At 37.2% G+C, this 48,486-nt stretch carries 51 protein-coding genes, 1 riboswitch and 2 other annotated features (1 of these 54 running past the window's edge); of the genes, 6 read left to right on the top strand and 45 right to left on the bottom strand.

Features of this window, described 5'->3' with window-relative positions:
* The 29 genes from ACP3VS_RS15135 to comGA form a co-directional block, all read right to left on the bottom strand.
* A partial coding sequence (locus ACP3VS_RS15135) for a hypothetical protein (protein ID WP_426389119.1) occupies positions 1 to 425 on the bottom strand: 425 nt, incomplete at its 3' end.
* Positions 425 to 1,954, bottom strand: coding sequence for a contractile injection system protein, VgrG/Pvc8 family (locus ACP3VS_RS15130; RefSeq protein WP_200990526.1), 1,530 nt, complete (start codon positions 1,952 to 1,954; stop codon positions 425 to 427). The genes ACP3VS_RS15135 and ACP3VS_RS15130, both read right to left, overlap by 1 nt.
* A 33-nt stretch (positions 1,955 to 1,987) precedes the next feature.
* On the bottom strand, positions 1,988 to 2,395 hold the full coding sequence (locus tag ACP3VS_RS15125) for a DUF4280 domain-containing protein (RefSeq protein ID WP_012295135.1): 408 nt from the start codon (positions 2,393 to 2,395) through the stop codon (positions 1,988 to 1,990).
* A gap of 105 nt (positions 2,396 to 2,500) precedes the next feature.
* Positions 2,501 to 3,058 carry a hypothetical protein gene (locus tag ACP3VS_RS15120; protein ID WP_012295136.1) on the bottom strand — a complete coding sequence of 186 codons (558 nt, stop codon included), beginning with the start codon at positions 3,056 to 3,058 and terminating at the stop codon, positions 2,501 to 2,503.
* 24 nt (positions 3,059 to 3,082) lie between these two features.
* Positions 3,083 to 4,213: a pentapeptide repeat-containing protein gene (locus ACP3VS_RS15115; RefSeq protein WP_012295137.1), complete on the bottom strand. Its 1,131-nt coding sequence runs from the start codon at positions 4,211 to 4,213 to the stop codon at positions 3,083 to 3,085.
* A gap of 31 nt (positions 4,214 to 4,244) precedes the next feature.
* Positions 4,245 to 5,669 (bottom strand): hypothetical protein, encoded by a 1,425-nt coding sequence (locus ACP3VS_RS15110; RefSeq protein WP_200990527.1) that lies wholly within the window; start codon positions 5,667 to 5,669, stop codon positions 4,245 to 4,247.
* Positions 5,666 to 6,343 carry a hypothetical protein gene (locus ACP3VS_RS15105; protein WP_236249555.1) on the bottom strand — a complete coding sequence of 226 codons (678 nt, stop codon included), beginning with the start codon at positions 6,341 to 6,343 and terminating at the stop codon, positions 5,666 to 5,668. Before ACP3VS_RS15105 ends, ACP3VS_RS15110 begins: the two co-directional genes overlap by 4 nt.
* Positions 6,344 to 6,392: 49 nt before the next feature.
* Positions 6,393 to 7,178 (bottom strand): hypothetical protein, encoded by a 786-nt coding sequence (locus ACP3VS_RS15100; protein ID WP_012295140.1) that lies wholly within the window; start codon positions 7,176 to 7,178, stop codon positions 6,393 to 6,395.
* A 38-nt stretch (positions 7,179 to 7,216) separates the two neighbouring features.
* On the bottom strand, positions 7,217 to 9,835 hold the full coding sequence (locus tag ACP3VS_RS15095; protein ID WP_036165572.1) for a molecular chaperone: 2,619 nt from the start codon (positions 9,833 to 9,835) through the stop codon (positions 7,217 to 7,219).
* A 52-nt stretch (positions 9,836 to 9,887) separates the two neighbouring features.
* Positions 9,888 to 10,583: a hypothetical protein gene (locus ACP3VS_RS15090; RefSeq protein ID WP_036165554.1), complete on the bottom strand. Its 696-nt coding sequence runs from the start codon at positions 10,581 to 10,583 to the stop codon at positions 9,888 to 9,890.
* On the bottom strand, positions 10,574 to 11,851 hold the full coding sequence (locus tag ACP3VS_RS15085; protein ID WP_426389114.1) for a normocyte-binding protein: 1,278 nt from the start codon (positions 11,849 to 11,851) through the stop codon (positions 10,574 to 10,576). The genes ACP3VS_RS15090 and ACP3VS_RS15085 overlap by 10 nt, the downstream gene beginning before the upstream one ends.
* A 36-nt stretch (positions 11,852 to 11,887) precedes the next feature.
* Positions 11,888 to 13,498: a serine/threonine protein phosphatase gene (locus ACP3VS_RS15080; RefSeq protein ID WP_230591317.1), complete on the bottom strand. Its 1,611-nt coding sequence runs from the start codon at positions 13,496 to 13,498 to the stop codon at positions 11,888 to 11,890.
* A 26-nt stretch (positions 13,499 to 13,524) separates the two neighbouring features.
* Complete coding sequence (locus ACP3VS_RS15075) at positions 13,525 to 14,364, bottom strand: PP2C family protein-serine/threonine phosphatase (protein WP_012295145.1); 840 nt, start codon at positions 14,362 to 14,364, stop codon at positions 13,525 to 13,527.
* A gap of 6 nt (positions 14,365 to 14,370) precedes the next feature.
* Positions 14,371 to 14,898, bottom strand: a complete 528-nt coding sequence (locus ACP3VS_RS15070) for an FHA domain-containing protein (protein ID WP_031416938.1) — start codon at positions 14,896 to 14,898, stop codon at positions 14,371 to 14,373.
* 36 nt (positions 14,899 to 14,934) lie between these two features.
* Complete coding sequence (locus ACP3VS_RS15065; RefSeq protein ID WP_031416939.1) at positions 14,935 to 15,510, bottom strand: FHA domain-containing protein; 576 nt, start codon at positions 15,508 to 15,510, stop codon at positions 14,935 to 14,937.
* Positions 15,511 to 15,542: 32 nt separating this feature from the next.
* Positions 15,543 to 15,977, bottom strand: a complete 435-nt coding sequence (locus tag ACP3VS_RS15060; protein WP_036216874.1) for a J domain-containing protein — start codon at positions 15,975 to 15,977, stop codon at positions 15,543 to 15,545.
* A 91-nt stretch (positions 15,978 to 16,068) separates the two neighbouring features.
* Positions 16,069 to 16,494 carry a hypothetical protein gene (locus ACP3VS_RS15055; protein ID WP_012295149.1) on the bottom strand — a complete coding sequence of 142 codons (426 nt, stop codon included), beginning with the start codon at positions 16,492 to 16,494 and terminating at the stop codon, positions 16,069 to 16,071.
* A 226-nt stretch (positions 16,495 to 16,720) separates the two neighbouring features.
* Complete coding sequence (locus tag ACP3VS_RS15050) at positions 16,721 to 18,889, bottom strand: hypothetical protein (protein ID WP_012295150.1); 2,169 nt, start codon at positions 18,887 to 18,889, stop codon at positions 16,721 to 16,723.
* Between the two features lie 575 nt (positions 18,890 to 19,464).
* The gene (locus ACP3VS_RS15045) at positions 19,465 to 20,388 is read right to left on the bottom strand and encodes a serine/threonine protein kinase (RefSeq protein WP_036165560.1); all 924 of its coding nucleotides are present in this window, start codon (positions 20,386 to 20,388) and stop codon (positions 19,465 to 19,467) included.
* 130 nt (positions 20,389 to 20,518) lie between these two features.
* Complete coding sequence (gcvPB, locus tag ACP3VS_RS15040; protein ID WP_012295152.1) at positions 20,519 to 21,982, bottom strand: aminomethyl-transferring glycine dehydrogenase subunit GcvPB; 1,464 nt, start codon at positions 21,980 to 21,982, stop codon at positions 20,519 to 20,521.
* On the bottom strand, positions 21,975 to 23,321 hold the full coding sequence (gene gcvPA, locus ACP3VS_RS15035) for an aminomethyl-transferring glycine dehydrogenase subunit GcvPA (protein ID WP_012295153.1): 1,347 nt from the start codon (positions 23,319 to 23,321) through the stop codon (positions 21,975 to 21,977). The genes gcvPB and gcvPA overlap by 8 nt, the downstream gene beginning before the upstream one ends.
* 25 nt (positions 23,322 to 23,346) lie before the next feature.
* Positions 23,347 to 24,450 carry a glycine cleavage system aminomethyltransferase GcvT gene (gene gcvT / locus ACP3VS_RS15030; protein WP_031416946.1) on the bottom strand — a complete coding sequence of 368 codons (1,104 nt, stop codon included), beginning with the start codon at positions 24,448 to 24,450 and terminating at the stop codon, positions 23,347 to 23,349.
* 264 nt (positions 24,451 to 24,714) lie between these two features.
* A riboswitch (glycine riboswitch) is annotated at positions 24,715 to 24,808 on the bottom strand.
* A 144-nt stretch (positions 24,809 to 24,952) separates the two neighbouring features.
* Positions 24,953 to 25,468 (bottom strand): shikimate kinase, encoded by a 516-nt coding sequence (locus ACP3VS_RS15025; RefSeq protein ID WP_031416947.1) that lies wholly within the window; start codon positions 25,466 to 25,468, stop codon positions 24,953 to 24,955.
* Positions 25,469 to 25,666: 198 nt separating this feature from the next.
* Positions 25,667 to 26,095 carry a competence type IV pilus minor pilin ComGF gene (gene comGF, locus ACP3VS_RS15020; RefSeq protein ID WP_325881685.1) on the bottom strand — a complete coding sequence of 143 codons (429 nt, stop codon included), beginning with the start codon at positions 26,093 to 26,095 and terminating at the stop codon, positions 25,667 to 25,669.
* A complete protein-coding gene (locus ACP3VS_RS15015; protein WP_012295157.1) occupies positions 26,088 to 26,405 on the bottom strand; it encodes a hypothetical protein in 318 nt (105 codons plus the stop codon). Before ACP3VS_RS15015 ends, comGF begins: the two co-directional genes overlap by 8 nt.
* Positions 26,398 to 26,838: a competence type IV pilus minor pilin ComGD gene (gene comGD, locus ACP3VS_RS15010; RefSeq protein ID WP_197149973.1), complete on the bottom strand. Its 441-nt coding sequence runs from the start codon at positions 26,836 to 26,838 to the stop codon at positions 26,398 to 26,400. The genes ACP3VS_RS15015 and comGD overlap by 8 nt, the downstream gene beginning before the upstream one ends.
* Positions 26,838 to 27,170 (bottom strand): competence type IV pilus major pilin ComGC, encoded by a 333-nt coding sequence (comGC, locus tag ACP3VS_RS15005; RefSeq protein ID WP_012295159.1) that lies wholly within the window; start codon positions 27,168 to 27,170, stop codon positions 26,838 to 26,840. The genes comGD and comGC overlap by 1 nt, the downstream gene beginning before the upstream one ends.
* A gap of 10 nt (positions 27,171 to 27,180) precedes the next feature.
* The gene (gene comGB, locus ACP3VS_RS15000) at positions 27,181 to 28,254 is read right to left on the bottom strand and encodes a competence type IV pilus assembly protein ComGB (protein WP_197149970.1); all 1,074 of its coding nucleotides are present in this window, start codon (positions 28,252 to 28,254) and stop codon (positions 27,181 to 27,183) included.
* Positions 28,229 to 29,248: a competence type IV pilus ATPase ComGA gene (comGA, locus tag ACP3VS_RS14995; protein WP_012295161.1), complete on the bottom strand. Its 1,020-nt coding sequence runs from the start codon at positions 29,246 to 29,248 to the stop codon at positions 28,229 to 28,231. Before comGA ends, comGB begins: the two co-directional genes overlap by 26 nt.
* Positions 29,249 to 29,575: 327 nt before the next feature.
* Between comGA and ACP3VS_RS14990 the strand changes: the two genes are divergently transcribed.
* Together ACP3VS_RS14990 and ACP3VS_RS14985 are read left to right on the top strand one after the other, a co-directional pair.
* The gene (locus ACP3VS_RS14990; RefSeq protein WP_012295162.1) at positions 29,576 to 30,286 is read left to right on the top strand and encodes a helix-turn-helix transcriptional regulator; all 711 of its coding nucleotides are present in this window, start codon (positions 29,576 to 29,578) and stop codon (positions 30,284 to 30,286) included.
* Positions 30,287 to 30,403: 117 nt separating this feature from the next.
* Complete coding sequence (locus ACP3VS_RS14985; protein WP_004231035.1) at positions 30,404 to 30,646, top strand: DUF2626 family protein; 243 nt, start codon at positions 30,404 to 30,406, stop codon at positions 30,644 to 30,646.
* Positions 30,647 to 30,705: 59 nt separating this feature from the next.
* On the opposite strand, the gene ACP3VS_RS14980 is transcribed toward ACP3VS_RS14985, so the two are convergent.
* Positions 30,706 to 31,350 (bottom strand): MBL fold metallo-hydrolase, encoded by a 645-nt coding sequence (locus ACP3VS_RS14980; RefSeq protein ID WP_012295163.1) that lies wholly within the window; start codon positions 31,348 to 31,350, stop codon positions 30,706 to 30,708.
* Between the two features lie 168 nt (positions 31,351 to 31,518).
* Here ACP3VS_RS14980 and ACP3VS_RS14975 point away from each other — a divergent pair, with 168 nt between their 5' ends.
* On the top strand, positions 31,519 to 31,698 hold the full coding sequence (locus ACP3VS_RS14975; RefSeq protein ID WP_031416957.1) for a DUF2759 domain-containing protein: 180 nt from the start codon (positions 31,519 to 31,521) through the stop codon (positions 31,696 to 31,698).
* A gap of 67 nt (positions 31,699 to 31,765) precedes the next feature.
* Here the strand turns inward: ACP3VS_RS14975 and tyrS are convergent, their stop codons facing one another.
* The 5 genes from tyrS to rpmG all read right to left on the bottom strand — a co-directional run bounded on the left by tyrS (position 31,766) and on the right by rpmG (position 36,683).
* Complete coding sequence (tyrS, locus tag ACP3VS_RS14970; protein ID WP_012295165.1) at positions 31,766 to 32,980, bottom strand: tyrosine--tRNA ligase; 1,215 nt, start codon at positions 32,978 to 32,980, stop codon at positions 31,766 to 31,768.
* A 126-nt stretch (positions 32,981 to 33,106) separates the two neighbouring features.
* Positions 33,107 to 33,347 (bottom strand) — a binding site (T-box leader).
* A 129-nt stretch (positions 33,348 to 33,476) separates the two neighbouring features.
* Positions 33,477 to 35,372, bottom strand: a complete 1,896-nt coding sequence (locus ACP3VS_RS14965; RefSeq protein ID WP_036162118.1) for an LTA synthase family protein — start codon at positions 35,370 to 35,372, stop codon at positions 33,477 to 33,479.
* A gap of 279 nt (positions 35,373 to 35,651) precedes the next feature.
* Positions 35,652 to 35,861, bottom strand: coding sequence for a YqgQ family protein (locus ACP3VS_RS14960; protein WP_036162123.1), 210 nt, complete (start codon positions 35,859 to 35,861; stop codon positions 35,652 to 35,654).
* A complete protein-coding gene (locus ACP3VS_RS14955; RefSeq protein ID WP_012295168.1) occupies positions 35,854 to 36,447 on the bottom strand; it encodes a 5-formyltetrahydrofolate cyclo-ligase in 594 nt (197 codons plus the stop codon). The genes ACP3VS_RS14960 and ACP3VS_RS14955 overlap by 8 nt, the downstream gene beginning before the upstream one ends.
* Positions 36,448 to 36,533: 86 nt before the next feature.
* Positions 36,534 to 36,683, bottom strand: a complete 150-nt coding sequence (gene rpmG, locus ACP3VS_RS14950; protein WP_008408521.1) for a 50S ribosomal protein L33 — start codon at positions 36,681 to 36,683, stop codon at positions 36,534 to 36,536.
* 150 nt (positions 36,684 to 36,833) lie between these two features.
* Between rpmG and ACP3VS_RS14945 the strand changes: the two genes are divergently transcribed.
* Entirely contained in the window at positions 36,834 to 37,292 is a 459-nt protein-coding gene (locus ACP3VS_RS14945; RefSeq protein WP_012295169.1) for a hypothetical protein, read from the top strand.
* Positions 37,293 to 37,295: 3 nt separating this feature from the next.
* Positions 37,296 to 37,781: a hypothetical protein gene (locus ACP3VS_RS14940; RefSeq protein ID WP_036162126.1), complete on the top strand. Its 486-nt coding sequence runs from the start codon at positions 37,296 to 37,298 to the stop codon at positions 37,779 to 37,781.
* A gap of 48 nt (positions 37,782 to 37,829) precedes the next feature.
* On the opposite strand, the gene ACP3VS_RS14935 is transcribed toward ACP3VS_RS14940, so the two are convergent.
* The 9 genes from ACP3VS_RS14935 to ACP3VS_RS14895 form a co-directional block, all read right to left on the bottom strand.
* Positions 37,830 to 38,402, bottom strand: coding sequence for an anthranilate synthase component II (locus tag ACP3VS_RS14935; RefSeq protein WP_012295171.1), 573 nt, complete (start codon positions 38,400 to 38,402; stop codon positions 37,830 to 37,832).
* Positions 38,399 to 39,784: an anthranilate synthase component I gene (trpE, locus tag ACP3VS_RS14930; RefSeq protein ID WP_426389103.1), complete on the bottom strand. Its 1,386-nt coding sequence runs from the start codon at positions 39,782 to 39,784 to the stop codon at positions 38,399 to 38,401. Before trpE ends, ACP3VS_RS14935 begins: the two co-directional genes overlap by 4 nt.
* A gap of 67 nt (positions 39,785 to 39,851) precedes the next feature.
* Positions 39,852 to 40,060 (bottom strand) — a binding site (T-box leader).
* 39 nt (positions 40,061 to 40,099) lie between these two features.
* A complete protein-coding gene (locus ACP3VS_RS14925; RefSeq protein ID WP_031416966.1) occupies positions 40,100 to 41,170 on the bottom strand; it encodes a mechanosensitive ion channel family protein in 1,071 nt (356 codons plus the stop codon).
* 74 nt (positions 41,171 to 41,244) lie between these two features.
* Complete coding sequence (locus ACP3VS_RS14920) at positions 41,245 to 42,117, bottom strand: hypothetical protein (RefSeq protein ID WP_325881689.1); 873 nt, start codon at positions 42,115 to 42,117, stop codon at positions 41,245 to 41,247.
* A 174-nt stretch (positions 42,118 to 42,291) separates the two neighbouring features.
* Positions 42,292 to 42,951, bottom strand: coding sequence for a phosphate signaling complex protein PhoU (phoU, locus tag ACP3VS_RS14915; protein WP_012295176.1), 660 nt, complete (start codon positions 42,949 to 42,951; stop codon positions 42,292 to 42,294).
* Between the two features lie 13 nt (positions 42,952 to 42,964).
* Positions 42,965 to 43,798, bottom strand: a complete 834-nt coding sequence (gene pstB / locus ACP3VS_RS14910; protein WP_012295177.1) for a phosphate ABC transporter ATP-binding protein PstB — start codon at positions 43,796 to 43,798, stop codon at positions 42,965 to 42,967.
* 12 nt (positions 43,799 to 43,810) lie between these two features.
* Positions 43,811 to 44,689, bottom strand: a complete 879-nt coding sequence (pstA, locus tag ACP3VS_RS14905) for a phosphate ABC transporter permease PstA (protein WP_036216886.1) — start codon at positions 44,687 to 44,689, stop codon at positions 43,811 to 43,813.
* The gene (gene pstC, locus ACP3VS_RS14900) at positions 44,690 to 45,637 is read right to left on the bottom strand and encodes a phosphate ABC transporter permease subunit PstC (protein WP_025116033.1); all 948 of its coding nucleotides are present in this window, start codon (positions 45,635 to 45,637) and stop codon (positions 44,690 to 44,692) included.
* A gap of 64 nt (positions 45,638 to 45,701) precedes the next feature.
* Positions 45,702 to 46,676 (bottom strand): PstS family phosphate ABC transporter substrate-binding protein, encoded by a 975-nt coding sequence (locus ACP3VS_RS14895; protein ID WP_031416968.1) that lies wholly within the window; start codon positions 46,674 to 46,676, stop codon positions 45,702 to 45,704.
* Between the two features lie 563 nt (positions 46,677 to 47,239).
* On the opposite strand from ACP3VS_RS14895, the gene ACP3VS_RS14890 reads away from it, so the two are divergent.
* Complete coding sequence (locus ACP3VS_RS14890) at positions 47,240 to 47,431, top strand: hypothetical protein (protein ID WP_031416969.1); 192 nt, start codon at positions 47,240 to 47,242, stop codon at positions 47,429 to 47,431.
* A 56-nt stretch (positions 47,432 to 47,487) separates the two neighbouring features.
* Here the strand turns inward: ACP3VS_RS14890 and ACP3VS_RS14885 are convergent, their stop codons facing one another.
* Positions 47,488 to 48,486 carry the final stretch of a peptidoglycan D,D-transpeptidase FtsI family protein gene (locus ACP3VS_RS14885; protein ID WP_031416970.1) on the bottom strand. The gene runs 1,206 nt beyond the window's last position, so the window shows 999 of its 2,205 coding nt (coding positions 1,207-2,205); its start codon lies beyond the right edge, outside the window — the gene reads right to left on this strand; it ends in the stop codon at positions 47,488 to 47,490.

The following is a 48,486-nucleotide window of genomic DNA, read 5'->3' as shown; positions in this document are numbered from 1 at the left end:
TTTTTCACCACTGGTAGTACCTTTTCCTTCACTACCTGCTTCGTTTGTTTGACAGCGGCCTTTACCTGTTGCTTGGCTTTTGTCACAGCCGCCTTTGCTTTTTTCACAACCTTTTTCGTGGTCAGAATCGCTTTTTTAATGGCCTTCTTCGCCCGTTTCACCAATTTACTCTTGGATAAACTATTTTTTAGCTTCCGGGCCTTGGTAAAGAATTTCCCCCACTTTTTCTTTTTCTTCTTGCGTTTTTTCTTTTTCTTCTTTTTACTCGATTTCTTTTGTTTTTTCTTAGTGGAGCTTTTCTTTTTGGAGGATTTCTTGGAGCTCTTCCCTTTCGATCCTCCGCTCTTTCCTTTTTTCTTGCCACTTGGGGAGCCTACTTTTGGAATCATCCCCAGTAAGCTTCCTGCTAATCCTAATAGACCCATTAAGCATCACCCCCACCAACAGGGATCATCCCCATCATGTCTAGGGCGGAATCGAGGTCTGCTTCTTCTTCCTGTGAAGCGACTGACACAGGGGCTTTGATGGACCCTTCCATCGTGACCGCTTGTCCCTGGATATCCGTAATGCCGTCAAACACTATACTACTGGAGCCGCAGGTGAATCGCATGGATTCGGCTGCACTCATGGACACTCGCTTCCCTGCGAAGGTGATCGTGTCATTCGCTTTGACTAGCAGGGAGGGCTTACTATGCACAGTGATGCCGCTGTCCTGATGAAGCTGCAGAAAAACAGCACCCTCCTTGGCCGTAAATGTCACGGATTGTGGATCTAGCTTCATGTCCTTCCCTTTTGGCGTACCCCAATAAGACGTTTTCGGATCAGCCGTTTTTGGGTTGGCCTCGCCACCTTTTCGTACACTGTGGCGAACAATCGCAGCTTCCTCGCGATGTGTCGGGAAGGCAAGATGAACATGATCGCCCACCTCTGGCGGACTGTAAAAACCACTGTGTCCTTCTGCTGTATATGGCGTAGCCAATGGGAACCAGGTAGCTTCTTCCTTTTTTTGCGCCTCATCCATGCTGAGATGGAGTCGTACCTGATCCTTTTTGACCTCTAACACCTTTCCTTCAATTGCAGTACCTGGTAGAAACGGAATACTTCGTCTGTCTTGACGTATGCCTTTTTTGAACAGCAAATGATACTCATAGGTAAGAATGCCTTGCTTCATTTGGGCGATGGATTTGGCTACCACCAGCTCCTTACCTTGGAGCTGCACACGATCACCTAGCTTTAAAGTCTTTTTAGACTCGATCACATAGGCGACGGTATCCCGCTCCTCTATTGGCTGATCGATGTCATTATGCCTACTATGTAAAAACTTAGAGCGATCCTTTAAAATTTCATAATTTGCCACTGATAGCTTTTCCATTCGTCCTTCAGGTAGCCCAAACCAGAACTTCGGCTTATCCGCATCCACTGCAGGGATTAGCACTGTCCGAAAATGGGACGCCATACGTTGTAAAAATTGCCAATCCGTCTCTTTATATTGTAATATAAACTGCTTGAGAGGAGTAGCCTTCGACACAGTATCAATGACATCTGCACCTGAGTAGTCTTTCAAAACCTTTTTTAACAGTGCCTGATAAGTCATTTTATTATGCTGAAAGGAACGGTATTTTTGTTTAAAGTCTAGGGTGAATGTAGATGATACAGCCTCTAGTTCAATTTGATATACTCCCCTCACCATACGTACAGCCATTTCTGTAACCTGACCTTTAAAAAGTGTGCGTATTCGTTGCCCTTTATTTTTTTGAAATAGCTCTATTCGATCTGACGTACTAGCATGTCGCATACAACTGTCTTTCTTTTCAGCAGGGATGAACCCCTTTATAGTTAACCTTGCGTGGTCATTCACTGTTTGGGTCAACATAAGATGATGCAACGTCTGGACTTCATAGGGGGATACGAGTTCAAGCTCACCGTATCCGATTACTTCCTCGTATGTGTTCACATGAATTCCCTTCTTTCCTCAAGGGACAATGGATTATTCTTGTCCATCATCTTCTACTTTTATCGTTCCACAATACATACACATATTAATAGATTGACTAATTAACGCTGGATGATTTTCAATTAGTTGATCATTCTTGCCATTAATCCAAGGCATCGTGATGACTGGTGTACAGGGCATCGGCTTTAAAACACCATTATTGTCAGCAGTGGCCGCCGCAACTATTGGATTCGCTAATGTTTGGCATAAGCCAAATGGTTGAATATTGACATGAGGCTTATAATCCATCGTATTCATCTGTGCCTTATTTTTCGTATAAACCCCATGGCTGACTGGCATTTTTAATATACTTGTTTGATCACCTTGCGAGCAGGATAATTTGGCACCAGCTACTACATAGCTCCGTTGGTCGCCACCCTTTGTCTGCAATTCTTCTGACATCGAAAAACCATCCTTTCTATACGTAAGCTGTTGTAACTTTTACTAAACATCGTTGACGATGATTAGAAAATAATTATTTCCTTTTCGCTTCTTGCCCTTTTCAACCTATTTTCCTACTGCCAGAATATCGTTCCATCTTCCTTCAGTTTGTATTTTCCGTAATCGTATTCCCCTAAAATCTCGGCGAAGAATGCTCTCGGCTAATTCAATATTAACTACTATATAATGTTCTTTAATTCCCTCAATTTGAAAGATCGGATAAGGGGCTGCTAAATGCTCGTCTATTACTAATTTTTTTAACGTTCCATCCAGATGAAATTCAGTTTGAGCAGAGAGACAAGGAACTTTTGGTGGAATAACTAGCCAATATAACGTTTGCATTACTTTAGGTATATCCATGAGAACAACCGCTTTGAATGGCATTTGTGGTTCATATTTTTCCACTAATTGTTTAACAGCATCAGAAAGGAGCATGATTGGCTTTTCAATCAAATCTGTATATACCATCTCGCCTTTCTCTAATACAGGAAATTGGCGTTCGAGCTCCTCTAATTCCTCCATTCTTTCAATTGTAAGTAGCTCTTTTTTTATCACTTGGGCTATACCAACAGGCTCGACAGCATTTGAGATGCGTTCATCCTGAGATAGAATAAAATAGTTCATTTTTCTTCTCCTTTTTCACCATATCTACTTCCAAATGACACTTGCTGATTGGAATGGATCTAGCTTTAAATATTGCTGAGCCTCCTTAGAAAACATGGCCTTTTCTAAATTTGCCCCTGTAAAATTCGTATTCCTTACATTTGCTCCCATAAAGTTGGCCCCTCGTAAATTTGCTAGCTCAAAATTAGCGCCTTCTAAATTCGCATTTGTAAAACGAAGCGGTAAATAGCCTGGTGTTTCCCATTTCTGGCGATCTAGCAAACCACTGGCTCCCTGTACTTGTTGAAAATTGGCTCCCTGTAACTGACTATTGCTAAAATCCGCCTCATGAATGGCACTGAAGCTCAAATCAGTGTCCATTAGCTGACTTTCCCTAAAATTGGCGCCTATCAACAGACATTCACGCATACGACAGTTGGTTAAATTGGTTTTCTGAAAAAAGGCATAGCGCATATCCAAGCCCTCATACGTTCCGTCAGCTAAGCGTAATTGATTAAATACCTCATATGGATATGCATCCTCTAGCTTTTCTTCTAACCAAGCCTTTATTTCATCACTATCCTTCGATGAAAAGTCCTCGCTATAAACTACTTCGTTCATATCCATAAACTCACCTATACGGATTTCGACAGCCACATCCCGCTCCAGTGCTAAATATTCTGGACATCTGATGATGTCGGGTAGCGCATATCTAGCAAGACTTATTAAATATTGGTGAAAATGATTGGCATCCTGGAGTCTAATGCGATCAATATCTGCTTGCGTAATTGCCCCCATAAAGGTTTTGCTATACAAACTTAGCTCTTGGATGTATTGCTCTAAATAATGATGCACCCAGCTAGCATCATAGGTAGTTAAAAGAGGTTGTAGGTCAAAAAACCATTCGTCGTCCGTAGCCTCTACTAAATAGTGCGGATTTCTCTCCAATAGCTCTGTGCGTAGCATCGAAAATGTAATATGGGCAATTGGTCCTTTCTGGTGAAGCGATTGCTGCTGGGCTAGTTGCTGACATACCTTTTGAAAGGACGACCTAAATTCCTCGGCTAGCTTGTCTTTGGAGGCTTGGAAAAAATCCTCGAGCAGCAAAAGATAGTTCAATCTTCTTTTTTCTACTTCTGTGTCATAAAAATGCTGTAAAATTTCCTGTGCCTGCATTTGTGACTCCTTCTTTCTCTTTTGTTCATCTTTAATTGGCTTTTACTTCTTTTCCAAAAATTTGCACACTGCCATTCATAGTAATTTTACTTTCTTTACATTGTAATGAAATTTCTTCCTCTGCAGACATAAGGATTTTTTTGCTAGCATTCACCGTAATATCTGCCTCAGATATAAGCTTAATCTCTTTTTTGCTATAAATTTCGATACCGTTTGCTTCATTTAAACGAATAAAAATATCGCCATCCTGTGCGGTAATGAGAATTTCTGTTGGACTTAATTTAATCTCTTTACCAAAGGCTGTCCGATAATATTTCGTCGAAGGATCGTCTAGTTTATTAGTGGCCGTTGTATCCAAGTTTTTTCGTATTGAGGTACTAGCAATCCCCTCTTCCTCACGGTGAGAAGGAAAATAGATGTGGACAAAATCATTGATTTCCGGCATACAATACCAGCCACTATGTCCCTCAGCTGTATAGCCCGTTGAGTAAAGGAACCAATGTGCCTTTCCCTTATCCTGCTTGTCATCAATAGCTAAATGTACCTTAATATGATCCTTTGCGACTTCTAACACTTTTCCTTCTAAGGACAAGCCGGAAATATCCGTGTTAAATAGCTCACTTTTTTTCATGCCATTTTTCGTTGACAGTGTATAGTAATGTTTCAGCAAGCCATCCTTCATAGTTGTATATGCTTCATATATATAAAGTGTTTGCTTATTAAATGTAACGTGGTCTCCTATCTGAAGTACCTTGTCACTTTCCACCTCATAGTAAAGGAAGTCATGCTCGCCCATTCCTTCATTACCATTCTCTGTATATAGTAGATAGTCTGCTATTTTTTTTCTGGTCGTGTAATGATAATCTTCTAGCTTTCCTTGAGCACTACCAGCTGGAACACCAAAATGGAACTTTGGCTTGTCAAAGGTAGCAGCAGGCACGAGCCCCGTATTAAAACGAGAGGCTAGTCTTTTTAAAAATTCCCAATCTGTTTCGTAATATTGAAGAGTAAACTTTTCTAATTTAGCACCTTTTGTAGCTTCATCAATAACATCAAGACCAGGATAAACAGGATTTAACAGTTTGAATAAAGCCTTATAGGTCATTTCCTTATCCTGATAGGAGCGATTTTTCTTTTTAATATCTAGCTGATGGGTACTAGAAGCCGCTTCGACCTCTATATAATAGATGCCACGCACTGAGCTAACCTTCACATTTAAAATAACACCTTTAAATAAGGGAGAAGGGACACCGAGATGGTTAAGCTGGTTTACTTCAATGGCAGATTGTGCCTCTGTCATTTCGACATATGTATCTCTCGCCTCTTCAGGCACAATCCCAGTAAAACGTAACCTAGCATGTTCGTTCATTTTTTTTGTAAGGCTTAGCTCTTGAATGCTGACAAGCTCGAATGGCGATATTTTTATATGATGATAAGTCGTCACTGCACCACTCATAGAACTGCCCCTCCTTTCCCTTCACTTGAAGTGAATTGTAAGGATTCCATCATAGCTCTCGCGATAGGGCGCCAAGTGTCAAGATCATCCTCCATACAATTAAACGTTCCAATAAGTGCTCGCCCTTCTACGGAGGCAAAGAACATTAAATTAAAAATTTCTCCATCAATGGCAGGTGTAATGACCTCTAAAAAGCCTACCGTTTTGCCATCGATCTTCTGAACATCTGTATCCAACCAATCTGCTGAAGGTTGAGCTTGTTCAAGGATGTCCATCATATTTTCTTGAAATGCAGCGACTCCGTCCTCGTTTAAGCGATGTGGTGTCAGATTGAAGGCAAGATTGATTGATGAGGAGGTATCTGTGTAAATTAGATTTGGTCTACGCTCTGATGGGTACTTTAAGGACGCTAGTTCAGCAGACATAATAGAAAATAGCTTTGGCATTCGTATAATCATTTTGCCGTCCAATAATGGTTGCTCTATCACCTGGACTTCCTCATCATCAATGGTGATAATATTTTGGTAAATATCAACTTCTTGTAGATTGTCCTGTTCGTCTTGTTCAGGCTCCTGTTCCACTTGTAATGCCGCTTGCTGCTGGGCTAACTCATGTCGTTCCTGATCTCTCATTTCGTTTCTTAATGCAATAATCTTTTCATCTAAAAATTTCATCCCACTCACCTTCCGCTTCTTCAACGTTTTTTCACTGACAACTTTTCAACTAATCAACGATCATTCGCTTTGGTCGACTTGGACTAGGCATTTGACTAGCCCCAGTTCCACGACCACCATTTTTGGATTCAATTAATATACGATACAAATATTTGTGAATTTGACTATTGGAAAACGGTTGAAACTCTAGCTCTAACCGATTACTAATGTACATTTCAATGACATCTCGCTGTACTCGTTCTTCATTTAAACACGCTAGGGCAAATGTTATGTCGTAAGCATTGCTTGGACGATTTTTTAATAATTCCTTTGCAAAACATTGTAAAACCTTAGGATGATAGGTACTTCTTTGTACTCCAGCATATTCACAGTGAAGATAATTAACGGTATTGTATTCAGTGGTATAATCCGAAAAATCTATGGGCTCTGATCGTAGCTTTGCTCCCACCTTTAATTTAAAACGCACTATTTCCAATTCATTGGGGGCAAGATACATGGAGCTATCAAGAACAATAGTCGTTGTAAATTGCGTGAAATCCAAATGATTTACTTCTTCAGCAAAACGCACCTTTACTATCGTTTCATTTCCCGTTGCCTCATAAGGCAGCTCATAGCTACTATGTAGCATATAGAGTCTTTTATTATGTTTCAGGATGCCCTTGGTTAGAATAATGCTTGTATCTGTTACATGAATATGACAACCTGCTATAATGCCGTTCGAGTATTCCTCGAAGTATAGATCTAAAAACTCTCTCGGGAAATCTCGCAGGTTCTCTAGCATTTCCAGCTTTAAAATTCTTCCTTTTTGAAAATGTGGATATTGATTTGTAAACATCTGTTATTCTCCTCTTTTATTTTTTAGCAGATGCCTACTTACTTTAAACCATCAAAGAAATCTAACTCTGATAGATCCGTTTCAAAGGCAAAGAATTCCTTGCTGCCAATAAACAGCTGCTCCTCTTTCCTAGCCACTGGTACTACATGGAAGCCCCAATGATCCTCTCCTGCGAAGACGAAAAATTTCACTTCACCATTGGCTATTGAATCAGTCTCGTCCTGTGGGATTTTATTGGAATAGAATGACACAATACTCTCATAAAGCACGGGTACAAAATTTTCCTGCCTATTGAAATAGGTGTACTTTTGGGTTGTCTGATGATCACTTCCAGTTAGGAAAAATTCGACCTCTGTGACTCCCCATGGGCGTGAAATAGTTCCATGAATTTGATTCAATCGTTCTAAGCTACTGATAAGAAGTTTTTCTTGCCGGTTATGTGTAAATGCGCTAACGGAATAGGGTACTATAGGAGCATCATTCGTAACAGTAGTTTCAATCATGCCAATTTTTTTCGCATTTAAGTAACGCAACGCTCCTCTTAAGCAGGCAAGCTTTAATTCTGGCACTTTCCCTACATTTTCAGCCTTTTGCCTAAATTCAATGCTACGGCCTGGCACAAACTCCTTTAAAGCCTCTCGGAAGGCATCAATTTTACAGGATTGTCCAGTCAGCTTAATAATGGAGTATTCACCAAGCATGCCACTTTCATAAAACTCCTCTAAAAATTCGCGAACAATATCATAAATATCTGCTTTTATAAGATGATTGATTTCTTTAATATTGAAAAAAACATTTGGATAGTCGTAAACATCTTTAAATTGATGATGTTCTAATAGCGATAAGCACCAGCGATCTACTGTTGTGATATTCAAATCACTATCCTGCTGTGTATCGTTTTCTGAATAAAAACGGCTTCTCAAAATACCCGTTTTTCGGAAAAATTCCTTCTTCATTTCCTCTGCCATTTCCCATAAAAAATAATGATTATTGCGAACTCTTAGATACTCATCACGTGTCCGATTTTCATATTCCTTAAAGCGTGTAGGAATGATAGATTCAGCATCTTCAAATGCTTCTTCGAATTGCTTGTAGACTGCCTCTACGCCATAATCATCTACATATCGATAAATATCCTTTCCGGGGATATCAATTAACGCATCAATGTCATACGCATTTTTCCCTCGGCTATAATAGTTCGCAAAAACAATTTTCATAAATTGGAAAATGCGGTATGTAATATTATTACCTCCAAAATTGGTATCACCATTTTCATAGGTTGTATGAATATCAATTTTGTAGGAAATGTGGCCGTCCTCTATGCGAAATTTACAGGAAGAGAGGTCTGTCGTTCCCCCACCACAATCAATGACAAGTGCTTTGTATTCTTTACTATCCATAAAGCTTTGATTCTCGATTTGATTGGCGATCGTGTTATATAGAACAGACATCCCTTCATCGAGAGCATGCTCTGTTTCAATTTGATATTCAGGTAATATGGCTTGAAACATATCTAAAAATTGTGTTTTCAGCTTGACAGGACTTGAAATATGCAAATGTTTAAATCGACACTTAAATTGATGCTCAGCCATGCGTATGATATAAAGTAAAAATTCTCTGATGATTTGACTACGCGGGATAAGTGCTGTATTGCCATTCGCATCCATCACTTCTTCTAATTTTGCATAATTACTAACCCAACGCTTGATTCCCTGAAATTTAGTAGCCAAAGATGTATAACTATTTTTTTTCATCACTTTAAGCGCTTCATAGCCAAAATGATAGCTGACATGCTCGGTGTTTGAGCAATCTGCTACTGAAAGCACTGTGGGCACTACTTCAATCCATTCATTTTGATGGAGTGCGTCTGGGAATTGGACAAAATTAATGCTATTAAGCTCAATTCTCTTGTTTAAAAGGTCATGGCTACAAGGAGATGAGACATAATCACTATCCAAAAAAACACCGGCTGTTGTATTTGTTGTACCAAAATCAATCGCAAGGATAGCATTTGTCGTCTCTAATTGCTTCATCTCTAAATCTGGTATCGGTACTTTGTAATAATGTAAATTTGTTGGTGGTAGCGGAATTTCCTGATAGTACGTTTTATACATATACTCAGAATCTTGCTTCCGTAAAAAAATAAAGCTATAATTTTTATTTTTTGTCTCACGTATGCCAAGTGCTTGATCAGCAGTTAAATAATAACTTTGTGGTCTTTCATCATCCTTGACAATATTTAAGATTCCACATAACTCTAGCTGCTCATTCACAAGCAATACATTGGATTCCACTAGAAACCCGCCTGTTTCAACTAAATATTGATCGGGTTTATCTATTTTCATACCTTTATAGATATTCATTTTGGCGGGGATTTTAATACCCCCATTATCAGAAAGCGGCGTCTTTAAATATTTTCGCAAAGCCTCTTCTACTCTTTCAAAGCCCCCATCTTGGTTCTCTTTTATGAGAAGATGTTCCTCAGCCCCACGATATCTTAAAATCTTTTCAATTAATTCGTCCCTTGTCAGCGTGTTAATTAAACCTGTTATGAGCTTTTCCTTATAACAAATATTTCTAAGCTGAAAGGTCGTCATTTCCATTAACTCTACACGTGTATAGGTCATATATTTTTTTTCTGAATAACGCTTATTCATATTCAATTTATACGAGTATTTGGTCGTCACCTATAGCCCTCCCTTGCTCTCTTTAATAAAGAGCTATTCGATCTAGCTTCATGGTCTCTTCTACTCCCATAATGCCAAAGTGATATTGCCAATAAACTTCCATATGGTAGCCAACTGGTAGAAAAATCTCTTGAATGAGCTGAAGCATTTTACTATTTTTTTCAGTCTTTCTTTGCTGAATGTAAAGAAGTAACTCAGCTTTTTCCTCTGACTTAACGTAAATGAAACAATTTTTAAAAATATTTTTCAGTGTATCTTTGATCAGGTATATTTCCTCGCCTGTTTGATAGAGTCTAAGCATGTTTAATGCAACAATTTCTTGTTCTTTTTTTGAAAAAAGCTTGATATAATCGCGGACCCGATTTCCAAATACATTTGCCTGAATATCCCTCAGGATAAAGCGAATATAAAATTCTTTTTTATTCATACCTTGCATGCGATCAATCTCAGCTAAAAAGTGTAAGGTTATATCTAATAGGCAGTCTCTAAACTCTTTATCTGATGTATGATCAGGATGAAACAGGTCTTTAAAGATTTGAAAATAACGATAATAAGGATTTACTTCAACATGCTGCTCTACTACCTGTGAATTTAATAGCTGTGGACTAAGCTCCATATACGGTGAATAAATTTGAGCCAGGTGAAAGTAAATATCCTTGGTTTGAAAGCCTTCATCTTCTGTTTTTATAAGTAAATCCCAAATATAATTCATAGCCATTTACCCACACATTTATATTCCATAAAATGTCTTTGTATTTCAGCAATCAGGAAGCTTAATACATCATTCGCAATAAAGTCTCTATCTTGTTTAGATATGAATTGCAATAGCATTGTTTTTTTATAACTGTTTCCTTCTTGTCTATCCATTAAAAATGGTTGAATAAGGTTACGACTCCCTATTGTTTCTTGTTCCTCGAAAACATCAATTTTCACTAGTTCAAGCATATCTGCTGCCTTAAAAGAATTTATCAGCCGAATAATTTCTCCTTTTGTAGAAACGTTTTGATTATTTTTATAAGAAAGCTTGTGCATAAAATAGTCATTACGACTATTTGAAACTAGTGCAAAATTTAATTTGCCAATTTGCTCTTGCTCCACTTTAGCAATTTTTAGTAATCGCCATTCTCCTGATTGCTCTAGTGGCGAAACAATTGTCAGTTCATGGTCTGAACGTTTGACATACCTAACATTTTCCTCTTCCGTATCAATGACATAGCCATGTTGATTACCCGTTTTTCGTAATGATAAGACATGCTCAAAATTGACTCTATCTAAAGCAGGGAAGGGAAAACCACTATTTTTCACTACATGGGGTTGAATATTCCAAAGCGGCACCATGTTTAATCGTTTGTGTTGCTCATATTCCTCTAAATCAATCGACACTTCTTCTATTTCCACATCTTCATGTAACGGTGGGCAGTCTACAACGATGACGTCCAGAAATTTATGAACAAATGGATGATTAATTGTTTTCCAAGGAAGGCCATTTATTTGAAAAATAGAGTATAGCTTTTCGATTTCCCTTAAATACCGATTATTCTTTATGAGGGCAACTTTAATCTCAGCTTGTCCCTCTGACGTCTTTAAACTTCCCCTAAATAATCTTTGCTGTGCAAGTAAATGTTGAATCTCATCCGAATTACACGCTAAAAATAAAGTCATGAGCGTCGTTTGTTCGTCCTTTTTAATGGACCCAAGAAGCTGATCCGTGTAGATTTTTTTCTCCTCTATATCTGTTGGACATATCGGAAATAAACAGTCATGGATGGGATCGACATCCTCCCTTGGAAGCAGTGTTGCGTAGATATCATATTTATTCTCTATATCATCCATTTCATTGAAAATACGCTCCTCAAGCTTGCGGTTCATATCCTCTTGATAGTCGATGAGATTTACAAAGACACCACTTACAATATCCTTTAGTAATTGACGTTGCTCTAAATCTTCTATTTTTCGTATACGTTCGAACATGAGCTCTTTTAACAATTTACTTTCCTTCTTTCATAAACCCAGAATGGATTGCTAACTTGCATCAGGTGCTTCATCAATTGGTAAGTCTGCGTCGTTTTGGACAGCATTTTCCGGTGCTTGTCCTTGTGGAATAGGATTCAATTTATCATTTACATTCATAATTTTTCTCTCTAGTCCTAAAACCTTTGCCAATAATTCTGTTTCCTGATAGATCTCTTGTGCAAGCGTATAGGATTCTATTGCTTTTGCGTATTCCTGACGGGCATAGCTCTGATCGCCATTTTTTTCTAATCCCTCTGCCTTTAATTCTTTCTGGGCCTTTTCTAATTCTTTTATTTTTTCCTCTGTGTCTTCTATTTTTGTTTTAATTTGTGGCTCGCCAGTAAATGAAATAGCCAGCGCTTTTTTCCTAGCCTTTTGGTAGATTGCTAAAGCACCATTGTAATCCTCAGCCTCAAAGCGAAAATCGGCATCTTTTATGGCGTCAACAATCTCAACGATGGAATCCATATTGTCAATTCTTTGCACTACCTCTTCCTTACCGAATCCATGAATGAGTTTTCCTTCTTTTTTCGCTTTTTCATAGTGTTCCAACGCCTCAGCAAATTTCCCAGTCTCCGATGATTGATCACCATTGATAATAAGTTGTGTCACTCTTAATTTTCTAGCTAGCAAATTTCTATGTATAGGATCTTTCAATTTCTTTGCCGCATTTCGGCCCTCACTATATGAAAGGAGTGCTTCATCATAATTTCCATCCTGAAAATATTGATTGCCGCTCTTTTCATGGTCCTTCATTTCTACTGTCAGCTCAGCAATTTTTTTAGCTTGTTTTGCTTGATAGAAAATAGTGCTACCACCTACAACCAACGCTACTACTAATGCAGCAGCAATCATTTTTATATACTTCTTCTTGTTTTTATTTGTTTCCTGATACACTTTATTGACAAAAATTGCAGCAACTGTATAATTTTCTACCACTTTTCTTTGTCTACTTAATAAAATTTCTTCTAATAAATCGGTATATTGTTCTGAATCCTTTACACCTTCAAGTGCATCGGCCATCTCAATCTCACTAACATCTTCCCAGAATCCTGCAGTACAAAGTAATAAGGCATCCCCATCCATGAGTTTCATTTTCTTAGACACAAATGGTTGAAAATTGTTTGGCTTACCCAGATAATTTAGCAAATTCCCTCTTTCTTCATGCTGGCTAATATCTAAGGAGCGATTTCGATTGTTCACAATTTCCTGTGCTAAACTTTGGTCTGTACTTTTGTAGGTTAATGTGCCATTACGGAAATGGTAGAGTCGTGAATTTCCCGCTACTGCCACAATCATCTTTGAGTAATCTGAAACAACTATGACAACACTAGCCTTCAATCTTACACGTAAACTTTGAGCTTGAAGTATATTTTGCGCATGCTTGAGGTATTTTTTTATGCTTCTTCTCGACATAGTTGGTTTTTCCATAAAACGTTCTAAAATTGCCTTTACAGCAAGTTCCGCACTACTAATTTCCTGATCCGCATCTAAGCCCTTTATGGCTACCCAACAAGCAATATCATCGAGTTCTGTATAAGCAAAGTAATCTTTATTTTGCAGAAAGGACCCGGCTTCAGATAAAAAACTAGTTTTAAAGTCACAATTTTCCTTTCTCATAAGTCTCCTCCTTCTCTATTCCCCCGTCACCATATCTTTTCCAATATCAAGATGGTTGCATTGTCTTGATTCTTTAGGCGTTTTTGTTCAACGGCTTTTATAATATTCTGTGCTAAATCATAGGGTGGAGCTTGCTGAGAGAGGATTTTTTCCATTTCAACCTCTGTTAAAGCATCATAGATTCCATCACTAAATAGGCAAACCTTGTCTCCTTTATGTAGTTGAATAGGATTATTTCCTGTATCTAGATTTTTAAAGCCTGCATATCCCAAATAATTTATCAATCGTTTTTTCAAAGGATTTTCCTGCACTTCAAGTTGCGAAATTTCACCCGCAATATAACGTTCCGTTAAAACCGATTCAAAAATATGTTTTTGGTTAATCGCTAAAAATTCACCGTTTCTAAAAATCGTGATAACACTATCACCAACCGCACCCCAATGTAGATAACCATCGTTATCAATAATGGCGGTGACTAATGTTGTTCCTCCATTTGAGCCATTCAAGTTTTCTACAATCATATGATTACTATCTTTAGCTGCTTTCTTTAAAAAGTCCTGTAGATGATTGAGGCTACTAAGCTTTTTAAATTCCTCTATAAATGTTGTCACTGCGATTGTACTGGCCATGCGACCATTGGCTAACCCACTAATCCCATCTGCAAGTACCGCGATTGTGCCTTGCGTCGTCTCAGCGGTTGAGAAATAATCATCCTGTTCATCACGTCTTCCTATTGTTTGACCATTTCCAACGTAAATTTTCCCTTTTTCCATTTTTTGAGCAAGCATGCCTCGTATGATGAGTAAAAAAATAAGTACGACAATAAAAACTAATGCAATTATGTAAGGTACTAGCTTATGGTCCATTCGTCATCATTCCTCACTTTGATTGTTTTCCCATTCAAAGTGGACACCACAAAGCGGAATAAATAAGAACATACTTCTCCCTAACTGAATAACATCATAGGCTGCCAATTCAGTTGGTGTATAAACCGCTTCATTATTTAGATAGGCTAGTCCTGATGCATCTCCGGGTAGCAAGTAAAAGTTACGTTTTTTAGGATCATATACAATGACTGCATGATTACGCTTAGAGATTGAATTGTCTCCAGCAATACGAATATGCATGTCTTCTGCTCTACCGATAAAATTCTTTTCCGATAAGATGCGATAATCTCTCCCCATTTGAGGCCCTTCAATACAAACTAACCATCCTGTAACAGGGTCAATTCCATCCATTTCTCCTAAGTAAGGCAAGGTTTTATCATCTGCTTCAATGACAGGTGTGGATGGACTATTTTGTCTTTGCTCCTGCTCCACCATGACGTTACAGTATGGGCAAATATTACGGTGTCTCCTTGAACTAAACATGTGACCATTTGTACATCTAATTAAACTCATTGCTAAATCCCCCATCTATGTTACGAATTTTTTTCTCTATTTCACCAAAATTCGTGTATTTGCTATGTATATCGTATCTCCATTACCTAGTGGGTATGGAATCTCTTGTTTTAGTCTATTTTTCACTCGCTTATGCGCCTTTTTTAGGCCTACACCATTAACAGAATCAATATCCTCTACATACCAAATACCAGCTACACAGTTGAGTACTGCATGTTCATAATTAACAAGAGATTCATATTCTGTTCCACTTAAATCAATATCTGCCTTATATTCAGCTGAACTTTTTCCTATAAGTAATGAAATTTGATCACCAAGTTCCCATTCATCCACTTCCATCCCACTTGCATTTAGGAGAACAAGCTTAGAAATGTCCTTGTTTGTCATAGTCTGAGTGATTGCTTTTGCCTCGTATTTGAGAGAACCGTAAATAATAGCAAGGATGACCATTACTGTGCCAATAACAAATTTTAAAAGAACCTCCTGATTCATAACAAACACGTATAAAATGAAAAAGAAGGCAATGGTGACAATAATAATATCGATAATTTTTATAAACATTTTTTTTCTTGCATTTTCACTGTAAGCTTCAGTTGAATATTGATCATACATGTATTCACACTTCCTCACTTTATGCCATTTGATTATTTGTTAAAAAAGCGCTCAAATAAATCCGTAGTATCAAGGGGATTTTTCTTCGCATTTTTATGTAGGGTTGAGGACATTTCTTTTGTTTTCGGATTAAAGCCAAAAAAGTGTTCAAAGTTTTTTTCAATATTATTTATATTAAAATCTGGTTTTTTCTCTGCAGATTGATGTCCGTTTGAATGTCTTTCATCCTTTTGCTCAGTTTGCCAGCTTGTCCCTAGATCATCGAGGCGGGCATCATAAGATTCTCTCAATGCTGGATCTTTCAGTACTTTATAGGCCTCTGTAGCTTTTAAGAAAATATCTTCTGAATCTTTGTTTCCTCCGCTTACATCTGGATGGTGCTTTTTGGATAGCTTCCGATAAGCAAGCTTTATTTGATCTTGTGTAGCGTTTCTGCTAACACCTAAAATTTCATAATGTGTTTTCATCATTTCAACCCCAATTTAGGATTATTAAAAATTATCTAAGGAACTAAATAAGTTCCTTAGATAATTAGAAGAGTTTTATCAAGCAACAACCTTAGACAGCGTAGCCGCCCTCGATTTTTGCCAAGTCTGTTTTGTCTTTCTTTTGTTTAATGAATAAGAAGAATTCACCAATACCTTCAGTGTCACCATATCTTTCTGTATAGTCCACAACGAAAGCATTTGGGAAATGAATTTTTCTAACTACTTGATCAGCTGAGATCACTTCAAGTGTCACTTTGCGGTAGCAATCAGCTTTTTCAGCTGGTACTAATGACCATAATCCTAATTTCATCGTATCATCAGAATTATCACCATCAGTGGCAGTTAAAATTTTACCTTTCACTTTTAAAGTTGCCCCAACATCTGTAGAGCGAGCGTTAGAATCATTCGGTGTATCTGTCTCATATTCGACAGTCATAATGCTTTCTAACCCTAATTCAATTGCTTCAGATCCTTCTACTTTTAATACAAAACCCATTTTTAGTTCCTCCTAATTTTGGTTGAATGACTCCCATCTTTTCCGATGAATGAAGTTTAAGCATAGCTATCTCATTTCACAGGGCAGTGTTTTAAAACAAGCTTTATGAAATATGTAATTTTTCATCTGAATGATGTTAGTCGATTCATATTTATGTTAAAAGACTTATGATTCATAAATCTTAAACATACTACGTAAATTTTTAATGATTGAAATAAATAAATTGTTAGGCTTTAACAGCGCTTGTTCCTTTAGTAATCGTGACTTCAAGGTTTTTGACATTCCCATTAAACACAAGATCAATCTGACAAAGACTTGTTTTCTCATCAATGATGTAGCCGATATCGTCTCCATCATGGATAATAGAGTTTACATGGCCTTTATCATTGAGCCACTTACTTTTTTGACTGCTTGGATTATTACTAAAGAAACGAACAATATTTTCATGTTTAAAGTCCCCTGATTGGAAACGAAGGATTCTTTCAATATACGTACTAACTTGAGTTTTGTAGATTGAATCAAACCCATCTTCTTCCATTGCAAGACTTCTTGCTTTATAGACAGTAATACGTCTAATATCTTTATCCTGTAGTTGAGCATTTTCAGAAGAGAATACAAAACCAAAGCTTCTGCTATTAATAGCATCCTTAATATTATTCGTAAAACCGGAAATCTCTTTTGCCATAGTTGTTACTGCTCTTAGTGAATTATCTCCCGCTTCAATATCGAATCGAACTCCCGGATAATTTCGTTTAACATTTTTAAATGATTCCTTTAAATACTCTGGACATTGGTAGGCAGATACGATACCTGCTGCAACATAGCTAGCATCCACATAAACGCCTTCAATCCATAGCTTTAGGATATCTTCTTTCTCCTTCGATAAACGTGCTCCATTTTCAGTAGTATGCATACGCGTATCTATAACGACTCCGGATTTATCTTTCGGAATTATCGTGAAGTTTGGTAAACATGGTATAGCAAACTCACTATAATCCTTTCTAACCAGTACAGAGCATTTATCGATAAGACGATCAATACCAGCTGTTGCAATCCCATTAAAGGTTGTTTCTTCTTCAGCCATAAAGTTAAAGAAAATTTGCACCTTATAATCTTTTATCGTGTCCAAGAGAATGGATAACGATTCCATCGTGTTCCCCTCTTGCTTAGCCACTTTATCGTTTCCTTTGAACCTAGATCGACTTACTTTCATTTTTCCAGATGCTTCAAGTTCAAGGGCTGGTACTATTCCATACCATACTGTATCTGTAAAGTCATTTTTCGAGTTCACAGTGTTTAAGTAAGTACGTAATCTTGGTAGGTTATTACTTTTTACCAGCATATCTAACTTAGTGTTAGTGACAATTAATGAAGGTTGCATACCCTTGTTTTTAGTTGCATATTGATCAAAATACATTTTGATACCTAATAATTTTTCAACTAAAGGTTTAACGGTTTTAACAAATTCATCCTTTGCATCCTTATAGAATTCAAGATATGTATTGTAGTTTTGAACTTCCGTTTCTACATCGAATTCAGCTTTAATCGCTGGAAGCGGCGAAAACGTTCTGACTACTAAATCTTTTACATAAGAAGATGGTGATTCAGTTATCGCTTCGTAATCTTCCTCAAATACAGTACTTAAGCCATAATTACTATTTTCCTCAATGACCATTAATTCAGCGCTATTTGTTTGTGGTGCCTCAATGATTTTCAATTCACCATTGTCACCAATTGTAAGAGTACCTATTTGTAGCTTTTCAGATTCTCCCTCATCTTGACTAGCACCCAATAATAATCTTGTTTTAATATCTTCGATTGCTAATGGTAACATCGCCATCACATTGTTGTAGTTTCTACTTGCTACTTCAAACATAAGATTAAGCTTGTCACCTGTATCTAATTTCTTAGGATCACCTTCATCTAGCTTATCGTATTCACCATACAGGTAATGAATCTCTTTACGCACTTGGCGAATGTCATCCATGACTTTTTTAGGCGAGATCATATCAAGTAAATTTTCAAATTTAAAATCTACATTGGTAATGCCCTGACTTCTTTTTGTATCAATGAGCGTAAATAGCATTTTTAAAAAATCATTATTTTGGTCAATTGCTATTTCAGAAATACAATCATCTTGGATTCCTTCTGGTTTTTTTAAGGTATACATGACTTTTTGATTTGCGGCATTGTAAAATGAGTAAACCGTGGGAGAAAACTTATCTAAAAATTCATCGAAACTTTTTACAAGAAGACTTTGATTAATTTCTTTAATTTTTTCATCGCTTAGACTATCAATGTCTTTGACGTCTCCAACGAGCGTAATTAAATCCAATTTCTCAGGATTTATTTCTTCAAAGAGCATTGTTCTGTTTGTTTGACTAATAATCTCCATTCATTTGGCTGCATAATTCTACAGCCATCCCTCCTTTTAAAACGAATTCGAGTAGGCATAAGCATTAGTAAGTAATTAGAACATACGAGCATAATGAGTACAGGGTTGGATATTACAAAACCACATCAAATACTATTGTTTTATGTACTAATTATCACTGTTCTACACATAGTAATATAGAATAATAAAACAAATTGGTTAAAATATACCAACATAATACAAAGCTATGTAGTGAAATTGAAATTAATTTATAAGAATCTCTGTCCAACTTTATGCATCTTTCTTACAAACTTTACTAATGATTAATGTATCACATTGGTAACTATACAATATCTAAAATCAATGTCAATATTTTCTATAGAATATATTGTCACGAAAAACATTTATAAGTATCTTTAGTAAAAATATTACATGGCAATAAATTTGATATTTTTATACAATTTATGGCTTTTATAATATTTTTTTATAAAAAAAACAACTTATGGTCTGTTTTACCTTAGGCCATAAGCTGTTTTATGATAAATACTCAATATAGTAAAAATGGATAAATAGTATGAAGCGAATAGTAAATTTGGTCATTTGGAATCAAAAATCTCAAAATAGTTCTTTTTGCATTTGAACTTGTATTCAATAGCAATCATATTTTTAATAAATTTTAGGGAGGAACACCTTTTTTTAGTTTCTATTTGCAGCCCCCACATAATAGTGAATGACATAAAAATACTTACTTTCGGATTATATTTTCTCACATTCGCAATTTTATCCTCAATTAACCTCTGTGATACATCTACTGGTATTTTATTAGTTAATGCATAGTATAAGGTTGCCATCAAGCTATAAATATCGGTATAGATTCCTTGCTCTCCTTTCATGGAATACTGTTCAAGGGGCGAATAGCCTGGACTAGTAAATATCGGATATTTTGTTAAGGTTCTATAGTATACGGCAGATCCAAAATCTAATAAATGGGGCTGTCCCTTGGCATCAATCATAATATTACTAGGTTTAATATCACGATGTATGATCCCCTTATTATGTAAATAAGTAATTGCATCTATTAAAGGTAAAAATATTTCTTTATAGAGAAGATGTCTCTCACTCAATGCATATCTTTGTATATATTGCTCCAATAGAACTCCTTCATAATAATCTGTAACAAGATAAACGGAGCCATTTTCAAAAAAATGCTGTCTATACTTAACAATATGTTGATGGTTCAATTGCTGGAGCATGCAAGCTTCACTTAGAAATCTCTCCTTTAATTCCTGAAATTTTTCCTTTGTAGAGGGTAAACGATTGATTACTGATTTGTTATCCAAATCTCGTAAAGCAATCTCTAAAGGGTAAAACTCTTTTATAATAATTTCTTCTCCAGTGCTTATGTATTCAGCTATATAAACAAATGATAATTTACTCGTTGCAAGAAGGTGTTTGACTCTGTATGTATTATTTAATAGACTATTCGTTGGTAAACTCAATTCAGACGATGTCGTTTGCATTTTAATCTCCTCCTTTCACAAACTATCTCAAGGGAATTATAACAATTAATTGATTTTTATGTAAATATTATCATTACTTAAAATATTCATATAAAAACCGCTCACCAAAAAAGTGAGCGGTTTTACAATATTAAGCTTTTTGATAGCGCAGCACTGGTGTACGAGCAGCGCGTGTTTCATCAAGACGAGATACGACTGTTGTATGTGGTGCTTCTTGAACGATGGATGGATTTTCTTCTGCTTCTTTCGCAATTTGAATCATCACATCGCAGAATGCATCTAATGTTTCTTTAGATTCTGTTTCTGTTGGCTCAATCATTAACGCTTCTTCCACATTTAGTGGGAAGTATGTTGTTGGTGGATGGTAGCCAAAGTCTAACAGACGTTTTGCGATATCTAGTGTACGAACGCCCAATTTCTTTTGGCGATGACCAGATAAAACAAATTCATGTTTACAATGTCGGTTATATGGAAGATCGTAGAATGGCTCTAAACGACGCATCATATAGTTGGCGTTTAATACAGCATATTCCGTAACAGCTTTTAGGCCATCTGGACCCATTGTACGGATGTACGTATAAGCACGTACATTGATACCAAAGTTACCATAGTATGGTTTTACTCGTCCGATAGATTGTGGACGGTTGTAATCGAAATGGTATGCTCCTTCTTCCGTTCTTACAAGGACTGGCTTTGGTAGGAATGGAATTAAATCTGCCTTTACGCCTACTGGACCTGAGCCTGGACCACCACCACCGTGTGGACCTGTAAATGTTTTATGCAGATTTAAGTGCACACAGTCAAAGCCCATATCGCCAGGACGTGCTTTACTCATAACAGCATTTAAGTTTGCGCCATCATAGTAAACTTTCCCGCCTACAGAGTGAATAAGCTCTGCCATTTCGATAATGTTTTCTTCAAATAACCCAAGCGTATTCGGGTTTGTTAGCATTAATGCAGCTGTATCAGCACCAACGACTTTACGAAGGTCTTCGATATCAACTAAGCCATTATCATCGGATTTAACAGTGATTGTTTCAAAGCCTGCTACTGTTGCTGAAGCTGGGTTAGTTCCGTGAGCAGAGTCAGGGACGATAACTTTGTTACGGTGACCTTCTCCATTTGCTTCATGGAAAGCACGAATCATCATTAATGCTGTCCACTCTCCATGCGCGCCTGCTGCTGGCTGTAATGTCACTTCATCCATCCCAGTAATTTCCACTAACGACGTTTGTAGATCATAAAGGAGCTCCATAGCACCCTGTGCTGTTGATTCATCCTGCAGTGGGTGAACATTGGCAAAGCCAGAAAAACGAGCAACCGCTTCATTAATTTTTGGATTATATTTCATCGTACAAGAGCCAAGTGGGTAGAAGCCAGAGTCTACTCCATGGTTTCTACGAGAAAGTGCTGTGTAGTGACGCATGATATCAAGCTCAGATACTTCAGGTAATTCTGCTGCCTCTGAACGTACTAGATTGGCAGGTAATACATCTGCTAAATCTACTTCAGGTACATCAAGCGCTTCTAAGCTATAGCCAACGCGGCCTTCTTTTGAAATTTCAAAAATGAGTGTTTGATTTTCGTTATGCATGAAGAGCCCCCATTTCTGCAACTAGTGCATCAATTTCTTCTTTTGTGCGTAATTCAGTCACTGCGATTAGCACATGATGTTTAAGAGAGTCATAATTTTGACCTAAAGGATATCCACCGATAATACCTTTTTCAATCAAGCCTTTATTGATTTCCTTCACACATTTATTTGTTTTCACTACGATTTCATTAAAATGTGCACCTTGGAATGCTACTGTAAAGCCTGCTGCTTCAAAGGCATTTTTTGCATAACGTGTTTTCGCAATATTTTGTGTAGCCATCTCGCGAATACCTTGTTTCCCTAGAGCTGTCATCGCTACAGAAGCTGCAAGTGCAAGAAGCGCTTGGTTCGAACAGATATTAGAGGTTGCTTTATCGCGACGGATATGTTGTTCACGCGCTTGAAGGGTTAATACATAACCACGACGACCTTCACCATCGACTGTTTCACCAACAAGACGTCCTGGTACCTTACGCATTAATTTAGTTGTGACTGCAAAGAAACCACAGTGTGGACCACCAAATGCTTCAGAGATACCGAAAACTTGTGCATCACCTACACATATATCAGCACCTAGTTTGCCTGGAGGAGTTAAAATACCTAGGGCAAGTGGGTTAGACGACACAACGAATAAGCTTTTTGCTTCATGCGCGATATCCCCGATTACTTGAATATCCTCAACTTGGCCAAAGAAGTTTGGATATTGAGCAATAACTGCTGCTGTGTTGTCATCAATCAGCTCTTTTAAAGCTGCAATATCTGTCACACCATCTTTATGTGGAATTGTTACGATTTCAATAGATTGACCGTAGGCATATGTAGCCACAACATCACGATATTCTGGGTGTACCGTTTCAGATACTAAAATTTTCTTACGACGTGTATGACCTGCTGCCAACATCCCTGCCTCAGCCAATGCTGTACCTCCATCATACATAGAAGAGTTGGCAAGATCCATACCAGTAAGCTCTGCAATCATTGTTTGGAATTCAAAAATAGCTTGAAGCTCACCTTGTGAGATTTCAGGTTGATAGGGTGTATAAGCTGTATAGAACTCTGAACGAGAAATAACATGATCCACGATTACTGGCTTATAGTGGTTATAAACGCCAGCACCTAAAAATGATACATTCGCATTTGTGTCTTTATTTTTAGCAGCAAGTGCTGTTAACTCTTTTAATAAAGCAGATTCCGATTTCGCTGCTTTGATGTCATAAAGGCCTTTAAAACGTACTTTCTCTGGAATATCCTCGAATAATTCATCAACTGAGGATACACCGATTACGTCTAACATTTCTTTTTGGTCTTGCTCCGTCATTGGTAAATAACGATGTTTCATAAATGTAGGTCCCTCTTTTCAACTATTATTTTGAACGCTTATAAAACGGTGTTTCAACTGTAACTACTTTTAGTTGCTTTCCACGGATTTCAATTTCCATTTCATTTCCGATTGTTGCGAATTGACTGTCAATTAACGCGTGACCAACATTACGTTTTGAGGAAGGAAGCTGTGTTCCTGTTGTAACTTCACCAATTTCCTTACCATCCTTAAACACCTTATAGCCATGGCGTGGAATCCCTTTATCAATCATTTCAATGCCGACTAGTTTGCGTGGAAGACCATTTTCCTTCTGAGCTACTAATGCATCATGACCAATAAAATCTTCTTTATTTAATTTCACAGCAAAGCCGATACCTGCTTCAAGAGGAGAGATGGTTGCTGATAATTCTTGACCGTAAAGTGGCAGACCCGCTTCAAAACGTAGTGTATCTCGACAGCCTAGACCTGCAGGGACAACACCTTTGTCTTGACCAGCATCTAAAATTTTACCCCATAATGCTTTAATGTCTTCGGGTGCTCCATATAATTCGAAGCCATCTTCTCCTGTGTATCCACTACGTGAAACTAGTACTTTATGTCCTGCGACTTCTACATTCTCTTGGAATCGGAAAAATTTAATAGCACTAACATCAGTTGAAGTTAAGGATTGAAGAACTTCCTCTGCTAAAGGTCCTTGTAGGGCAATTTGTGCATAGGCATCTGATTGATTGTCAATTGTCACATCATATTGATGTTGGTTTTCCAGCATCCAATCGTAATCTTTTTCGATATTAGCTGCATTCACACACAATAAATAGTGGTCATCAGCTAACTTATACGTTAGTAAATCATCGACTACACCGCCGTTCTCATAGCACATAGCTGTGTATTGTGCTTGGCCAGTAGCTATTTTTGAAACATCATTGGATAAAAGATTTTGTAAAAAATTTAATGCATCGGGACCTGTTACTAAAATTTCACCCATATGGGATACATCAAATAATCCCGCACGATTACGTACTGCATCATGTTCATCTTTAATAGAAGAGAATTGAACTGGTAATTCCCATCCACCGAAGTCAACCGTCTTAGCACCGTATTTCGCGTATTCTTCAAATAGAGGTGTACGTTTTAATTCATTCGTCATTCTTTTTTGCCCCCTTATTGTTAGTTACATTTTTACTGGTAGTAGTTCGTCTGCTTTTTGTATTGGTACAGTCATGGCTCGGCAATGTAAAGCTTTTACAGAGTACCTATAGACATAAAAAAAGACAGACGAACCCCTTTTCGGGATTCTCTGTCCTTGCACCTGAAAGTTACACCAGACTAACTCGCATGGTTGATACTGCCAATTAGTCGGCTTTCCCCTTTGGTGGCTGCTATTGTTATACTACAGCTCTCTCCAGAGTTGCGTCTTATACGAGTCCTTTTACCTGAGAGATTCATAGCCATTGCTACTTGCTCCTTCGGTGGCGTCTAACCACGCTCTCTCCCCGTACAATCATCCGCCCAAGATACATCTTGGTACTATTTAGTATTCAATGAACATTTAGTTACTTATTTGTCTATATCCTAACATTAAATGCATTGAAAAGGCAATCATTTTTTAAAAGATAATAAAAGACGAACATTAAACGGTTGTTAATTATTTATCGTTCGTTTTTAAGCCTTTTTACTTGAAACACTAAATACTCTAAAATTTGACGAATGGTTCTGCCCTCTGTCAAGACCTGAATATGCCCTGCATCACGATAAAACTTTCTCCTGTAATGATACAGATTTTCTAGCTCCTCTTTAGTCGAACTTTGTACGATTGGTCTATTGGGATCATGCTGAACTCGTTTATAAATATCCTCAAACGAAGCATCTAAAAAAAATACTAAGCCACTACGCCTCATAATTTTTCGATTTTCAGCATTGATCGCAACTCCACCGCCCGTAGAAATAATACAAGCCTCGTCACGGAAACTTTTCAAAAATTCTGTTTCTATTTTTCGGAAATGGGCCTCTCCGTACTTTTCAAATATCTGCGGGATGGACATTCCTTGCTGTCTCACTATTTCATGATCCATATCATAATATGGCATCTTTAATAAAAAGCTTAAACGTCTTCCTAAAGCACTTTTTCCACTGCCCATAAAACCAACCAAATATATTTTTCGCAATTCGAATCACCTTCTTATAACTACGATTCTACACTGTCTGACAAAATTTGTCCCAATAAATTTATCGTAGCTTTAACATTCAATTTTTCGAGCCCGTCATAAGTTCGAAATTGCATTTCATATGACATACAATACGCAAGAAGAAAAGTAGTTACAAGAAATAATAATGCAATTGCGATTAAAAATATAGCCCCTCTGTCATTTTTCAATAATTGGCACATAGAAGGTTCGCTCCTTTTTCATACCACTAGGCATTTCCACCGACACAGTCAGCCTATTTTCGCTATAGGTAAAGTGACATTTATGAATGCCATTTAGCATGGGAACATGTCCTCCATTTACTTGTTCACGAATAATAGTACGATAGCAATCAATATAGTGGACTGTTTCACTAGTCTGAAAAGATATTCTTTTTTGATCCTCTCGTACGGAGAACGCTAAAATATCCTTTAGACCTTTATTGAAATCATACACAAACAGCTCCCATTTCGCCTGTTCATCCGATTGCATAGTTGAGGTCATTTCAGCATACCACAGCATAATTAGGACAAAAAGATGAGAAATAAGCGCAAACACAATTAATTGAAACAACGCTTCTAGTAAGGTATAGCCCTTCTCATTATTCATTGCTATTACCTGTAAGGAGAATACATTTTTGTCGTTGCTTGAGTATATTGTGAAAACGAACACAAATCTCTTCACCATTAAACACCCATTGATACTCAACTTCTTCAATGATTCTTGTGCCCTCAGTTTGTTGTACAGCTTGAAATAGCTTCATGCCCTCGTAAGCTGTTTCAGCTGCAATCATTTCCATTTTTTTATTCATAAGATTCGTTTTCATCGTGTAGCTAATGGGCAATAAGGAGCCGCAAAGTAACATTAAGATACCCATAGCCAAAATCGATTCAACAAAAGAATAGCCTGATTCATTCAATTCTTGCTCTCCCTCGCCCTAATGTAATGATGACCTTTTTCTTTCCCTGTGGTGTGTGAAAGGCAATAGTGCCAGCGGACCTGACATTGCCATTTACATTATAAACAATCGTATAAATAGAGCTCTCATCGGGGGAAAATTCAACTCCTTTTGGAAAGGGTCGGACATATAGATTGGAAAAAGCATCTTTTTGAATAACGTAGCGCCTTGTAGAGCTTTCAAATTTCATCGCGATATATTGTCGCTGGTTCATGCTATAGGTTTGAATATACTGAATATCTAGTTGAATTTGTGTAAAAAAACGCTCTAATTCCTTTGACTCCGCTAATTTTATAGAAAATTTGCTCACAATGGCTGTTAGACTCATAACAAGGAATAAAACAATTAGCATTTCGAGAATCGTAAAGCCCAACTCATTTTGTCGCTCCCTCATTATCCTTGAGTACCTGCATCAGCATTTGCTAAGCGTACCTCTCCTTTAATCGTAATGACTATTTCTTCTTTATTAGGGCAAGTTGTTTCATTTTCTTTCAAATAGCCCTCCTTCACTAAATCCTCAAGGGTCGGAAATGTCATAAAATCCACTCTATAGGCCTCTACTTGCCCCTGCACCATATTAATATAGGCCGCACAGCCCTTCTCATCAATTGTAGCAAAGTGCTTCGTAACATTTGGAATTGTAATTAAAATAAGGATTGATATAATTAACAAAACAATCAGCATTTCGATTAAAGTAAAGCCATTTTGTTGTTTGATTTGTTTCATCTTGCTCCTCCTAAACTAAATCAATCATATGATAAATTGGTAATAGTAAACTAACATAAGCGGCTAGAATACATATAGCAATAACAATAAAAAAGCTTGGTTGAATGAAGGCTAGTAACTTATGCAATAGAAGCTCCTGCTTTTCCATTAGTAATTCGCTATACAAAGTAAGTTCCTTCCCTAAATAACCACTTTGTTCTCCATGCTCTACAAAAGTAGCAAAATCCCTGTGAAAAATAGACACAATCTGTACTGCTTGCGTCAATGATTCTCCAAAGATTACCCTTTCTTTAATTTGCCGCGACAAATACTGTAGAAAAGGCTGAAAGGATTGTTCCTCTAGAATTTGAAGACTAGCCTGCAATGAAAAACCACTCTGTAGTAAACTCCCTAAATAAGCAGCAAATTGTCTTGTCCACGACAATCGAATATAGAATTGATAAAGCGGGATTTTTAATCGTATTGATAGTTGTAGAGGAATGGGTTGGCGCTTAAGAAAGAAATGTACTATTAATAAGCTGACTATCACAATCGAAGATGTTAGCATCACGTAATCGGGGACATGCAGTAATATTTTAGATAGAGCCAAGCTTGACTTCTCACCTTCAATCGAACGGCTTGACACCATTTTTTCAATATTAGGCAAGAAAATTGTTCGGAATATAAAAAATAGTATCAATAAAAATGAAATTAGCATGACAGGATAGATAAGCAATTTGATTAGCTTTTTCTTTGTCTGCTCACTGACAATCATTTGCTTTGCCACACCTTTTAATACATCAAGCATACGCCCGTTGTTTTCTGCCACTTTAATCGCTACTAAATGATGTTTAGCAAGGTGTAATGTTTCCAATATGCTTGTTACCCCCTCCCCTTGTCTTAGTTTTTCATTAATTTGTTGCTGAATAATTTCATGATCTTCTATATGATGAGGTAATAGCATCGACATAGCCTGTGGAAATAAATAGCCCTCCTGCATTAATACAGATAAACGTTGAATAAATCTTGCTTGCTCCTTTACACGCCACTTGGTAGCTCTGTTGTAATATAATTGGAATTTACCGATATATGTTTGTAGCAGCATAATGGCTCTCCACTAATTCTTTTTGTCCCTTTAATGTTAATTCGTGGGGTAGTCGAAAATTCCCCTTATTTTGAATAGCGGTTATGGCCTGATTGAGATGAACATCCGATAAAATCTCGTACAACGCACGACGTTCGTCCTGTAAATCTGAAGACTGAAAAAGAACTTGGGCAACAATACCGATGACAGTTTGCCTAATCTCATCTATTGATACCCCTAAGTCCATTAAACGGTAAAGACAGCTAAGAGAATCCTTCGCATGAATGGTTGAAACGACTAAATGCCCTGTCAAGCTTGCCTCGATTGCAACTTTTGCTGTTTCTTTATCACGAATTTCTCCAATCATGATTACATCAGGTGAATGCCTTAATATAGCTTTTAATCCCGAAGCGTATGTAACGCCTGCTCGTTCATTCACTTGAATTTGAAGTAAATTTGCTTGGTTATTTTCTACTGGGTCTTCCAAGGAAATTGCATGCCTATTTAATTCTGTAGAACAGTAATGTATTAAGGAATAGAGAGAAGTGGACTTACCAGAGCCTGTCGCCCCTGTAAAAAACAAAAGGCCTTGTCGATTTTGCACAAGTTCCATTAATTTGTAAGCTGAGCTTTTAAAAAAAGATAAGGAAGTTAGTGGAAAAGAATGATTTTGGAGAAGCAAGCGGATAATGAGGCTTTCTTTTAAAAATACGGAAGGCAGTGTAGATACTCGAAAAGCATATGGCTGTTGTTCCATCGCCTTTTGGAAGGAGCCGCTTTGGGGCTTACGACGCTCACTTATATCTAATTGTGCAAGAAACTTATAATAGGATATCATCCGTTCCGTAAGATCGTTGGGAAGTTCACCTGCGTGAAGCAGCTTATCATATTTACGAAAATAGACCTGATAATTCACGTTGCCTGGCACCAATAATAAATCGGTTGCCCCAAAATGATAGGCTTTTAGTAAAAGTTGCTCACATTTTTGTTCAACGACTATTTCAAAATTCTGCATATATGCACCCCTTTTCTAGTTCATTCGAATATGACCGCACTATTCGTTATTTCCTAGTATAAATAGGATCTTCCTACGAGAAAAGCCCTTTTCTGAAAATAAAAATTTGTTATAAAATTTCCCATCATTCATGTTTTTTGCTATAGAAATGTGGATAAAGTGCAATTTCCCACTAAAAAAGAAGATACATACATGAAAAAATTAATATTTATGTCGAAATGAACTGTATCTTTTTCAATAATGGAATATAATAGAATGAACATGATTATTTTCCTAACACTTGGTAGACGAACATAATTTTATAAAAAAACTAATGAGGTGAAGCATATGATCCATCCATTGAAAATTACCAGCACTTTAGCTGATGAAACAAGATACTCTATTTATGAGTACATATTGCAAGAGAAAAAAACAGTGACCGTCCAACATATTGCTGATCAGTTTAGCATCCATCCAAATGTCGCTCGACTTCATTTAACAAAGCTTTCAGAAATTAATATTATTTCCGCAGACTATGTGAAAACAGGTAAGGGTGGAAGACCTGGCCGTGTGTATAAGGCTTCAGAGAAAGGTGTATCATTATCATTTCCTAGACGTGATGAAGACCGTTTACTGAAATGGACGATTCAATTAGTGGAAGAGCTTGGACCATCTGTCTTAGAAAAATGTCAGGAAATTAGCTATCAAGATGGTTATCAGCAAATGAAACAAAATATGAACGCTGAATTGACCATCAATAATTCCCTTTCCTTCGACGAGAAGCTTCAACTATTAACTGACAATGCCGCATTAATTGGCTATGTTCCACAAATTCAACAAACAGAACATGGCAAAAAGGTGATATTCTCCATTTTCAATTGTCCATTCCAAGAGCAACTTACAACTTATTCGGAGATAGTCTGCTCCTTACATGAATCCTATTTAAAAGGGCAGTTAGATGCGTTATTTTCAAACAATGAATTTGTACAAATTGAGAGTATGATACATAATTGTGATTTATGTAAATATGAAATAAACGTGACAGAAATCGAAAGCTAGTTAAAAAATCCATTTGTTTGTCACAAAGACGCATAAGTTCCAGTTTACAGACACCTTTCATATCATTTATAATGAGTAAGAGATTATTGTGTCGTGGGCAAAAGGAGGGGAAATTTCATGGATAATATGTATAAAGTTATGGCATTCTGGACAGGTATTTTTGCCGTTATGTTCTACCTTGGTGGTATGAACGAGGTATCGCTATTATTCTTAGGTAATACAGGTTTATTCTTATTATTAGGCTTCTTAAACCTTTCAGAACGTATGTACATGTACATTTTCGGAGCATATTTAACTGTATTCTTCGCTGGCTTCACGTACTATACAACATTCATTCACGTACCTGGTGGCGGTCATTAATACAACTAAAAAAGCGTATCTCATTTACGAGATACGCTTTTTTTATGGGCATTGGTATTTTAAAACCCATTTAAAAACGGATTAGTTTCCATTTCTGCACTGACAGTTGTATAATTCCCATGACCAGGATAAATGATTGTATCCTCAGGTAGTGTTAATAATTTGTCATGAATAGATGCTAATAATATTTTGGTGGACCCACCAATTAAATCCGTCCGTCCTACGCCCTGTTCAAATAATGTGTCTCCCACAATCGCAAAGCCGTCTTTTTCAAATACATAAGAAATGCTACCAGGTGAATGTCCTGGTGTAAATACTGCTTGAAAAACAAAATTGCTTATTTCGAATTGTTGCTCTTTTTTAATGATAGTGTCTTGAGCAGGTGCAGCTACCCTATAATCTGGTAATGCAGCATATTTACTAGAGCCGTTCTTTTCTGGATCTCCTAGCCAGCTGACCTCTTTTTCATGAATCCATACAGGTATATTAAATGCTTCCCGAACCGCATCCACCGCACCAATATGGTCAAAATGTGCATGTGTTAAGAAAATGGCTAGCGGCTTTAGGCCATTGCTACGGATTGTTTTAAGAAGACGCTCCGCTTCTTCACCTGGATCAAAAACGATACATTCTTTGTCTTTATTCGATACGATATAGCAATTCGTTTGGACTGGACCAAGAGAAAAACTTCGTACGTTCATCATAGATATCACCTCATTTTTCTATTATACAGGCTTTGCCACAATTTGACGATAAATGTTCATAGTTTGCGCTATATTAGTTCTCGACAAAAACAGGTAGAACGTTTACAATTAAGGAGGAATATTGTTTACGACATTCATTTTCTGATGTCGAAAGGAGTGTCTATTTTAATGAACTTATTAATGGTTATTTTTGGTCTAGTAGCGATTTTAGCTGTAGTTGGTACATTCCAAGCAATTAAAGAAAAGAACCTTTTAAGCGTTGTTTTCAACTTATTAAGTGCTGTCGTGTTTGGATGGTTTGTCATCATGACAATCGTTCATAGCGGTTACCCACCAAAATTACACTAAAATTTAGACAGAAAAAAGAGCAGTCTCGATTTGAGATTGCTCTTTTTTTCTTGAATATTATCTGATTTTACTTATTTAATTTTAGAAATCTCTTCTTACCAATTTGTAGGACATCCTCATTCATTAATACGCGAGATAGATCGTCCGCAGCCATTTTTTCTCCATTCAAGGAAACCCCATTTTGCTTAATGAGCCTTAAAAAATCACTTTTGCTCTGAATAAAATGGATAGAAATTAATTGCGGAATGATATCCTCTATTCGTTCTTTATCAATTTCAAGTAGCAATGTAGGAATGTTAGTTGGAATAACCTTCTTTTGAAAAGCAGCTTCAAAATAGGATTTTGCATCCATCGTAGCAGCGTGACCGTGATACAAGGCTGTCACTATTTCTGCTAAGTGTAGTTTTAAGTCACGAGGGTTCTCCCCCATTCGAAGTCTTTCTTGAATGGCCTGCACTTGAAGTGGATGCTCATCTGTTGCTAATTCAAAATATTTGATAATGAGCGAATCTGGTATTTCCATTATTTTTTTAAACATAACTTCGGGTGCTTCATGGATACCAATATAATTCCCCAAGCTTTTACTCATTTTTTCCACACCATCTAACCCTTCAAGTAATGGCATAAAAATAGCAATTTGTTTTTCTAGCCCACGATGCCTTTGCAAGGTGCGTCCCATGAGAATATTGAACGTTTGATCGGTTCCCCCTAATTCAATGTCAGCTTTTAATTCTACAGAATCATACGCCTGCATGAGGGGGTAAAAAAATTCATGCATACCAATTGGTATTTGCTGATGGTAACGCTTTTGGAAGTCTTCACGCTCTAAAATACGGGCAACAGAGGTAGTGGCTGCCAGCTGGATAACTTCTTCAAAATTTAATTTTGCTAACCATTCACTATTGAATCGGATAGTCGTTTTTTCTTCATCTAACACTTTAAAAATTTGCTCACAATATGTTTTGGCATTTTCCCCCACCAATTCATCACTTAATGCCACACGTCCCTTAGATTTTCCTGTAGGATCACCAATACGGCCGGTAAAATCGCCAATGACAATGACAGCATGATGCCCTAAATCTTGCAGCTGTTTTATTTTTCGTAACACAACTGCGTGGCCCAAATGAATATCTGGTGCGGATGGATCGAGCCCTAACTTAATTGTTAAGGGTTTTTTCTCTTGAAATGAGCGCTCTAATTTTTGTAGTAGCTCGAGTTCATCAACAATTTTGTTAGCACCTTTTTTAATAATAGCTAACTGCTCCTTTGGTGTTAAAAACATACAAAACATCTCCTTGTAATATTAAAAATTAATATTGCAAGATCTATAAGAGTTTCTAAAAGGACTGCTGTCGCCCTAATGTCGTAATAGGACGTCCAGATGCAAAAAACGCCCTTAGGATTAAATCCTAAGGACGTTAATGAACGTGGTACCACCTTTTTTCGAGAGCTACTCAAATAGCACTCCTCCATTAGTACAGCCGCGGCGATACTATTGCAATGATTACGGATGCAAACCCGTCGTAGCCTACTAGAATTTCGGTACGCAGCTCCAAGATGTATTCACTTTAATATCCCTTGCGCCTCTCAGCTACTGGCTACTCTCTGTCAGTTCTATTAAAGTTACTTGTTCTTTTCCATGCCTTTGACTCTTATACTCCGAAATGTGAAAAACAAATCTTCGTTATGCAGATATTTACACTAATTATAATCACTTCAACAAATTTGTCAATTGTATAAAGTAAAAAGAGAGATCTCATAACGAGATCTCCCTTTGTTTACTTAACGGATTCTTGTTTTAAATTACCTGTCTTCTCATCATAGAATCGAAGAAGGTCTCCATTGATAATGGCGTCGGAATTTTCTAGCTCCATTGTTGCACGATCAGCGTATGGCTGACATGGCTCAACTTCTATTTCTTCGCCAGTTGATTTATCATAGCAAGCTTCTCCCGCATACACATATTTATCTGTGATAAAGCGTCCATCACGGAACACTACGAAGTTTTCATGCTCTGGAGAGAATAAATCTGCACCCATTTGCATATCTTTTGACGTTTCAATGCCTAGTAGGTGTAAAATCGTTGGACGTAAATCCATTTGCCCAGCTATTTCAGTCATTTCTTTCCCATCGTCAGATCCTGGGATATGGATGAATAAAGGTACTTCCTGTAGTAATGCATTATCAAATGGTGTAATTTGATCTTTTCCTAAATATTGTGCCATTGCTTTATTATGGTTTTCTGAAATACCGTAGTGGTCACCATACATGACAATAATTGAATTATCATAAACACCTTGATCTTTCAATTGTTGGAAGAAATCTTTTAAAGCTTCATCCATATAGCGTACTGTTTGGAAGTAGCGATTTAATGTCCCTGAGTTCGAATCATACTCAGGAATCATAATATCTTCCGGATCCAATGTAAATGGATAGTGGTTCGTTAACGTAATAAGTCTTGAGTAGAATGGTTGCGGCATATCTTTCATTAACGCTGCAGATTGCTCTAAGAATGGCGTATCCTTCATTCCCCAGTTCACAGCTTGCCCTTCTTCTACCGTATAAGAATCTATATCGTAGAACTTATTGATTTTTAAAGATTGATACATGATGTCACGATTCCAGAATGATTTATTATTAGGGTGCATGACATTAGTAAAGTAACCATTTTCCCCAAGGCGCTCTGCCATTGAGTTATACGTATTTCCACCGTGTGTGAAGAATACTGCTCCACGTCCTAAACCAAACAATGAATTTTCTACAATAAACTCAGAGTCAGATGTTTTTCCTAGACCTGTTTGGTGGTAGAAGTTACTGAAATAATACGTATCTTTATCTTTTGTTAAAGAGTTTAAGAATGGCGTAACTTCATGTCCATTCATATCATTGTTAATAACAAAGTTTTGTAAAGACTCCATAGACACAACAATTAAGTTGCGACCTTTATACTTCCCAAACATTTCTGGGTTAACTGCTGCCTGATTAGAGCGAACATAGTTGTTTACTTCAACTAATTCACTACCGTCCGCTAGCGCACGTTGGGCAGATGATTTTGTTTGAATATAAATATCATACAGATGGTAATTGTACGTACCAATATTTTTTACAAGTAATTCGCGGTCAAAACTACGTGTTAATAATTGTGGACGCTCTGTTTCAGCTAAACCTAAGTTTAAGAATGACATAGCGATTGCCAGCACAAAAAATGCACGACGGAATTCCACATTTACTTTAAACGAATTTTTCATTTTTGGTATAAATTTATTTGCTAAGATTAAAATAAGTACATCAACAAAATACAATACATCCCAAGGCTCTACAATGGCTGCTACTGAAGTTCCTAAGTCACTAAAGTTACTTGTTTGGAATAATACCGGTAGTGTTATAAAGTCATTATAAAAACGATAGAACGCTACATTTCCGTAAAGGACTATTGATAAAATAATGCTGACTGTAATTAAATAACGATTTCTAGCTTTTGCTGATTTAAAGAAAAGTGCTAAACCATACGTAAATAGCAAGAAACTTAATGGGTTAATAAACAAAATAAATTGTTGCATTGCATTTTCAATTTTCATCTCAAAGCTCGTGTGGTAAACAATGACCGTTTTGATCCAAGTTGCTATAATTGCTAGTATCATAAATGAATGTTTAGGCCACTTTATTGATCTCATTCCTAACATCCTCCCTACTTCCTTACAAAAAAATAATAATTTTTTACATTTTGTTACTGAAACAAAATATATCTTAATCCTTTTTTTACAGATAATCAACACATATCTTTTAGAAATTTTACTCTCCTTGCTCGTATATGCACCAGATATCTATATATACGTTTTACATTGTAAAAAGTTTCGTAAAAACATAAAAACAGCGGAAACCCACTGTTTTTAAGAATATTACATACATGTTACATTAATTTTACAATACCCCATTACATTATATTTCAAACATTACTTTTTATTCTCTTCCATACGAAGTCTTGTCGTTTCTTGTCGAATTAGTAATAATGCCATTTGGTAATCTTTTATGTCTAGTACATTCGCTTTATAGAGCTCTTTTATTTCATCCTCCATTAACATCAAATCGCCAATAGGGTCCCTTGTATAAATATAAGTACCATAGGTTTTCAAGAGTTCATAAATATCTAACATTTTATCCATTTTCGCTCGCTCCTCGATGTGCTAGACAGTCAATGCGTTCTGTCGGTGTCACTATGATGTCTACAGGGCAATCATGTTCTTCCATAGGAACACGATTAACGATCTGCTCGTCAAAAAGTAATGACATCAATTTACCCTTTTTATAGTTTAATACATAGCGATCATAATAACCACCGCCATATCCTATTCGATAGCCTAATCGATCAAAAACAACTCCTGGTACCAAGATAATATCCATCTCATTTGCGTCAACTAACTCACATCGTTCGGGAATAGGCTCACGCAAATGCATATATACTGTTTCAAGCTGAGCAAACGATTCAATGGCGTAAAATGTCATTTCTCTTGTTTTGGGGTGGCACTTTGGCACAGCGACCTTTTTCCCAAGCTGCCAAAGTTCTTCAATTAAAAGAATTGTGTCGACTTCTGGCTGATTTGAAATGGTAATGCCGATCGTATTTGCTTCTATTATATATGGTTCCTGTAGCACCCTTTGCACTACAGCTTTAGATTGTCTGCGATAAACTTCTTCATTTATCATCGCAAGTGTTTCTCGTACCTTGTTTCGTAATGTTGTTTTATCCATGCAGGCTACCTCCTATATAGTAAAACCTCAATCATTCATAAAATGTAGAAAGCCAAAACCACTTGTGGTTTTGGCTTAATGAGCAATTACTTAGTTTCACGGTGAAGAGTGTATTTCTTCTCGCGAGAGCAATATTTTTTAAGTTCAAGACGCTCTGGATTGTTACGCTTGTTCTTTTTAGAAATGTAGTTACGTTCGCCGCAATCTGTGCAAGCTAAAGTAATGTTTACGCGCATCATTAACCCTCCCACTCTATATCAAGAATTTAAATTTGAGCATGATTTATACGACTAACCTATTATAACACAAACTGAAAAAAAATCTACCTTCATTTCATATTAAGTTTGCATATGGTAAAATATCTTATAATTACATACTACAACGAGGTGAAACTATTGGATTTATCCATTATACTAATGATTTTTGGGATTCTTTTGATGATAGTATCGTTCTTTTTCAAAAATAGCTCGAAAAAAGTCGAGAAAGATGTCGAAGAATTATCTATCTCCATTTTCCAAGAAACGAATAATTTAAAGCGCCGTTTAAAAATTGTAGAGGAAGAGCTACTATTAGAGCCAGAGTTTCAAGTAAAATCAAACTCAACACCTAAACCTAATCCTAGCGTCCAAAGTCCTAAAGTACAACAAGTCATGCAAGCCGTCCAACAAGCGGCACAAGCTTCAAAAGTTGCGCCTAATCCATCACAAGTAAAGCCGATTCATCAAATAATTGTAAGTCAGGTGCTCGAATTGAATAAACAAGGACTTTCAGTAGGCGATATTAGTATCCGCTCAAATTTAACAGAAGAACAAGTTCGTCAAGTGATTGCAAATGGGGGGCGTTAATGTATGAATACGTCTTCCATTCGCTCATTTGGCCTAGCCATTTTTCTAGTCGGTGCCTTACTTGCTCTTGCAAGTCGATTTGATGTGAACATTGGACTACCTGAAAAAGATTCTTCCAACCAACAGCAAGTTGAAGAGCTACAAAATAAGCTTCATCAGGCCAATCAAGAAATTGCTACGCTGAAAAAACAAGTCAAACAAGTACATACTACTGAAGAAACTACTACTGCTGTTTCTTCAGAACCATCTGTTAAAGAAGATACAAATGCGGATGGTACAACAATGACATTGCAAATATATAGTGGAATTACACCATATATTGTCGCCCAAAAGCTTGAAGACGGTGGTATTATTTCTAATAGCGTTGAAATGGAGTTACTACTCGCAAACGCAAAATATGCACGAAGCTTACAAATTGGATCCTATGAAGTCAATTCCTCCATGTCTTTAGAGGAAATTGCGAAATTAATTACAGGTAAAAAACAATAAAGAAAAGCTGTCGCTAGATCCAAATTAGGAGGCGACAGCTTTTTTTATTTAAGCAATACTTTCAAAGAAGGCTTGCATCATTCTACTTCCCTCTTTTGTACCGATAGATTCAGGATGAAATTGCAAACCGTAAAGAGGATATTTTTTGTGTTGTATAGCCATAATCTCCTCGTCATCACCTGCTGTTGCGATAATGTGAAAATCACTGTGTAATGAAGGTTCTTCAATAACGAGAGAGTGGTAGCGCATTACTTGAATATCTCCATCTAATTGTGCAAACAAACCCGTTTGTTCATATTGTAGATGTGACAGCTTGCCATGCATGATGGTTTGAGCCTGCACGATGTTTGCTCCAAATGCGTACCCAATGGATTGATGTCCAAGACAAATCCCTAATATAGGAAATTTTCGATATAGCTCCTTAATAACATTAACTGTAATACCTGCTTCCGCTGGTGTTCCTGGTCCGGGAGATAAAACAATAGCTTCCGGTGACATTTTTTGAATTTCTTCTATTGTAATAGCATCATTCCTCACAACTTTAACGTTTTTCCCAAGCATGCTTATTTGTTGAAATAGATTGTAGGTAAAGGAATCATAATTATCAATTAATAAAATCATTTTTTTACCTCCAATAGTGCTCGAGCTTTATTCAGCGTTTCCTCATATTCAGATAATGGAACAGAGTCGTGAACAATACCTGCACCTGCCTGTACATGAGCTTTCCCATCTTTAATAATCATGGTACGAATAGCAAGGGCTAAATCCATATCACCTGTCGTAGATATATACCCAACAGCTCCTGCATAGACGCCACGCTTTACAGGCTCTAATTCATTTATAAGCTGCATCGCACGAATCTTTGGTGCTCCTGACACTGTGCCCGCAGGTAAACAAGCACGAAGGACATCCAAAACTTGGAGGTCGTCACGTAGGTCTGCTAATACCTCAGATACAATATGCATGACATATTTATAGCGTTCAATATGCATGAATTTCATCAGCCTTACAGACCCCACCTTTGCAATGCGACCAAGATCATTGCGACCTAAATCCACGAGCATACGATGTTCTGCCACTTCTTTTTCATCCTCCAATAGCGCATTGGCAATGGCTTCATCCTGCTCCTTTGTCACACCACGCGGCTTGGTACCAGCGATTGGATTTGTCGTCACCTGCCGATTTTTAACTTTTACAAGGCTTTCTGGAGATGTTCCTAAAATAATATAGGACCCATAATCCATGTAGAACATATATGGAGAGGGATTGGAGGTCCGTAATTGTCGGTATAGCGCAAAAGGTGAGCCTGTAAACGAGGCTGAGAACCGTTGGGATAGCACTATTTGGAAAATATCCCCTTTCAAAATATGTTGCTTCGCACGCTCCACTAAAGCGACAAATTGCTCCTTCGAAATCATTGGCTTAAAATCAAGACTATCTACTTTGAGGGCAGCAAAAGCTGTCCCCTTGTATAGCTGCTGCTCCATCTTTGAAATAGATGCTTTCATCTCTTCGAAGGAACGCCCTTCTCTAAATAAATCTATTGAAGCCAATGTAATTTTCTGTGTCATATGATCAAAAACAATAAATGTGTCATAGAAAAAAACATGGACATCAGGCATGGCTAATTCATCCTGTAAATATTCACCGATTTTTTCTGTATAAAAAGCTGTTTCATATCCAAAGAAACCGATAGCGCCTCCAAAAAAATGGAATGGATACGTTTCTTCATGGAACGGCATCACTCGCTTTAAATAATCGAGTACATTCCCATTCGATTTTTCCTTTTCCAGTCCTTTAATAAAGGTATACCCCTCATTATTTCCTTTTAATTCAGCCACTGGATCAACTGCAATAAAGGAGTAACGTCCACTTTCCTCATGCTTGGCTGACGATTCGAACAGCATTTTATGCTGCCCCTTCAATGATTGATAGACAGAGATAGGGGTCATCATATTACCCTGTAATACTTTCATGGCATACTTTCTCATCTCAACTGTCATTCTCTTCTCTCCTTCTCTAAGCTCTGCTCTTCTACACCAAAATCCATATAAAAAGGCCTTTCCATCACAAAAGGACGGAAAAGCCGTGGTGCCACCTTCATTGGTCAATAAAAAGACCCTCTCTAAGCCTTATAACGTAGGCATACGCTAATCCATACTAGTAGTTCAGAATTAGAGCTCCGAAGTCCATTCACTATTTATTTGTACTAGTTTCCACCAACCACTAGCTCTCTATGACAAATACTAATAGCTACTACTCTTCATCAACGCTGATTACTAGGTTATATTGTAATGCAAACTATCTTACAATTCAATTTATTTTTTCTTTCTCGGTCCTTCATCGTCCTCTGGGGCTGCTAAAGTAATTGATAGCTCCTCTACAATTTGGCGAATGGCAAAGAAAATTTCCTGGCGTACCTCTAGCATGACTGCTGTATCGTTCGTAGCAACGAAGAAGCGAATAAGCACACGATACCTGTCATAATGAAATTCATCAATATAAACATGGATCATGTCTTTCTCTGTGTTAGCATGTAAATAAATTTCCTTATGAATAGCTGTTAAGGCACTGCGTATTGTGTCTTCTTCATTTGTAGCAGCTACATATAAATATTGCTCACATTTACGCTTCTCTCGTCTCGATAAGTTGTAAATGGGACGATTAACCAAATAAGAGTTTGGCACATAGACAAGGCCTTTGTCTCCTGTTTGAATTAAGGTACTGCGAAGATTAATATCTTCAATCGTCCCTTCGATTTTTTGATCTTCGGTCGCAATCCAATCGCCAATTTGAAATGGATTATCAAGTGCCACGGACATACCACCAAACACATGGGCTAACGTATCTCGAATTCCAAAAGCAATCGCTACTCCCGTTAAACCAATCCCTGTTAAAAAGCCATTCAGATTAAAGTTCCAAAATGATGCGATGGTAAACATGGCAAAAATCATAATGAGTACTTTACCAATTCGTAGGAAAAAAGGTAATAGTACATTTTGGTCCTCTTCGCTAGTTAATTGAAGTGGCTGCTTTGTATAGAAATTTAAAACGTCATATACGCCCTTAAAAGCAAAAAACACCATAATAGACAATACAAAATTTTTCGTTGATTTATGCGTAAATAAAGGAACTTCTATTAAATAAGATAAGCTAAGCACAATGACTGCTGTCATAAATGCATAGCCAATGGCTTTACTAAATTGTGCAAGCACATTGGCTTGGAAATTTCGGTGGCGATTTCTTAAAAAGATGACCAGGCGATTAATGATCTTTTTTATGATAAATCGTTGAATCAGCCAACCAACTATACAAATAATAATCGCTACTAAGACATCCATCCAAGTTGGGACTGTAAATTTAGGTATAATCCAATGTAATGAATCCATGTATATCTCCTTTTAGTACCTATGTATCTCCAATAAAAAGGAGCTGACCTTCCGTAAAGGTTAGCCCCTTTCTGTTATTGTATGGCATCATCCGCAAAGAAAGCCTTATTGGCAAACCAAAATTGTTGTTCATTAAAATTATCTTCATGCATTGCAATGACCGAAAATTCAGCAAGGTATTTTCGTTTCATTTCCTCCAGCATCACTTTGGCTTGCTTACTGACGAGATGCTGTCCATCTATAGGAGTGCCCTCTGTAAATATAATGACTTCTGCTTCGGTGACTAGTTGATTTTCATGCAATATTGATCTGACAAACTGTAGAACAGGCAAAAGCTCAGCTTCTCCTTTAGCTTTATATTCAATAAAGCTCTTAAAATCAGCTAAATTTAAATGACCATTTTCAAAGCGATAGTGAACATTGATTTGCCGGTCATATGGGATGATATATAAATCGCGATTTTCGCGATGGGCATTCATAAATAACGGTAAAATCATGCTTTTACATAGCTCTGAATAAGCTTCCATCCCTGTCGTCTGCTCTAAACAAATAATTATGGGCCCAGGATCCTGTTTGTAGTCGTGAAAGGGTATATAAAACACATTGCCATTTTTTGTTGTTTGCTGTTTGAGCTTTTGACGTCTTAGCTCTGACCATTTCCGTTCGTAATACAAACGCTGCTCCTTGCCATTAGCCAGTCTCTCAGCCTTTTCGATAGCGGGAATATTTTCACGAACCTCATGCAGAATGTCTGCTAATTCTAATGCAAATGCTGCCATTTTTCGTAATGGTTCACTCTTTAAAAAATAGTCAATAAAATAATGTTGTTCCCTGCTGCTTAATTCCTCAAGATGTAAGTTTTCATAGAGAAAACGTAAATAATTACGTTGTTCTAGTGACATATCTTGATTAAACTTTTCTATGAGTAATTCTATCGCGTCTTTCACGAAGCAGCACCTCCTAAGCACCACGTTTTTTTGGATATTGTCTATAGTATAACCAAAAAATTTTTTTGACAATACAAAACGCTCGCTATATAGACGCCACATAAAAACACAATGTTGCTGCTTCTCATTATTTTTTTCAAATGAAAAGAAGAGCTAGCAAATAGCTCTTCTTCTTTAATTATTTAATTCATAATGCTTGCCTTTCACTAAGTAAAAAAGATGCTCCGCAATATTAGTAGCATGATCTGCAGAGCGCTCTAAATATCGGCAAATAAATGTTAGATGGGTAATTTGAGAAATATGTGCGGGGTCTTCCACGCCTGCACGCAGCAAAAGTGTAACCGTAGCTCCGTATAAATCATCCACATAATCATCTAATTCAGCGATTTCTTTAGCACGAACGGTATCTTCCTCTGTAAAGGCCTTCATAATGCTCTCTAGCATTTCTACAGTTTTATTGCACATTGTTTGTAGATTTGTCATAGGGAACACAATCGGTTCTTTTCCAATTCGAATTGCTTCTTTAGCGATATTCACAGCATAATCGCCCACTCTTTCCATATCTGCTGCTGCTTTCACAAGGACCATGAGACGACGTAAATCAGTAGCTACAGGTTGTTGCTTAGCAATCATAAGAATCACATGATCATTTATTTCTTCTTCTAGCCGATTTATGATTAAATCGTCCTCAAGTATTTTCAATGCTTTTTCTAAATCCTGTTCGACTAATGCCTCAAAAGCTGTTTTTAATGCAAAAATGCTGCTATTGGCAAGTGCAATAAATTGCCCCTGAACTTCTTTTAACTCCTGTTCAAAACGCTCACGTACTACCATTGATTGCTCCTCCTTAGCCGAAACGTCCTGAGATATAATCTTCCGTACGTTGATCGGATGGTGTTTGGAAGATGATATCTGTTTTATCGTATTCTACCACTTCTCCACTCAGGAAGAACGCTGTTCGATCAGAGATACGTGCAGCTTGCTGCATATTATGCGTCACAATGATAATGGAATAGTCTTTTTTCAACTCTTGCACAAGCTCTTCCACTTTTAATGTAGAAATTGGGTCTAATGCAGATGTTGGCTCATCCATTAAAATGACATCCGGTTCAATCGCTAAGCATCTTGCAATACAAATACGCTGCTGCTGACCACCAGATAATCCATAGGCATTTTGATTTAAACGATCTTTGACCTCATCCCAAATAGCTGCTCCTCTTAGAGACTTCTCAACGATTTCATCTAAAATCTTTTTATTTTTAATGCCATGAATTCTTGGTCCATACGCGATATTATCATAAATAGATTTTGGGAACGGGTTTGGCTTTTGGAACACCATTCCTACGCGTGTTCTTAATTCCTCTACCGTATAGTTTTTATTTAAAATATTACGCTCACGGTATAAAATTTCACCAGATGTACGAACGCTAGGAACAAGCTCTACCATTCTGTTTAATGTTTTTAAATACGTAGATTTACCACAGCCAGAAGGACCGATAATTGCCGTCACTTCATTTTCATAAATACTTAAATTAATATCCTTTAGGCCTTGATGATCACCGTACCATAAATTCAAGTTACGTGTATCATAAACAATATTTTTCGCTATATCAGCGGAAGATTTCGTCGTCGCTTGATTCAATTTGACAATTGTTTTTTCCTCTTTTAAATCTAGTACCATAAGGTCACCTCATTAATAACGTTTTTGGAATTTATTTCGAATAAAGATGGCAATAGAGTTCATCAATAGAAGAACAGTCATAAGCACTAAAATACCAGCTGCGGCCACATACTGAAATGCTTCTTGCGGACGTTTTGCCCAATCATAGATTTGCATCGGTAGGGCTGTGAATTGGCTTAGTAAACCATTCGGCAAAAATTGTAGAATGACTGGAATTCCGATGACAACAAGTGGCGCTGTCTCCCCAATGGCACGGGACATAGCCAAAATACTTCCTGTCAAAATACCGGGAATAGCGGCTGGAAGTACCACTCGTAAAATCGTTTGCCATTTTGTTGCGCCCATCCCATATGAAGCTTCTCGTTGCTCGTTGGGTACAGCACGAATGGCCTCTTGTGCCGCTACAATAATGACAGGTAGAATTAATAAACTCATTGTTAAGCCAGCAGCTAAAACGCTTTTTCCTAAACCCATCATGCGTACAAAAATAGTTAAACCTAGTAATCCAAAAACGATGGAAGGTACACCCGCTAGATTTGAGATATTCATACGAATAAAGTCGTTGATTCTATTTTTCTTTGCGTACTCCTCTAAATATATTGCCGTACCTACACCTAAAATAATGGATACTGGCGCTACAACTGCCATTAACCAAAGTGAACCAATTAGGGCAGCTTTGACACCTGCTTTATCTGCAAAACGTGATGCAAAATTCGTTAAGAAATCAATATTTAAATAGTCAATTCCTTGTGTCACTATGCGGTAAAGCAAAATAGCTAAGGTAACAAGCGCAAACGTAGTAGCTAAGAAAAATAAGGTTTTCCAAACTTTATTGAATGTAATACGCTTTGTCATTCGTTTCATGACGACTGTGTCATCCATATAGCGCATCTAGTAAACCTCCCTGAAGCGTTTCGAAATATAGTGAGCCAGTAAATTCATTACTAGCGTAAAGATAAATAGTGTAAATCCAACAGAATAGATGGAGTAGTAAATAGTAGTTCCATAACCTGCATCACCAGTTGAAACTTGTACAATGTATGCTGTCATTGTTTGGATAGAATCCGTCACATTGAGATCAAATTTCGGTGTTGATCCACCTGCAAGCGACACAATCATCGTTTCTCCAATTGCCCGGGAAATAGCTAATACTATAGAGGCGATAATGCCAGATAGGGCAGCAGGCAGAACTACTTTAATGGCTACCTCAAATTTTGTTGCACCTAGAGCTAGAGCCCCTTCGCGCATACTATTTGGTACTGAAGACATGGCATCCTCAGATAGAGATGTAATCATTGGTAAAATCATAATACCTACAACAATCCCTGGGCTAAGTGCATTAAATAATTTAAGTCCAGGTACAATTTCTTGTAATAAAGGTGTGACAAACGTTAAAGCAAAGAATCCGTAAACGATAGTCGGTACACCTGCTAAAACCTCTAAAATAGGTTTCACAATACGTCTTGTTTTTTCACTTGCATATTCACTTAAATAGATAGCTGAAGCAATTCCAAATGGCACGGCTACTACAACTGCAATAAGTGTCACTTTTAATGTACCAGCGATTAACGGCAAAATTCCAAATAACGGTTCATTCCCCGAAAACGGTAACCACTTCGTCCCAAAAAGGAAATCCGTTATCGACACACGTTTGAAGAATTCAAACGTTTCAAAAATAAGGGTGAAAACAATGCCAAATGTCGTTAAAATAGAGATAATTGCTGCAGAAAATAATAGAGCTGGCATTGCTTTTTCCACTATTTTCTTAGTTTTATGATTGCGCGAATTTGCAATTAATTGCTGCACAGATGAGGTCTTATTTTCCTTTTGAGAAACCATTGGGAGCTCCTTTCAAATAAGGGAGGGAAAGAGCATACATCTCTTTCCCTCTATGCATGTCTACTTATTTTAAGCCTTCTAAAGTTTTTAAGCCTTCAGTATATTTTTCTTCAGGTAAACGAACATAGCCAACAGCCTCAGCCATATCACCTGCGTTTTCTAATGTAAATTTAATGAAATCATATGCTGCTTCGTTATCTTTCATAGCGCTATTTTTCACATATGTGAAAAGTGGGCGTGAAAGTGGTGTATATTCACCAGCTTCAATTGTTTCATTATTTGGCTCTACACCATTTACTTTAACGATATTTAATTTATCTTTATTTTCTAGATAGTAAGCATAACCGAAGAATCCGATCGCGTTTTTGTCACCTGATACACCTTGAACTAGCATATTATCATCCTCTGATAATGTTGCTGAGCTTACTAGATCAGCTCCATCTAAAATGATTTCATCAAAGTAATCGTATGTGCCTGAATCAGTACCTGGTGAATAGTAAACGATTTTCTCATCTGGCCAAGATGGATCAATGTCCGACCATTTCTTCTCTTTTCCATCTTCAATCCATATCTTTTGTAATTGTTCTACAGTTAAATCTTTCGCCCAATCATTTTCTGGATTCACGACTACTGATAAACCATCATATGCTAGAGCTAGCTCTGTATAATCAATACCAGCTTCTCCTAGTTTCGCTTTCTCTTCATCTTTTATATTACGAGATGCATTTGAAAAGTCTGTTTCACCTGCGATGAATTTTTCAAAACCACCACCTGTACCAGAAACCCCTACTGATACTTTGACATCTGGTTGTGCGCCTGCATACTCTTCAACAACTGCCTCAATAATTGGTGCAACTGTTGATGAGCCATCTCCAGCTACAGAGCCTTGTAGCTTTTCATCAGCAGCTTCTTGTCCTGAACTAGCAGGTGCGTTCGTTTCAGTATTGTTTCCATTTTGTGCAGAATCGCTACCACATGCACCTAGCATTAATGCAGAACCCATTACTGCTGTCATCGTTAAGTACTTCCACTTTTTCATCTCATTTGCCTCCGTCATGAACTGTTTTATAGTTATTTGTCTTACAATCTTTACTATAATGACTGAATGTTGAAGTCGTATAAACGGTTCGTAAAAGAGATGTAAAGGAATGTAATGCTTTGTAAACGATTGTAAAGATACATTTACAATTCATTTTCACCTTGCCATGGCTGTGCCCAGATTTTAAATTCATCTACTCTTTTCATTCAAAATCCGCGACGTTCCCCGAAGGATTTCTCCACATACACTGAGTGACTGGATACCCATCGAAAGGGCAAATCCTCTATATATTTCACTCTTCTATATTTGGAGGAGCGCATACTTCTAAATGAAAAGAAGTTAAAATTTGCTTCCGATTGGAAAGATGCTATAATAATCAATTGTGTCAGGAAATACTTTATCTTGATTCAGTAAATATTTTTGTACCAACCTCTAAGCTAGGTACAGTCCCTATTTTTAGAAAAGGGAAAGATAAAGCCTTCAGAGGATGTCACAGATTTTCAACGAGAAAATATGGACATTATATGGATAAGGCGTAATGGATGAGGAGTTTTACCTTTGTCATGAAACATGCAAACGTACAAAATGCCGATTATTTTAAAACCTATCTAACTTTGCTTATGGACCATCGCGAATTAACACTACAAGAAGCGATTGATTTTATGCTAGCTTCGTATTTCTATCATAATTTAGAACTGTATGGCGTAAAACCAAGAGAACAATTTGAATTAGCCATCCGACAGTTATCTGCGTGATGCTTACCTTCTTCCAAAAAAATAACCGCTAGGCATCCCAGTGCCTAGCGGTTTTCTTATTCTTGCTCATCCTCACCAATTTTTTCCTCTGTAATAGCTGGTAAAATCGGTTGTTTCACATTATTTTCTGTTACTTTTTCAGCTTCATATTTTGCTTTTAATTCAAAGTATTTGTCTAAAGAACGTCTAGCAATAACATTGTTATTGACTAAATGTTGATTCATATTAGTTGTTGCCCATGGAATAACAACTGCATAAGCAATTTCAGGATTTTCGTACGGCGCAAAGCCAACATGTGTTAATGTAATCGTATTTGTACCAAAATGTTCTCGTAATGGACCATAGTAAACTACCTCTGCAGTACCTGTTTTCCCTGCTGCTGTAAATGGAGCATTTGAGAATTGTCCACGAGCCGTCCCATATGATCCAGTATATACACGACGTAATCCTTGTTTTACATAGTCAATCTCTTCTTTAGGATTATCTATTTGATTGAGGATAGTTGGTCCTATTTCAGTCACTAATTGCCCTAACTGCTTGCCATCCTGTGATGGATCACGTACCTCTTTCACAACATGTGGCTGAATACGATAACCACCGTTAGCAATCGTTGAAATATATTGTGCTAATTGTAAAGGTGTATACGTGTCATACTGACCAATCGCTAAGTCTAATGTTTTACCACCCATTGTTGGACCTGATGGACCACGCACGCCACTAAATTCATTTGGTAAATCAATGCCTGTTTTCACACCTAGCCCAAATTGTGCAAAATTATTGCGCATTTTGGGGAATGTATCATCCTTTAAACGTAATGGCATACCATAGCTGTAAGGTGTTTTATTAATCAATAGTGCAATTTTAAACATATAGGAGTTAGAAGAACGTTCCAGGGCCATTAAATCGTTCATTGGCACATAGCCGCTCCTGTTAAAAATGGAACTTTTAAAATCCGTACCTGCCAATTTAATCGGTTCATCCCCCATAGAGGTGCCCATTGAGATAACGTCTTGATTGTACCCCGTAAGAACTGTTGCTCCCTTAATAGATGAACC

It is taken from the genome of Lysinibacillus sp. VIII_CA, from assembly GCF_049943995.1.
GTDB classification, from domain to species: Bacteria; Bacillota; Bacilli; order Bacillales_A; family Planococcaceae; genus Lysinibacillus; species Lysinibacillus pinottii.
This window is presented reverse-complemented; position numbering and strand designations above follow the sequence as displayed.

Bases quoted from the DNA above. Each gene is read 5' to 3' on its own strand.
- gcvT (WP_031416946.1), bottom strand. From the start codon at position 24,450: ATGACGAATGAATTAAAACGTACACCTCTATTTGAAGAATACGCGAAA.
- ACP3VS_RS14985 (WP_004231035.1), top strand. From the start codon at position 30,404: ATGGATAATATGTATAAAGTTATGGCATTCTGGACAGGTATTTTTGCC.
- pstA (WP_036216886.1), bottom strand. From the start codon at position 44,689: ATGCGCTATATGGATGACACAGTCGTCATGAAACGAATGACAAAGCGT.
- ACP3VS_RS15075 (WP_012295145.1), bottom strand. From the start codon at position 14,364: ATGGACCATAAGCTAGTACCTTACATAATTGCATTAGTTTTTATTGTC.
- ACP3VS_RS15105 (WP_236249555.1), bottom strand. From the start codon at position 6,343: ATGAAATTTTTAGATGAAAAGATTATTGCATTAAGAAACGAAATGAGA.
- ACP3VS_RS14890 (WP_031416969.1), top strand. From the start codon at position 47,240: ATGAAACATGCAAACGTACAAAATGCCGATTATTTTAAAACCTATCTA.
- comGA (WP_012295161.1), bottom strand. From the start codon at position 29,248: ATGCAGAATTTTGAAATAGTCGTTGAACAAAAATGTGAGCAACTTTTA.
- ACP3VS_RS15070 (WP_031416938.1), bottom strand. From the start codon at position 14,898: ATGAGTTTAATTAGATGTACAAATGGTCACATGTTTAGTTCAAGGAGA.
- comGC (WP_012295159.1), bottom strand. From the start codon at position 27,170: ATGAAACAAATCAAACAACAAAATGGCTTTACTTTAATCGAAATGCTG.
- ACP3VS_RS15080 (WP_230591317.1), bottom strand. From the start codon at position 13,498: ATGAGAAAGGAAAATTGTGACTTTAAAACTAGTTTTTTATCTGAAGCC.
- ACP3VS_RS15110 (WP_200990527.1), bottom strand. From the start codon at position 5,669: ATGAGTGGTGCAGTGACGACTTATCATCATATAAAAATATCGCCATTC.
- ACP3VS_RS15120 (WP_012295136.1), bottom strand. From the start codon at position 3,058: ATGAACTATTTTATTCTATCTCAGGATGAACGCATCTCAAATGCTGTC.
- comGD (WP_197149973.1), bottom strand. From the start codon at position 26,838: ATGAGGGAGCGACAAAATGAGTTGGGCTTTACGATTCTCGAAATGCTA.
- ACP3VS_RS14980 (WP_012295163.1), bottom strand. From the start codon at position 31,350: ATGATGAACGTACGAAGTTTTTCTCTTGGTCCAGTCCAAACGAATTGC.
- ACP3VS_RS14935 (WP_012295171.1), bottom strand. From the start codon at position 38,402: ATGATTTTATTAATTGATAATTATGATTCCTTTACCTACAATCTATTT.
- pstB (WP_012295177.1), bottom strand. From the start codon at position 43,798: ATGGTACTAGATTTAAAAGAGGAAAAAACAATTGTCAAATTGAATCAA.
- gcvPB (WP_012295152.1), bottom strand. From the start codon at position 21,982: ATGCATAACGAAAATCAAACACTCATTTTTGAAATTTCAAAAGAAGGC.
- ACP3VS_RS14955 (WP_012295168.1), bottom strand. From the start codon at position 36,447: ATGGATAAAACAACATTACGAAACAAGGTACGAGAAACACTTGCGATG.
- ACP3VS_RS15100 (WP_012295140.1), bottom strand. From the start codon at position 7,178: ATGTTTACAAATCAATATCCACATTTTCAAAAAGGAAGAATTTTAAAG.
- ACP3VS_RS14925 (WP_031416966.1), bottom strand. From the start codon at position 41,170: ATGGATTCATTACATTGGATTATACCTAAATTTACAGTCCCAACTTGG.
- pstC (WP_025116033.1), bottom strand. From the start codon at position 45,637: ATGGTTTCTCAAAAGGAAAATAAGACCTCATCTGTGCAGCAATTAATT.
- ACP3VS_RS14960 (WP_036162123.1), bottom strand. From the start codon at position 35,861: ATGGATAAAATGTTAGATATTTATGAACTCTTGAAAACCTATGGTACT.
- ACP3VS_RS14975 (WP_031416957.1), top strand. From the start codon at position 31,519: ATGAACTTATTAATGGTTATTTTTGGTCTAGTAGCGATTTTAGCTGTA.
- ACP3VS_RS15050 (WP_012295150.1), bottom strand. From the start codon at position 18,889: ATGGAGATTATTAGTCAAACAAACAGAACAATGCTCTTTGAAGAAATA.
- tyrS (WP_012295165.1), bottom strand. From the start codon at position 32,980: ATGTTTTTAACACCAAAGGAGCAGTTAGCTATTATTAAAAAAGGTGCT.
- rpmG (WP_008408521.1), bottom strand. From the start codon at position 36,683: ATGCGCGTAAACATTACTTTAGCTTGCACAGATTGCGGCGAACGTAAC.
- trpE (WP_426389103.1), bottom strand. From the start codon at position 39,784: ATGACAGTTGAGATGAGAAAGTATGCCATGAAAGTATTACAGGGTAAT.
- ACP3VS_RS15090 (WP_036165554.1), bottom strand. From the start codon at position 10,583: ATGGCTATGAATTATATTTGGGATTTACTTATAAAAACAGAAGATGAA.
- ACP3VS_RS14965 (WP_036162118.1), bottom strand. From the start codon at position 35,372: ATGAGATCAATAAAGTGGCCTAAACATTCATTTATGATACTAGCAATT.
- ACP3VS_RS14990 (WP_012295162.1), top strand. From the start codon at position 29,576: ATGATCCATCCATTGAAAATTACCAGCACTTTAGCTGATGAAACAAGA.
- ACP3VS_RS14940 (WP_036162126.1), top strand. From the start codon at position 37,296: ATGAATACGTCTTCCATTCGCTCATTTGGCCTAGCCATTTTTCTAGTC.
- ACP3VS_RS15060 (WP_036216874.1), bottom strand. From the start codon at position 15,977: ATGAAAACACATTATGAAATTTTAGGTGTTAGCAGAAACGCTACACAA.
- ACP3VS_RS15115 (WP_012295137.1), bottom strand. From the start codon at position 4,213: ATGCAGGCACAGGAAATTTTACAGCATTTTTATGACACAGAAGTAGAA.
- ACP3VS_RS15095 (WP_036165572.1), bottom strand. From the start codon at position 9,835: ATGAATAAGCGTTATTCAGAAAAAAAATATATGACCTATACACGTGTA.
- gcvPA (WP_012295153.1), bottom strand. From the start codon at position 23,321: ATGAAACATCGTTATTTACCAATGACGGAGCAAGACCAAAAAGAAATG.
- ACP3VS_RS15055 (WP_012295149.1), bottom strand. From the start codon at position 16,494: ATGGGTTTTGTATTAAAAGTAGAAGGATCTGAAGCAATTGAATTAGGG.
- ACP3VS_RS15045 (WP_036165560.1), bottom strand. From the start codon at position 20,388: ATGCAAACGACATCGTCTGAATTGAGTTTACCAACGAATAGTCTATTA.
- ACP3VS_RS15125 (WP_012295135.1), bottom strand. From the start codon at position 2,395: ATGTCAGAAGAATTGCAGACAAAGGGTGGCGACCAACGGAGCTATGTA.
- phoU (WP_012295176.1), bottom strand. From the start codon at position 42,951: ATGGTAGTACGTGAGCGTTTTGAACAGGAGTTAAAAGAAGTTCAGGGG.
- comGF (WP_325881685.1), bottom strand. From the start codon at position 26,095: ATGAATAATGAGAAGGGCTATACCTTACTAGAAGCGTTGTTTCAATTA.
- comGB (WP_197149970.1), bottom strand. From the start codon at position 28,254: ATGCTGCTACAAACATATATCGGTAAATTCCAATTATATTACAACAGA.
- ACP3VS_RS14895 (WP_031416968.1), bottom strand. From the start codon at position 46,676: ATGAAAAAGTGGAAGTACTTAACGATGACAGCAGTAATGGGTTCTGCA.
- ACP3VS_RS15065 (WP_031416939.1), bottom strand. From the start codon at position 15,510: ATGTATGATCAATATTCAACTGAAGCTTACAGTGAAAATGCAAGAAAA.